This window comes from Cupriavidus sp. 01T418 (assembly GCF_056398885.1).
In genome coordinates this window covers 1-57,228 of the sequence record NZ_JBFTQG010000030.1, presented here as the reverse complement: position 1 = coordinate 57,228, position 57,228 = coordinate 1, and the positions used below count along the sequence as shown (strand labels likewise).

General features: G+C 64.9%; 48 protein-coding genes and 5 tRNA genes (1 of these 53 only partly in view). 41 read left to right on the top strand and 12 right to left on the bottom strand.

The window, feature by feature from the left end:
• On the top strand, positions 1 to 122 hold the 3' portion of the coding sequence (locus tag AC1DQ3_RS24540; RefSeq protein WP_477122755.1) for a DUF1902 domain-containing protein. Its footprint begins 112 nt before the window's first position; the window shows 122 of its 234 coding nt (coding positions 113-234); its start codon lies beyond the left edge, outside the window; the stop codon is at positions 120 to 122.
• On the top strand, positions 122 to 319 hold the full coding sequence (locus AC1DQ3_RS24535) for a type II toxin-antitoxin system HicA family toxin (RefSeq protein ID WP_477122754.1): 198 nt from the start codon (positions 122 to 124) through the stop codon (positions 317 to 319). Before AC1DQ3_RS24540 ends, AC1DQ3_RS24535 begins: the two co-directional genes overlap by 1 nt.
• Positions 320 to 500: 181 nt before the next feature.
• On the opposite strand, the gene AC1DQ3_RS24530 is transcribed toward AC1DQ3_RS24535, so the two are convergent.
• From AC1DQ3_RS24530 to AC1DQ3_RS24515, 4 genes are all read right to left on the bottom strand, one after another.
• Positions 501 to 575, bottom strand: a tRNA-Val gene (locus AC1DQ3_RS24530).
• A gap of 121 nt (positions 576 to 696) precedes the next feature.
• Positions 697 to 1,425, bottom strand: coding sequence for a DNA polymerase III subunit epsilon (dnaQ, locus tag AC1DQ3_RS24525; protein ID WP_477122753.1), 729 nt, complete (start codon positions 1,423 to 1,425; stop codon positions 697 to 699).
• Between the two features lie 38 nt (positions 1,426 to 1,463).
• The gene (gene rnhA, locus AC1DQ3_RS24520) at positions 1,464 to 1,901 is read right to left on the bottom strand and encodes a ribonuclease HI (protein WP_477122779.1); all 438 of its coding nucleotides are present in this window, start codon (positions 1,899 to 1,901) and stop codon (positions 1,464 to 1,466) included.
• 87 nt (positions 1,902 to 1,988) lie between these two features.
• Complete coding sequence (locus AC1DQ3_RS24515; RefSeq protein WP_477122752.1) at positions 1,989 to 2,780, bottom strand: class I SAM-dependent methyltransferase; 792 nt, start codon at positions 2,778 to 2,780, stop codon at positions 1,989 to 1,991.
• A gap of 10 nt (positions 2,781 to 2,790) precedes the next feature.
• On the opposite strand from AC1DQ3_RS24515, the gene gloB reads away from it, so the two are divergent.
• From gloB to AC1DQ3_RS24440, 15 genes are all read left to right on the top strand, one after another.
• Positions 2,791 to 3,594, top strand: a complete 804-nt coding sequence (gloB, locus tag AC1DQ3_RS24510; protein ID WP_477122751.1) for a hydroxyacylglutathione hydrolase — start codon at positions 2,791 to 2,793, stop codon at positions 3,592 to 3,594.
• Between the two features lie 192 nt (positions 3,595 to 3,786).
• Positions 3,787 to 5,478, top strand: coding sequence for a transglycosylase SLT domain-containing protein (locus AC1DQ3_RS24505; protein WP_477122750.1), 1,692 nt, complete (start codon positions 3,787 to 3,789; stop codon positions 5,476 to 5,478).
• 217 nt (positions 5,479 to 5,695) lie between these two features.
• A complete protein-coding gene (locus tag AC1DQ3_RS24500; protein ID WP_477122749.1) occupies positions 5,696 to 7,588 on the top strand; it encodes a propionate--CoA ligase in 1,893 nt (630 codons plus the stop codon).
• Positions 7,589 to 7,848: 260 nt separating this feature from the next.
• Positions 7,849 to 10,239 carry a bifunctional salicylyl-CoA 5-hydroxylase/oxidoreductase gene (locus tag AC1DQ3_RS24495; RefSeq protein WP_477122748.1) on the top strand — a complete coding sequence of 797 codons (2,391 nt, stop codon included), beginning with the start codon at positions 7,849 to 7,851 and terminating at the stop codon, positions 10,237 to 10,239.
• A gap of 2 nt (positions 10,240 to 10,241) precedes the next feature.
• A complete protein-coding gene (locus tag AC1DQ3_RS24490; protein ID WP_477122747.1) occupies positions 10,242 to 11,042 on the top strand; it encodes an SDR family NAD(P)-dependent oxidoreductase in 801 nt (266 codons plus the stop codon).
• Between the two features lie 71 nt (positions 11,043 to 11,113).
• Positions 11,114 to 11,965: an enoyl-CoA hydratase family protein gene (locus AC1DQ3_RS24485; protein WP_477122746.1), complete on the top strand. Its 852-nt coding sequence runs from the start codon at positions 11,114 to 11,116 to the stop codon at positions 11,963 to 11,965.
• Positions 11,966 to 12,025: 60 nt separating this feature from the next.
• Positions 12,026 to 13,189 carry an acyl-CoA dehydrogenase family protein gene (locus AC1DQ3_RS24480; RefSeq protein WP_477122745.1) on the top strand — a complete coding sequence of 388 codons (1,164 nt, stop codon included), beginning with the start codon at positions 12,026 to 12,028 and terminating at the stop codon, positions 13,187 to 13,189.
• An 85-nt stretch (positions 13,190 to 13,274) separates the two neighbouring features.
• Positions 13,275 to 14,948, top strand: a complete 1,674-nt coding sequence (locus tag AC1DQ3_RS24475; RefSeq protein ID WP_477122744.1) for an AMP-binding protein — start codon at positions 13,275 to 13,277, stop codon at positions 14,946 to 14,948.
• Positions 14,945 to 15,379, top strand: coding sequence for an acyl-CoA thioesterase (locus AC1DQ3_RS24470; RefSeq protein WP_477122743.1), 435 nt, complete (start codon positions 14,945 to 14,947; stop codon positions 15,377 to 15,379). The genes AC1DQ3_RS24475 and AC1DQ3_RS24470 overlap by 4 nt, the downstream gene beginning before the upstream one ends.
• Positions 15,380 to 15,460: 81 nt before the next feature.
• Complete coding sequence (locus tag AC1DQ3_RS24465; protein WP_477122742.1) at positions 15,461 to 15,871, top strand: RidA family protein; 411 nt, start codon at positions 15,461 to 15,463, stop codon at positions 15,869 to 15,871.
• Between the two features lie 338 nt (positions 15,872 to 16,209).
• The gene (gene carA, locus AC1DQ3_RS24460; protein ID WP_477122741.1) at positions 16,210 to 17,346 is read left to right on the top strand and encodes a glutamine-hydrolyzing carbamoyl-phosphate synthase small subunit; all 1,137 of its coding nucleotides are present in this window, start codon (positions 16,210 to 16,212) and stop codon (positions 17,344 to 17,346) included.
• A gap of 67 nt (positions 17,347 to 17,413) precedes the next feature.
• Positions 17,414 to 18,106, top strand: a complete 693-nt coding sequence (gene leuE / locus AC1DQ3_RS24455; protein WP_477122740.1) for a leucine efflux protein LeuE — start codon at positions 17,414 to 17,416, stop codon at positions 18,104 to 18,106.
• A gap of 65 nt (positions 18,107 to 18,171) precedes the next feature.
• Complete coding sequence (gene carB, locus AC1DQ3_RS24450) at positions 18,172 to 21,420, top strand: carbamoyl-phosphate synthase large subunit (RefSeq protein WP_477122739.1); 3,249 nt, start codon at positions 18,172 to 18,174, stop codon at positions 21,418 to 21,420.
• Positions 21,421 to 21,639: 219 nt separating this feature from the next.
• Positions 21,640 to 22,116 carry a transcription elongation factor GreA gene (gene greA / locus AC1DQ3_RS24445; RefSeq protein ID WP_477122738.1) on the top strand — a complete coding sequence of 159 codons (477 nt, stop codon included), beginning with the start codon at positions 21,640 to 21,642 and terminating at the stop codon, positions 22,114 to 22,116.
• Positions 22,117 to 22,126: 10 nt separating this feature from the next.
• Positions 22,127 to 22,630: a DUF4149 domain-containing protein gene (locus AC1DQ3_RS24440; RefSeq protein WP_477122737.1), complete on the top strand. Its 504-nt coding sequence runs from the start codon at positions 22,127 to 22,129 to the stop codon at positions 22,628 to 22,630.
• A gap of 84 nt (positions 22,631 to 22,714) precedes the next feature.
• On the opposite strand, the gene AC1DQ3_RS24435 is transcribed toward AC1DQ3_RS24440, so the two are convergent.
• On the bottom strand, positions 22,715 to 23,212 hold the full coding sequence (locus tag AC1DQ3_RS24435) for a YhbY family RNA-binding protein (protein WP_477122736.1): 498 nt from the start codon (positions 23,210 to 23,212) through the stop codon (positions 22,715 to 22,717).
• A 196-nt stretch (positions 23,213 to 23,408) separates the two neighbouring features.
• On the opposite strand from AC1DQ3_RS24435, the gene AC1DQ3_RS24430 reads away from it, so the two are divergent.
• The 11 genes from AC1DQ3_RS24430 to phoR all read left to right on the top strand — a co-directional run bounded on the left by AC1DQ3_RS24430 (position 23,409) and on the right by phoR (position 35,762).
• On the top strand, positions 23,409 to 24,074 hold the full coding sequence (locus tag AC1DQ3_RS24430; RefSeq protein ID WP_035860545.1) for an RlmE family RNA methyltransferase: 666 nt from the start codon (positions 23,409 to 23,411) through the stop codon (positions 24,072 to 24,074).
• A 103-nt stretch (positions 24,075 to 24,177) separates the two neighbouring features.
• Positions 24,178 to 26,061, top strand: a complete 1,884-nt coding sequence (gene ftsH, locus AC1DQ3_RS24425) for an ATP-dependent zinc metalloprotease FtsH (RefSeq protein ID WP_477122735.1) — start codon at positions 24,178 to 24,180, stop codon at positions 26,059 to 26,061.
• A 248-nt stretch (positions 26,062 to 26,309) separates the two neighbouring features.
• Positions 26,310 to 27,107: a dihydropteroate synthase gene (gene folP, locus AC1DQ3_RS24420; protein ID WP_477122778.1), complete on the top strand. Its 798-nt coding sequence runs from the start codon at positions 26,310 to 26,312 to the stop codon at positions 27,105 to 27,107.
• A 98-nt stretch (positions 27,108 to 27,205) separates the two neighbouring features.
• Positions 27,206 to 28,552 (top strand): phosphoglucosamine mutase, encoded by a 1,347-nt coding sequence (gene glmM, locus AC1DQ3_RS24415; protein WP_477122734.1) that lies wholly within the window; start codon positions 27,206 to 27,208, stop codon positions 28,550 to 28,552.
• 255 nt (positions 28,553 to 28,807) lie between these two features.
• On the top strand, positions 28,808 to 29,839 hold the full coding sequence (gene pstS, locus AC1DQ3_RS24410) for a phosphate ABC transporter substrate-binding protein PstS (RefSeq protein ID WP_477122733.1): 1,032 nt from the start codon (positions 28,808 to 28,810) through the stop codon (positions 29,837 to 29,839).
• Between the two features lie 263 nt (positions 29,840 to 30,102).
• The gene (pstC, locus tag AC1DQ3_RS24405) at positions 30,103 to 31,068 is read left to right on the top strand and encodes a phosphate ABC transporter permease PstC (RefSeq protein ID WP_477122732.1); all 966 of its coding nucleotides are present in this window, start codon (positions 30,103 to 30,105) and stop codon (positions 31,066 to 31,068) included.
• The gene (gene pstA, locus AC1DQ3_RS24400; RefSeq protein ID WP_477122731.1) at positions 31,065 to 31,967 is read left to right on the top strand and encodes a phosphate ABC transporter permease PstA; all 903 of its coding nucleotides are present in this window, start codon (positions 31,065 to 31,067) and stop codon (positions 31,965 to 31,967) included. Before pstC ends, pstA begins: the two co-directional genes overlap by 4 nt.
• Positions 31,968 to 32,020: 53 nt before the next feature.
• Positions 32,021 to 32,809: a phosphate ABC transporter ATP-binding protein PstB gene (pstB, locus tag AC1DQ3_RS24395; RefSeq protein ID WP_477122730.1), complete on the top strand. Its 789-nt coding sequence runs from the start codon at positions 32,021 to 32,023 to the stop codon at positions 32,807 to 32,809.
• Between the two features lie 56 nt (positions 32,810 to 32,865).
• Positions 32,866 to 33,570: a phosphate signaling complex protein PhoU gene (gene phoU / locus AC1DQ3_RS24390; RefSeq protein ID WP_477122729.1), complete on the top strand. Its 705-nt coding sequence runs from the start codon at positions 32,866 to 32,868 to the stop codon at positions 33,568 to 33,570.
• Positions 33,571 to 33,595: 25 nt separating this feature from the next.
• Positions 33,596 to 34,303, top strand: a complete 708-nt coding sequence (phoB, locus tag AC1DQ3_RS24385) for a phosphate regulon transcriptional regulator PhoB (protein WP_477122728.1) — start codon at positions 33,596 to 33,598, stop codon at positions 34,301 to 34,303.
• A gap of 115 nt (positions 34,304 to 34,418) precedes the next feature.
• Entirely contained in the window at positions 34,419 to 35,762 is a 1,344-nt protein-coding gene (phoR, locus tag AC1DQ3_RS24380) for a phosphate regulon sensor histidine kinase PhoR (protein ID WP_477122727.1), read from the top strand.
• 87 nt (positions 35,763 to 35,849) lie between these two features.
• On the opposite strand, the gene ppk1 is transcribed toward phoR, so the two are convergent.
• A complete protein-coding gene (ppk1, locus tag AC1DQ3_RS24375) occupies positions 35,850 to 37,934 on the bottom strand; it encodes a polyphosphate kinase 1 (RefSeq protein ID WP_477122726.1) in 2,085 nt (694 codons plus the stop codon).
• Between the two features lie 187 nt (positions 37,935 to 38,121).
• On the opposite strand from ppk1, the gene ppx reads away from it, so the two are divergent.
• Positions 38,122 to 39,654, top strand: a complete 1,533-nt coding sequence (ppx, locus tag AC1DQ3_RS24370) for an exopolyphosphatase (protein ID WP_477122725.1) — start codon at positions 38,122 to 38,124, stop codon at positions 39,652 to 39,654.
• A gap of 93 nt (positions 39,655 to 39,747) precedes the next feature.
• Here the strand turns inward: ppx and AC1DQ3_RS24365 are convergent, their stop codons facing one another.
• The 4 genes from AC1DQ3_RS24365 to AC1DQ3_RS24350 all read right to left on the bottom strand — a co-directional run bounded on the left by AC1DQ3_RS24365 (position 39,748) and on the right by AC1DQ3_RS24350 (position 42,579).
• Positions 39,748 to 40,602, bottom strand: a complete 855-nt coding sequence (locus AC1DQ3_RS24365; RefSeq protein WP_477122724.1) for a GNAT family N-acetyltransferase — start codon at positions 40,600 to 40,602, stop codon at positions 39,748 to 39,750.
• 174 nt (positions 40,603 to 40,776) lie between these two features.
• Positions 40,777 to 41,253 carry a SixA phosphatase family protein gene (locus AC1DQ3_RS24360; protein WP_477122723.1) on the bottom strand — a complete coding sequence of 159 codons (477 nt, stop codon included), beginning with the start codon at positions 41,251 to 41,253 and terminating at the stop codon, positions 40,777 to 40,779.
• 382 nt (positions 41,254 to 41,635) lie between these two features.
• The gene (infA, locus tag AC1DQ3_RS24355; RefSeq protein WP_017230249.1) at positions 41,636 to 41,857 is read right to left on the bottom strand and encodes a translation initiation factor IF-1; all 222 of its coding nucleotides are present in this window, start codon (positions 41,855 to 41,857) and stop codon (positions 41,636 to 41,638) included.
• A 645-nt stretch (positions 41,858 to 42,502) separates the two neighbouring features.
• Positions 42,503 to 42,579, bottom strand: a tRNA-Pro gene (locus AC1DQ3_RS24350).
• A gap of 405 nt (positions 42,580 to 42,984) precedes the next feature.
• Here AC1DQ3_RS24350 and AC1DQ3_RS24345 point away from each other — a divergent pair.
• The 4 genes from AC1DQ3_RS24345 (at position 42,985) to AC1DQ3_RS24330 (ending at position 46,097) form a co-directional block, all read left to right on the top strand.
• Positions 42,985 to 44,202 (top strand): GGDEF domain-containing protein, encoded by a 1,218-nt coding sequence (locus tag AC1DQ3_RS24345; protein ID WP_477122722.1) that lies wholly within the window; start codon positions 42,985 to 42,987, stop codon positions 44,200 to 44,202.
• A gap of 102 nt (positions 44,203 to 44,304) precedes the next feature.
• Positions 44,305 to 44,381, top strand: a tRNA-Arg gene (locus AC1DQ3_RS24340).
• A gap of 318 nt (positions 44,382 to 44,699) precedes the next feature.
• A complete protein-coding gene (locus tag AC1DQ3_RS24335; protein ID WP_477122721.1) occupies positions 44,700 to 44,921 on the top strand; it encodes a hypothetical protein in 222 nt (73 codons plus the stop codon).
• Between the two features lie 288 nt (positions 44,922 to 45,209).
• A complete protein-coding gene (locus tag AC1DQ3_RS24330) occupies positions 45,210 to 46,097 on the top strand; it encodes an alpha/beta hydrolase (RefSeq protein WP_477122720.1) in 888 nt (295 codons plus the stop codon).
• Positions 46,098 to 46,194: 97 nt separating this feature from the next.
• On the opposite strand, the gene fabI is transcribed toward AC1DQ3_RS24330, so the two are convergent.
• Entirely contained in the window at positions 46,195 to 46,983 is a 789-nt protein-coding gene (gene fabI, locus AC1DQ3_RS24325; RefSeq protein ID WP_477122719.1) for an enoyl-ACP reductase FabI, read from the bottom strand.
• Between the two features lie 237 nt (positions 46,984 to 47,220).
• Between fabI and AC1DQ3_RS24320 the strand changes: the two genes are divergently transcribed.
• From AC1DQ3_RS24320 to AC1DQ3_RS24300, 5 genes are all read left to right on the top strand, one after another.
• Positions 47,221 to 49,101 (top strand): extracellular solute-binding protein, encoded by a 1,881-nt coding sequence (locus tag AC1DQ3_RS24320; RefSeq protein WP_477122718.1) that lies wholly within the window; start codon positions 47,221 to 47,223, stop codon positions 49,099 to 49,101.
• A gap of 18 nt (positions 49,102 to 49,119) precedes the next feature.
• Positions 49,120 to 50,172 carry a microcin C ABC transporter permease YejB gene (locus tag AC1DQ3_RS24315; RefSeq protein WP_477122717.1) on the top strand — a complete coding sequence of 351 codons (1,053 nt, stop codon included), beginning with the start codon at positions 49,120 to 49,122 and terminating at the stop codon, positions 50,170 to 50,172.
• Positions 50,169 to 51,296 carry an ABC transporter permease gene (locus tag AC1DQ3_RS24310; protein ID WP_477122716.1) on the top strand — a complete coding sequence of 376 codons (1,128 nt, stop codon included), beginning with the start codon at positions 50,169 to 50,171 and terminating at the stop codon, positions 51,294 to 51,296. The genes AC1DQ3_RS24315 and AC1DQ3_RS24310 overlap by 4 nt, the downstream gene beginning before the upstream one ends.
• Positions 51,297 to 51,328: 32 nt before the next feature.
• On the top strand, positions 51,329 to 53,011 hold the full coding sequence (locus tag AC1DQ3_RS24305) for an ABC transporter ATP-binding protein (RefSeq protein ID WP_477122715.1): 1,683 nt from the start codon (positions 51,329 to 51,331) through the stop codon (positions 53,009 to 53,011).
• Between the two features lie 287 nt (positions 53,012 to 53,298).
• Positions 53,299 to 53,991, top strand: coding sequence for a C40 family peptidase (locus tag AC1DQ3_RS24300; protein ID WP_477122714.1), 693 nt, complete (start codon positions 53,299 to 53,301; stop codon positions 53,989 to 53,991).
• 90 nt (positions 53,992 to 54,081) lie between these two features.
• Here AC1DQ3_RS24300 and AC1DQ3_RS24295 read toward each other — a convergent pair whose 3' ends face one another.
• Positions 54,082 to 55,023 carry a patatin-like phospholipase family protein gene (locus AC1DQ3_RS24295; protein ID WP_477122713.1) on the bottom strand — a complete coding sequence of 314 codons (942 nt, stop codon included), beginning with the start codon at positions 55,021 to 55,023 and terminating at the stop codon, positions 54,082 to 54,084.
• Between the two features lie 249 nt (positions 55,024 to 55,272).
• Here AC1DQ3_RS24295 and gltX point away from each other — a divergent pair, with 249 nt between their 5' ends.
• From gltX to AC1DQ3_RS24280, 3 genes are all read left to right on the top strand, one after another.
• The gene (gltX, locus tag AC1DQ3_RS24290) at positions 55,273 to 56,676 is read left to right on the top strand and encodes a glutamate--tRNA ligase (RefSeq protein ID WP_477122712.1); all 1,404 of its coding nucleotides are present in this window, start codon (positions 55,273 to 55,275) and stop codon (positions 56,674 to 56,676) included.
• 248 nt (positions 56,677 to 56,924) lie between these two features.
• A tRNA-Ala gene (locus tag AC1DQ3_RS24285) sits at positions 56,925 to 57,000 on the top strand.
• Between the two features lie 107 nt (positions 57,001 to 57,107).
• Positions 57,108 to 57,183 (top strand) — tRNA-Glu (locus AC1DQ3_RS24280).
• Positions 57,184 to 57,228: the final 45 nt, after the last annotated feature.

Sequence of the window (57,228 nt, the reverse complement as noted above, 5' to 3'; positions counted from 1 at the left end):
TTAAACTGCTTCAGGTGCGCGTGCCGGAGATGCTGGAAGAAAATGAAGTCAGCGACGGAGAGACGGTTACCTACCATCTCGTGTCAGAGGCCTACATGGAAACCAGCCGACACTGTTCCTGATGGGCAGCAACTACGCAGATCAAGTTAAGCGTATTTTGCGTCAGGCCGGTTGCACGTTTGTGCGGCATGGGAAAGGCGATCACGATATTTGGCCCAGCCCCATCTCAGATCAACGGTTCCCCGTTGATGCGACGATAAAGTCGCGGCACACAGCAAACCAAGTTCTCAAGCAAGCCGGGCTGCCGAAAGGCTTTTAGCCCGTGTTGGCTTTTTATTGCCTTTACTACCTGATCGTCGAGATCACGCGCTCATGCAGGCTAGACGGTTCGGCGTCGCGCCCACCGGTGGGAAACCTTGGCAAACACCAGGCAACAAAAAACCCAGGAGCTTTCGCTATCTGGGTTTTCCGGCAACGTAGGCAGTTGCTAGCCATTAATTTGGTGGGTGGTACAGGGATTGAACCTGTGACCCCTGCCGTGTGAAGGCAGTGCTCTACCGCTGAGCTAACCACCCCTGCTGCTGCGCTGTTACTGCCGTGCTGCAGAGAAACAAGATTATGTCGGCAACCTTGTATCTTGTAAAGCCCTTTCTGGAAATTTCCGCAAAAAAAGCGCTCCGGACTTTCCAGGCAGGCTTATGCGGCTTCCGTAACGGGGGCCGGTACGGCTTCCTGCCACACCACCTTGCCGCCACTCGCCTTGTCCAGTTGCTTGAGCACCGCCAGGTGCGCGGCGGTTTCTTCCTCGCTGGCCGTCAGCACGGGCAGGTCCAGGCACGAGAGGTCGGTTGCGGCCACGGCGTCGTTTTCCGCGCCGCCGCCGTCGAGCATGTCGATCACCAGCGCGTTCTGGCCGCGCGTCATCGCGAGGTAGACCTCGGCCAGCAGCTCGGCATCGAGCAAGGCGCCGTGCAGGGTGCGGTGGGCGTTGCTGATGCCCATGCGGTCGCACAGCGCATCGAGCGAGTTGCGCTTGCCGGGAAACATCTGGCGGGCTTCGCGCAGGGTGTCGATCACGCTGCCGGCGTGTTCGCGGAACGGCGGCAGCCCGAGCAGCTTGAATTCCATGTCGAGGAAGCCAAGGTCGAAGGGGGCGTTGTGGATGATCAGCTCGGCGTCCTGGACGAAGTCCCGGATCGCGTGGACCACTTCCGCGAACCTGGGCTTGTCGGCCAGGAATTCCACGGTGATGCCGTGTACCGCTATCGCGCCCTCGTCGATATCGCGTTCCGGGTTGACGTAGAAGTGCAGGTGCCTGCCCGTGAGGCGGCGGTTGAGCAGTTCCACGCAGCCGATTTCAATCAGGCGGTCGCCGGTGGCGGCGCTAAGGCCGGTGGTTTCGGTGTCGAGAACGATCTGTCGCATGGCGCGTATTCTAACGGAGGGGGCTGGGCCGGTGGCCTTTATCCCTTGAGCGAGTCCACGCCGCGGTTGGCCAGGGCGTCGGCGCGTTCGTTGCCCGGATGGCCGTTGTGGCCGCGCACCCAGTGCCAGGAGATATCGTGTTGCTGCGCGAGCTTGTCCATTTCCTGCCACAGGTCGGCGTTCTTCACCGGCTTCTTGTCGGCGGTTTTCCAGCCGCGCGCCTTCCAGCCCGGCAGCCATTCGCCGATGCCTTTCTGTACGTACTGCGAGTCGGTGTAGACCTTGACCCGGCACCGCCGCTTGAGCGCGCGCAGGGCTTCGATCACGGCGGTCATTTCCATGCGGTTGTTGGTGGTCAGGGACTCGCCGCCGAACAGTTCTTTCTCGTTGGTGCCGGAGACCAGCACGGCGCCCCAGCCGCCGCGGCCGGGATTGCCTTTGCAGGCGCCGTCCGAGTAGATGATGACGTCTTCGATTTCGTTGGCTTGCATTGGGTAGTGGCTGAGGGTGGTGCCGCAATGGGGCGGCGCCGACCGGGGTGATTGAGTGTGCGCAAGCGGTGCTTAGTGCTCGTCGCCGGGGGACTTGCCGTGGGTGCCCGTCGGCGTGGCCACCGGCGCGGCAACTGGCGACAGCGCAGCCTTGGGGCTCTTCCAGGCAGGGCCGACCAGGCGGATATTGCGCACGCGCTTGACCGCGGAAATCATATAGACTGAACCGAAGATCGGCCACCAGCGGTCGCCGGCCTTTTCCATGAAGGCGGCGCGCTGCAGCCAGCGCTCGGTGTGGTACGGCGGGCAATAGCAGCCGAACCGGCCGCGGATAATATCGAACCCCAGCAGTTTGAGCCAGTCCTTGATGCGCACGAAACCGATCGACTGGCTGTCGTTGGGCAGGAAGGGGTCCGCGCCCAGGCGCTTGAGGCCCTGGCGCGCGCCCCACAGGCTCATGGGGTTGAAGCAGGTCACCACGACCCGGCCTTCGGGCATCAGCACGCGCGATACCTCGCGCAGCACCTCGTGGGGGTCTTCCGAGAACTCCAGGATATGGGGCAGGGTGATCAGATCGATACTTTGGGTCTCGAACGGCAGTTCGTCGAAGCGGCACAGCAGCTGGCGGGCGTCGGGCTTGGCGCGTGGGCCATGGGGGCCGTTGCCGGGCGCGAGCGCCAGCGCGGAGAATGGCATGCGGTTCTCGCGCAGGGTATCGATGTGCGGCAGGCCGAGCTGTACCGCGTGGTAACCGAAGATATCCACGACGGTCCGGTCGTACTGTGCCTGCTCCCACTTGAGCATGTATTGCCCGGGAGGCGAGGCAAGCCAGTCTTCCCAATTTATAATCGGACGCTTGGACATAGGAGCACGCATGTTGAAGGTGGAGCCGATTCCCGCATTCCAGGATAACTATATCTGGGCTATCCACGATGGTCACTGCGCCGCCGTGGTCGACCCGGGAGAAGCCGCCCCGGTCGAAGCCTTCCTGGCACGCGAGGGACTGGTGCTGGGCGCTATTGTAATCACCCATCACCATGGCGATCACCAGGGCGGGGTGGCCGAGCTGCTGGCGGCGCATCCGGCGGCGCCGGATGGCTCGCCCTTGCCGGTGATCGGGCCGGCCGGCGAACGCATCGGCGCCCGCACCGTGGACGTGCGTGAAGGCGACACCGTGGACGTGGCCTATCCCGCGCTGCAATTCAGGGTGCTCGATGTGCCGGGCCACACCGCTGGCCACGTCGCCTATGTCGCGGATCTGCCCGGCGCAGGTCCGGCCGTGTTCTGTGGCGATACGCTGTTCGCCAGTGGCTGCGGCCGCCTGTTCGAGGGCTCGCCGGCGCAGATGCTGGCTTCGCTGGACAAGCTGGCGGCGCTGCCCGGCGCCACCCGCGTGTTTTGTGCCCACGAGTACACCCGCAGCAATGTGCGCTTCGCGCGGGCCGTGGAGCCGGACAATGCCGCGCTGGCGGCCTGGGAGGCGCGCGTGGAAGCCTTGCGCGCCGCCGGCACGCCTACGGTGCCGACGACCGTTGCCCAGGAGCGCGAGGTCAATCCCTTCCTGCGTTCGCGCGAACCCGCGGTGCGCCGGGCGGTGGCGGCCCATGCGGGCGGCCCGGCCGCCAATGACGCCGCGGCGTTCGGCGCGCTGCGTGGCTGGAAGGATAATTTCCGCTGATTCCCGATTGCCGCGCGCCGGTGTGCGGAGCCCGCGAGCGGTGGGCCCGACTGGCCGGGGCGGCGATTTTCGTGTGTCCGACATGCCCCTGCCGGTGCCCTCGTGGCGTCGCCGCCGGGAAAATTTCATTGACGCGAAAGCCGCTTTTTCTTAGCATCAGGCAAATTTTTAGCGTCACGATTTGAGAACTTAATGAAAATTGGTCGATTACTGGCGGTGGTTGCGTGTGCCGCGCTGCTTGCAGCGTGCGCCAGCACGCCAACCCCGCCCGGCGCCGCCGATGGCGTCACCACGACCGCCTCCGCCTCCAAACCTACGAATTCCAAGCCCGATCCGCTCAATTCGCTCAACAGTGCCAGCGTCATCGATATGGACCGCGACAGCCTCGACTGGATGCGCGGACCGTCGAGCGACATCTGGGAGCGCATTCGCCGCGGGTTCGCCATGCCGGACCTGGAAGGCACGCTGGTTGACGATCGCACGCAGTGGTATGCGCAGCGCCCGGAATACATGGAACGGATGGTCGGGCGCTCGAGCCGCTACCTCTATCACATCGTCGAGGAGCTGGAGCGCCGCAAGATGCCCACGGAGCTGGCGCTGCTGCCCTTCGTGGAAAGCGCCTTCAATCCCCAGGCCGAGTCCACCGCCAAGGCGGCGGGCATGTGGCAGTTCATTCCCAGCACCGGCAAGACCTACAACCTGAAGCAGAACATGTTCCGCGACGAGCGGCGCGATGTGCTGGCTTCGACCGACGCGGCGCTGGACTACCTGCAGCGGCTGTACGATATGTTCGGCGACTGGCAACTGGCGCTGGCCGCGTATAACTGGGGCGAGGGTGCGGTCTCGCGCGCTATCGCGCGCAACCAGGCGCGCGGGCTGCCGACCGATTACGCCAGCCTGAGCATGCCCAACGAAACGCGCTACTACGTGCCCAAGCTGCAGGCGGTCAAGAACATCATCGCCAACCCCGCAATGTACGGGGTGAAGCTGCCGGATATTCCCGATCATCCGTACTTCGTCACGGTGACCACCTCGCGCGATATCGACGTCTCGTTGGCGGCCAAGCTCGCCAATATGCCGCTCGACGAGTTCAAGGCGCTGAATCCGTCCTTCAACCGGCCGGTGATCCTGGGCGCGGCGAATCCGCAGATCCTGCTGCCCTTCGATAACGCGGAGCGCTTCCAGTACAACCTGAACACCTACCGGGGCGGCCTGTCGAGCTGGACGGCGGTGACGGTGGACAATCGCGAGCGCATCGAGGCGCTGGCGGCGCGGCTGAATATCGATGCCGACACCATCCGCGAGATCAACCGCATTCCCAAGGGCATGCGGCTGAAGGCCGGTTCCACCGTGGTGGTGCCGCGCTCGGAGGATCACAACCAGGACATCAGCGCCACGCTGGCGGACAACGCCATGATGTCCGTGGAGCCGGATGTGCCGGATGCGCGCCGCGTGGTGGTGCGCGCGGGCCGTCGCGATACGGTGGTTTCGCTGGCGCATCGCTACGGCGTGTCGCCCGGCCAGGTGCAATCCTGGAACAAGCTTTCCGGCACCAAGCTGGTATCGGGGCAGAGCCTGGTCTTGATGGTGCCCACGCGGTCGGCGGCGCGGTTCGCCGGCGCGCCTGAGCCTGCGCCCACCGCTTCCGCCCCGGTTCCGGTTCGCGCGGAGCCGGTGCGCGGATCGGCCAAGGGCCACGCGGCCGGCCGCCAGCGGGTGAGGGTGGAGGTGGCGCCGCACAAGGCTGCCGCCGGCACCGGCAGGACGGCGGGCAAGGCCACATCGGCGGCGCCGGCCGCCAAGGCCGGTGCCAAGGCAGCCGCGAAGTCCAGCGGCAAGGCGGCCGCGGCAGCGCCGGCCAAGACCAAGGCGCACGCGCGCTGAGTGCGGGTTTGCGCGAAGAACGGGTTTGAGCGATATCAAGGGCGTGCCAATGGCACGCCCTTTTGCCTGGTGGGGTGCACCAACGGTAAGCCTTGCGTAAGGCGCTGTCCCCAGACTGGTGGCAAACTAACCGGCAGCGGCAAGCGGCAGCCGGCCGTTCACCGGTTACCGACAACCTGCAAACAAATAACCCGCATTCAAGCGGAGGAGACAAGCCATGACGGCTACCCGTGCACTGCACGCCCGCTCGCTGAGCGACCCCGAAGCTTTCTGGGCCGAGCAGGCTCGCCGCATCGACTGGGAAAGCTCATTCGAAACCGTGCTGGACGATAGCCGCGCGCCCTTTACCCGGTGGTTCGTGGGCGGGCGCACCAATCTCTGCCACAACGCCGTCGACCGTCATCTGGCGGCGCGCGCGGCACAGCCTGCGCTGATCTACGTGTCGACCGAAACCGGCCAGCACCGTAGCTACAGCTACGCGGAGCTGCACGACGAGGTCAACCGCATGGCCGCGATCCTGCAGCAGCTGGGCGTGGTCAAGGGCGACCGCGTGCTGATCTACATGCCGATGATTCCCGAGGCGGCGTTCGCCATGCTGGCCTGCGCGCGCATTGGCGCCATTCACTCGGTGGTGTTCGGCGGTTTCGCCTCGGTCAGCCTGGCCGCGCGTATCGACGACGCCCGGCCGCGCGTGATCGTCAGCGCGGACGCCGGTTCGCGCGCGGGCAAGGTGGTGCCCTACAAGCCGCTGCTCGACGAGGCAGTGAAACTGGCAACGCACAAGCCTGAACGCGTACTGCTGGTGGACCGCCAGCTATCCCCGATGGCGCTCACGGCGGGCCGCGACGAGGACTACGCAGCCTGGCGCGAGAAGGTAGGCGCGGCGCGCGTGCCGTGCACATGGCTTGAATCGAGCGAGCCCTCATACGTGCTCTACACCTCCGGCACGACCGGAAAACCCAAGGGCGTGCAGCGCGATACCGGCGGCTACGCGGTCGCGCTGGCGACCTCGATGGACTACATTTTTTGCGGCAAGGCTGGCGATACCATGTTCTCCAGCTCCGACATCGGCTGGGTGGTGGGGCACAGCTACATCGTCTACGGGCCGCTGCTGGCCGGCATGGCCACGCTGATGTACGAAGGCACGCCGGTGCGCCCGGACGGCGGCATCCTGTGGCAGCTGGTGGAGCAATACCGCGTGAACGTGATGTTCAGCGCGCCCACCGCCATCCGCGTGCTGAAGAAGCAGGATCCGGCCTGGCTCACGCGCTACGACCTGTCCAGCCTGCGCCTGCTGTTCCTCGCCGGCGAGCCGCTCGACGAGCCCACCGCCAGCTGGATCCAGCAGGGCATCGGCAAGCCGGTGGTGGACAACTACTGGCAGACCGAGACGGGCTGGCCGATCATCGCCATCCAGCGCGGCATCGACCCGCTTCCGGCCAAGCTGGGATCCCCGGGGGTGCCGGTGTATGGCTACGACCTGAAGATCGTCGACGAAGCCACCGGCGCCGAATGCCCGCCGGGACAGAAGGGCGTGGTCGCCATCGACGGGCCTTTGCCGCCGGGCTGCATGACCACGGTCTGGGGCGACGACGAACGCTTCGTCAAGACCTACTGGTCCAGCGTGCCGGGGCGCCGCTGCTATTCCACTTTCGACTGGGGCGTGCAGGACGAGGATGGCTATATCTTTATCCTCGGCCGTACCGACGACGTGATCAATGTAGCGGGCCACAGGCTGGGCACGCGCGAGATCGAGGAGAGCATTTCATCGCATCCGGCGGTGGCCGAGGTGGCGGTGGTGGGTGTGCGCGATGCGCTCAAGGGGCAGGTGGCGATGGCGTTCGCGATCGTGCGAGACGCGGGCCGCACCGCGTCGCAGGCCGACCGGCTCGCCCTGGAGGGCGACGTGATGAAGACCGTCGAGCAGCAACTGGGCGCGGTGGCGCGACCGGCGCGCGTGTTTTTCGTCAACGCGCTGCCGAAGACGCGCTCGGGCAAGCTGCTGCGCCGCGCCATGCAGGCCGTGGCCGAAGGCCGCGATCCCGGGGACCTCACTACGATTGAAGATCCCACCGCGCTGGCGCAGCTCCAGGCGGCAATGCAAGGCTGAAGAGCCCTGGCCGCCGCGCGCCGGAAGGCGGGCGGCGGGTGGTGGTGGCGGCGCTTTGGAGGGCCGGGTACGGGGTGCTGGCCGGTCCGGCGGGCGGGCGCTGCGCCGCGGCAGAGATTGTCCTTGCCAGTCCGTCGGATGCGTACTAATATTTTAAGCATCAAATATTTAAACATGATCTAGATGCGCTTCCGCGCATCGCATGTACCGCACGGGGCCCACGCCAGGTGGGCCCGGACCGGCGCGCAGGAGACGACAAAATGCGAGTGTTGTGTATCGGTGGAGGCCCCTCGGGGCTGTACTTCGGCTTGCTGATGAAGCTGCGGGATCCTTCCAACGAGGTCTACGTCGTGGAGCGCAACCGGGCCTACGACACCTTCGGCTGGGGCGTGGTGTTTTCCGACGCCACCATGGACAACCTCAAGCAGGCCGACCCGGTCAGCGCGCAACAGATCAACGAGGCGTTCAACCACTGGGACGATATCGACATCCATATCGGCGGGCGCACCATGCGCTCCGGCGGGCATGGGTTTATCGGCATCGGCCGCAAGCGCCTGCTCAATATCCTGCAGGCCCGCTGCGAGGAACTTGGCGTGCACCTGGTGTTCGAGACCGATGTCACGGACGACCAGGCGCTGGCGCAGCAATACGAGGCCGACATCGTGATTGCCTCCGACGGCGTCAACAGCCGTGTGCGCGGGCGCTACGCCGAGACCTTCCAGCCCGATATCGATACCCGCCTGTGCCGCTTTGTCTGGCTCGGCACGCGCAAGCTGTTCGACGCCTTTACCTTTGCCTTCGAAAAGACCGAGCACGGCTGGTTCCAGGCCCATGCCTACCGTTTCGACGACAACACCTCCACTTTTATCGTCGAGGCGCCCGAACCGGTCTGGCGCGCCGCCGGCATCGAGCAGATGAGCCAGGAGGAGGGCGTGGCCTTCTGCGAGCGCCTGTTTGCCCGCTACCTGGACGGCAACGCGCTGATCAGCAATGCCACCCACCTGCGCGGTTCCGCCAACTGGATCCGCTTCCCGCGCGTGATCTGCGGCACCTGGGTGCACTGGAACACGCTGGCCGACGGCCGCCGCGTGCCGGTGGTGCTGATGGGCGACGCCGCGCACACCGCGCATTTCTCGATCGGCTCCGGCACCAAGCTGGCGCTGGAAGATGCGATCGACCTGGCCAACAATATCCGCGATGCGGGGCCGAGCGGCGTGGACGTGCTGCCGCAGGCGCTGGAACGCTACCAGGCCAAGCGCAGCGTCGAGGTCCTCAAGATCCAGAATGCGGCGCGCAACTCCACCGAATGGTTCGAGAACGTCGAGCGCTATGCCGGCATGGCGCCGGAGCAATTCGCCTATTCCTTGCTGACGCGCTCGCAGCGCATCTCGCACGAGAATCTGCGCGTGCGGGATCGTGGCTACGTCGAGGGCTTCGAGCGCTGGCTCGCGGGACAGGCCGCGGCCAATGCTGCCAATGCCGCCAACGCCGGGCCGGTTGCCGATGCACGCGCGGTGCCGCCGATGTTCACGCCTTACCGCGTGCGCGGCGTCACCCTGAAGAACCGCGTGGTGGTGTCGCCGATGGCCATGTACTCCTGCGAGGATGGCGTGCCGGGCGACTTCCACCTGACCCACCTGGGCGCGCGCGCGCTCGGCGGCGCCGGCATGGTGGTGGCCGAGATGACCTGTACTTCGCCGGATGCGCGCATCACCCCGGGATGCCCGGGTTTGTGGAACGACGAGCAGCGCGACGCATGGCGCCGCATCGTCGATTTCGTGCACGCCAACAGCGACGCGCGCATTGCCATGCAGATCGGCCACTCCGGGCGCAAGGGCTCGACCCAACTTGGCTGGGAAGCGATGGATTACCCGCTTGCCAGCGGCAACTGGCCGGTGATGTCGGCCTCGCCGCTGCCCTATATGCCGGGCATATCGCAAGTGCCGCGCGAAATGAGCCGTGCCGACATGGATAGTGTGCGCGACGATTTCGTGGCCGCCGCGCGGCGCGCCGCCGAGGCCGGCTTCGACTGGCTGGAACTGCACTGCGCCCACGGCTACCTGCTCTCCAGCTTTATCTCGCCGCTGACCAACCAGCGCAGCGACGAATACGGCGGCACGCTGGCCGCGCGGCTGCGCTACCCGCTCGAAGTCTTCGCGGCGGTGCGCGCGGTGTGGCCGCAGGAACGCCCGATGTCCGTGCGGATCTCGTCGCACGACTGGGTCGAAGGCGGTATCACGCCGGACGACGCGATCGAGATCGCGCGCGCCTTCAAGGCCGCCGGCGCCGACATGATCGACTGCTCTTCCGGGCAGGTGAGCCCGGACCAGGCGCCGGTGTATGGCCGCATGTACCAGACACCGTTCGCCGACCGCATCCGCAACGAGGCCGGCATTGCCACCATCGCCGTCGGCGCGATCTTCGAAGCCGACCACGTCGACAGCATCATCGCCGCAGGCCGGGCGGACCTGTGCGCGATTGCCCGTCCGCACCTGGCGGATCCGGCATGGACGATCCACGAGGCTGCGCGGCTGGGCCATCGTGACCTGGCCTGGCCCAAGCAATACCAGGCTGGCAAGCGCCAGCTTGAAACCAACCTGGAGCGCGCTGCGCAACTAGCGCAGCAGCCCCGCCAAGCGGAGGACCACTAAGCATGAGCGCGCAACTATCCCTGCAGGGCAGGCACGCGCTGGTCACCGGGGGCGGGCGTGGCATCGGCGCCGCCATTGCGCACCGTCTGCTCGCACACGGCGCCAGCGTTACCCTGCTGGGGCGCGACGCGGCCACGCTGGCAGCGACAGCCGATGCACTGGCCGAGGCGGTGGTCTCGCCTGCCATGCTCGGTACGGTGACGGCGGATATATCGCAGGCGGACAGCGTGACGGCGGCGTTCGCGCAAGCGGCCGGCCGCGCGGGCCCGATCGACCTGCTGATCAACAACGCAGGCCAGGCGCGCAGTGCGTCCTTCGCCAGGACCGATCTCGCGCTGTGGCAATCCATGCTGGAGGTCAACCTCACTGGCACCTTCCTGTGCACGCAAGCGGCGCTGCCGGGCATGCTGGATCGCGGCTGGGGCCGTATCGTCAATGTGGCCAGCACGGCCGGGCTGGCCGGCTACGGCTATGTCAGCGCCTATTGCGCGGCCAAGCACGGCGTGATCGGCCTGACCCGCTCGCTGGCGCTGGAAGTGGCGAGCAGCGGCGTGACCGTCAATGCGGTCTGCCCCGGCTATACCGAGACCGATATCGTACGCGACGCGGTCGCCAATATCGTGAGCAAGACCGGCCGCACGGAAGCGCAGGCCCGCGCCGAACTGGCCAAGGGCAATCCGCAGGGCAGGCTGGTGCAGCCGGACGAAGTGGCGGACGCGGTTGCATGGCTGTGCCAGCCCACCGCCAGCGCCATCACCGGGCAGGCCATCGCGGTGGCCGGCGGCGAGGTCATGGCGGGTTGATGCCGGGCGCATTCAAGCCAACCGAACGAGCAAACCGAACGAGCAAACCGAACAAGCAAGCGAGAAACGAGATGAGTGAAACAGCACTGGACATGCGCCACCACAAACGCAGCTTTGCGGGCTACCAGCCGCAGCATTTCCTGTGGTCGGTCTCGGCCGACGGCAAGGTCGGCACCGTGACGCTGAACCGCCCCGAGCGCAAGAACCCGCTCACCTTTGATTCCTACGCCGAACTGCGCGACCTGTTCCGCGGACTGTGCTACGCCACGGACATCAAGACGGTGGTGATCAGCGGCGCCGGCGGCAACTTCTGCTCGGGCGGCGACGTACATGAAATCATCGGTCCGCTCACGCGCATGACCATGCCCGAGCTGCTCGAATTCACGCGCATGACCGGCGACCTGATCAAGGCCATGCGGGCTTGCCCGCAACCGGTCATCAGCGCCGTCGACGGGATCTGCGCGGGCGCCGGCGCGATGATGGCACTGGCCTCGGATATGCGCCTGGGCACCGGGCAGGCAAAGACGGCCTTCCTGTTCGTGCGGGTAGGCCTGGCCGGCGCCGACATGGGCGCCTGCTCGTTGTTGCCGCGCGTGATCGGGCAAGGCCGCGCGAGCGAGTTGCTGTACACCGGCCGGGCGATGAATGCGCAGGAGGGCCTGCAATGGGGTTTCTTCAACGCGCTGCATGCGCCGGACGCGGTGCTTGCCGAGGCCCAGTCGCTGGCCGCGCAAATCGCCGCCGGTCCGACCTTCGCCCACGGCGTGACCAAGAAGCTGCTGCACCAGGAATGGAATATGGGCCTGGACGAAGCCATCGAGGCCGAGGCCGAGGCGCAGGCCATCTGCATGCAGACCAGGGATTTCCGCCGTGCCTACGACGCGTTCGTGGCCAGGACGCGGCCGGTGTTCGAAGGCGACTGAACGCTGACTGAATGCCGACTGAACGCCGACTGAACGCTTAATGCAGAGGAAACGCACGCCATGTCCGACAAGAGTTATCTCGCCCTGCCGTTCTTCGACGACGCGCACCGCGAACTGGAACAACGGCTCGACGCGTGGGCCACGGCCTCGCTCGTGGTCGACCACAGCGACACCGACGCCGCCTGCCGCGCGCTCGTGCGCCAGCTTGGCGCAGCAGGGTGGCTGCGCTACTGCGTGCCCGCTGCCCATGGCGGCGCGCTCGACACGCTCGACTCGCGCTCGCTGTGCCTGCTGCGCGAGACGCTGGCCCGTCACGATGGCCTGGCCGACTTCGCTTTCGCCATGCAGGGCCTGGGCAGCGGCGCCATCACGCTGGCCGGCAGCGATGCCATGCGCGAGCGGTATCTGCCGCGCGTCGCGCGCGGCGAGGCGATTGCAGCGTTCGCCCTGTCCGAGCCCGACGCCGGCTCCGATGTCGCGGCGATGCAATGCCGCGCGGTGCCGGACGGCGATCACTACGTACTCGACGGCGAAAAGACCTGGATCTCCAACGGCGGCATCGCCGACTTCTATTGCGTGTTCGCCCGTACCGGCGAGGCGCCGGGCGCGCGCGGCATTTCCGCCTTCGTGGTGGATGCCGATACGCCGGGCCTGACCATCGCCGAGCGCATCGACGTCATGGCGCCGCATCCGCTGGCCACGCTGCGTTTCGAGAACTGCCGGGTGCCCGTCGGCGCGCGGCTGGGCGAGGCGGGGCAGGGCTTCAAGGTGGCCATGATGACGCTCGACATCTTCCGCGCCTCCGTGGCTGCCGCCTCGCTGGGATTCGGCCGGGCCGCGCTTGACGAGGCGCTGGCCCGCGCCGTCGCGCGGCCGATGTTCGGTGGCGTGCTGGCCGACCTGCAGCTGACGCAGGCCGCCATCGGCGACATGGCCACGGCCATCGACTCGGCTGCGCTGCTGACCTACCGCGCCGCCTGGCTGCGCGATGTGGCCGGTGTGCGCACCACGCGCGAAGCGGCCATGGCCAAGATGGTGGCCACCGAGAATGCGCAGCAGGTCATCGACCGCGCGGTGCAGATGTTCGGCGGGCTCGGCGTCAAGGTGGGCACGCGCGTGGAGAGCCTGTATCGCGAGATCCGTTCGCTGCGGATCTACGAAGGCGCCACCGAAGTGCAGAAGCTGATCATCGCGCGCGAAACGCTGGCGCAGCATCGCGCATAGCGCGATCAACGCGATCGGACAGGCAGGCGGCAGCAAACGGACAACCCATGCCAGCATCATCAGAATGAAGGAAGTGGAGACAACCATGGCGAGCACAGCTCATCTCGATACCTTTGCACTAGACCGCCTGCCGCCCCCGCAGCAGTGGCCGGAGTTCCTGTTCAACGCGGACACGCAATACCCGGAGCGCATGAACTGCGCGCTGGAACTGGTCGAGCGCCATGTGCGCGAAGGCCGGGGCGAGCGCGTGGCGATCCGCTATGAGCAGGACGGCGCCCACCGCACCGTCAGCTATGCCGGACTGGCCGCGCTGTCCAACCGCATCGCCCACGTGCTGACCGGCGACATGAAACTGGTGCCGGGCAATCGCGTGCTGCTGCGCGGCCCCAACAACCTGATGATGGCGGCGTGCTGGCTGGCGGTGGTCAAGGCCGGTCTGATCGCGGTGCCGACCATGCCGTTGCTGCGTGCCAAGGAACTCAAGCAGGTGATAGACCGTGCCGAGGTCAGCGCGGCGCTGTGCGACGAACGCCTGCGCGACGAACTCGAAGCCAACCTGAATCCCGGCAGCGAGCACCATTGCCCGACCCTGACGCAGGTACGCTACTTCAACGGCAGCGGCGCAGACTCGGTGGAAGGCGGCATGGCCGGCAAGGCCGAGTCGTTTGACGCTTGCGATACCGCCGCCGACGATATCTGCCTGATCGCCTTCACCAGCGGCACCACTGGCCAGCCCAAGGGCACCGTGCATTTCCACCGCGACGTGATCGCCATGTGCGACCTGTTCCCGCGCCAGGTGCTCAAGCCAGGTCCCGACGACATTTTCTGCGGCACGCCGCCACTGGCCTTTACCTTCGGGCTTGGCGGCATCCTGTGCTTTCCGCTGCGCGTGGGCGCCTCCACCGTGCTGGCCGAGCGGCTCACGCCCGAGAGCCTGGTGGCGCTGATCCAGTCCTGGCGCGCGACGATCGTGTTCACCGCGCCGACCTTCTACCGGCAGATGGCCACGCTGGCGCAGGGCTATGACATCTCCAGCCTGAAGAAGAGCGTGTCGGCCGGCGAGGCCTTGCCCGATGCGACGCGCCAGAGCTGGAAGGCGGCCACCGGCATCGAGATGACGGACGGCATCGGCGGCACCGAGATGATGCATATCTTCATCTCCAGCGCCGGGGCGGAAGTGCGGCCGGGCGCGATCGGCAAGGTGGTCCCCGGCTATATCGCGCAGATCGTCGACGAGACGTTGCAGCCGGTGCCACCCGGCACGGTAGGCAAGCTGGCGGTGCGCGGCCCCACCGGCTGCCGCTACCTGGACGACCCGCGCCAGGCCAGCTATGTGAAGGATGGCTGGAACCTGCCGGGCGACACCTTCATGGCCGATGCCGATGGCTATTACTACTACCAGGCGCGCTCCGACGACATGATCGTCTCGGCCGGCTACAACATCGCCGGCCCGGAAGTGGAAAGCGCGCTGATGCGGCACCAGGCGGTGGCGGAGTGCGGTGTCGTCGGCATGCCGGACCCGGAGCGCGGCCAGGTCGTCGCCGCCTACGTGGTGCTGCGCCCCGGCGTGGCGGCCAGCGAGGAGATGTGCGCCACGCTGCAGGCCTACGTCAAGGCCGAGATCGCGCCCTACAAGTATCCGCGCCGGGTGATCTTCGTCGACGCGCTGCCGCGTACCGAAACCGGCAAGCTGCAACGCTTCCGCCTGCGGCAGATGGCCGAGCAGGGTGGCACGACCGGGGGAGGGCGCCAGCCGTGAGCGAAGTCTTCACCAACACCGTGCGAGTGCGGTTCAAGGACTGCGACGCCGCTGGCGTCGTGTTCTTCCCGCGCTACTTCGAGATGCTCAACGACCTGGTCGAGGACTGGTTCCGCGAGGCGCTCGGCTGGTCCTTCGACGCCATGCATGGCGCGGCCCGATCCGGCGTGCCGACGGCGGAAGTGTCCAGCCGCTTCGCCGCGCCGAGCCGGCTGGGCGAAGTGCTGACGCGGGAACTGCGCGTGACGCAACTGGGCAGCAGCAGCTTTTCCCTGCAGGTGCGCTTTGTCGGACCTGCCGCGGACCTCCGCGTGGAGATCGCACAGCGCCTGGTGTGCGTCGATACCGGGCAAATGGCGCCGCGCGCGCTGCCGCCCGAGGTCCGCGCCGCCATGGAGCGCTTCCTGGCGCCCGGGCGCGAAGGCACTTAGATACATTGCCGCATCCATGCGCCCATCCGGGGCGCGGTGCCGGCCAACCAGATCCCAATCACTGATAACGGAAACCCTACCATGAAGATTCTCCAGCCTCCAGACTGGGCCGCGCCGCGCGGCTATTCGAACGGCACCATGACCGAGATGCAGGTGGGCAGCCGCCTGCTCTTCGTTGGCGGCCAGATCGGCTGGAACGGCCAGTGCGAGTTCGAGACCGATGATCTTGCCGAGCAGGTCGGCCAGGCGCTGCGCAATATCGTGGCGGTGCTGGCGGCGGGCGGGGCGCGTCCCGATCACATCGTGCGCATGACCTGGTATGTGAAGGACAAGGAGGAGTACGTCGCCGCCTACCGCGCCATCGGCGAGCATTACCGTGCCAGCATCGGCCGGCATTTCCCGGCCATGACGGCCGTGGAAGTCGCCGATCTGGTGGAAGCGCGCGCCAAGGTGGAGATCGAGGTGACGGCGGTGGTGCCGGCCGCCGGGTAAGGCCAGCGGCCCGGCATCCCGACCGGGTGCCGGCCGCTTCCCGACAGGGTTCGAGGTGTCCGCAAGTCCTTGATAACTTGAGAAAATGGGCGGCGCAGGGTATAATTCGAAAGTTTCGCTTTCAGAACCCCTCACCCTAGCGCCTACCGAATTCCACCTTCCGCCGCCCCCATTTCGCCCTGGCTCCGCTGCATTATTTCATGCGGCGTATCGAGCACCGGGCGAACGGCCCCGGCGACAGGCACCGCGTCCATCACGCGGCTTGTCGCCCTGCCGGACAACGGGGCAAGAGGCGTTGAGCAGGTCGGTCACGGGGTGAATCCAGCAGGAGCCTACCCGTGTTACCGTCTTTTCCGTCCGCCATTCTCGCGCTTGCAGACGGCACGGTCTTTCGTGGCTATTCCATTGGCGCTTCCGGCCATACCATCGGCGAAGTGGTGTTCAACACCGCTCTGACCGGTTACCAGGAAATCCTCACCGACCCCAGCTATTCCCGGCAGATCGTCACGCTGACGTATCCGCATATCGGTAATGTCGGGGTCAATGCCGAGGATGTCGAAGCCACGAAAGTCCATGCCGCCGGCCTGATCATCAAGGATCTGCCGCTACTGGCCTCCAATTTCCGCAAGGAACACACCCTCGGCCATTACCTGAAGCAGGAAAAGGTGGTGGCGATCGCCGGCATCGATACCCGCAAGCTGACCCGTATCCTGCGCGAGAAGGGTGCGCAGAACGGCTGCATTCTGGCTGGCGAGGACAACGTGCAGAAGGCCATCGACCTGGCGCGCTCCTTCCCCGGCCTGGCCGGCATGGACCTGGCCAAGGTGGTTTCCGTCAAGGAACCGTATGCGTGGAGCCAGACCGAATGGGCGCTGGGCCGCGGCTACGGCAAGCTGGAGTCGCCGCGTTTCCATGTGGTGGCTTATGACTACGGCGTGAAGTTCAACATCCTGCGCATGCTGGCTGAACGCGGCTGCAAGGTGACGGTGCTGCCGGCGCAAGCCAGCGCCGAAGACGCGCTTGCGCTCAACCCGGACGGCATCTTCCTGTCGAACGGCCCCGGCGACCCCGAGCCCTGCGACTACGCGATCCGTGCCACCCGCGAGTTCATCGCGCGCGGCATCCCCACCTTCGGCATCTGCCTGGGCCACCAGATCATGGCGCTGGCCGTTGGTGCCAGGACGCTGAAGATGAAGTTCGGCCACCACGGCGCGAACCATCCGGTGAAGGATCTCGACGACGGCCGTGTGGTGATCACCTCGCAGAACCACGGTTTCGCGGTGGACGCCGATACCCTGCCCGCCAACGTACGCACCACCCATGTGTCGCTGTTCGACGGCTCGCTGCAGGGCTTCGCGCTGACCGACAAGCCGGCCTTCTGCTTCCAGGGCCACCCGGAAGCCTCGCCGGGCCCGAACGACGTGGCTTACCTGTTCGACCGCTTCACCGAGATGATGGCGGACGCACGCCAATAAGCGCGCAGCGAAGCAAAGACGAGAAGTTACGTAGACAAGCAGATAAAGCAGACCGCAGGACGACCCGATGAACGCCTTCATGCATACCGCGCTGGGCATTACCGATTTCTGGACCTTTGTGCTGGGCACGATCTTTATCGTGCTGCTGCCGGGCCCGAACTCGATGTATGTGCTATCCGTCGCCGCGCAGCGCGGCGTGCGCGAAGGCTACAAGGGCGCCTGCGGGGTGTTCCTGGGCGATGCCATCCTGATGGTGCTGTCGGCGGCGGGGGTGGCCTCGCTGCTGAAGGCGAGCCCTGCCTTGTTCTACGTGGTGAAGTACATCGGTGCCGCTTACCTGGGCTGGATCGGTTTCCAGATGCTGCGCGGCGCCATGCGCGCCTGGACCCGCCGCGGCGGCGACAGCGGCGCGGCGGTGCAGGCGGAGATGCCGGCGGACCGTGCCGTCAGCCCCGCCGTCAGCCCGTTTCGCAAGGCGCTGGTGGTGAGCCTGCTGAACCCCAAGGCCATCCTGTTCTTCATTTCCTTCTTCATCCAGTTCGTCGATCCGCAGTTCGGCTATCCGGCGCTGTCCTTTGTGGTGCTGGGGCTGGTGTGCCAGTTGTGCAGCTTCGCCTACCTGACCACGATCATCTTCGTGGGCGTCAGGCTGGCCGAGGCCTTCCGCCGCAGGCGACGGCTGTCGGCGGGCATGGCTAGCGGGGTAGGCGCCATGTTCATCGGTTTCGGCGCCAAGCTGGCGACGGCCACCCTGAACTGAATCGAATCCTGATATCCGGTGCGGTCCGCGCGAACGTGCGGGCCGGCCAATAATGAGAGCGTGCAATGCCAAAGCGCACAGACATAAAGAGCATCCTGATCATCGGCGCCGGCCCCATCATCATCGGGCAGGCGTGCGAGTTCGACTATTCCGGCGCCCAGGCCTGCAAGGCCCTGCGCGAGGAAGGTTTCAAGGTCGTGCTGGTGAATTCCAACCCGGCCACGATCATGACCGACCCCAACACGGCCGATGTGACCTACATCGAGCCGATTACCTGGGAAGTGGTCGAGCGCATCATTGAAAAAGAGCGTCCCGACGCCATCCTGCCGACCATGGGCGGCCAGACCGCGCTGAACTGCGCGCTGGACCTGCATCGCCATGGCGTGCTGGACAAGTACAAGGTCGAGCTGATCGGCGCGTCGCCGGAAGCCATCGACAAGGCCGAGGATCGCCAGAAGTTCAAGGAGGCGATGACCAGGATCGGCCTGGGCTCGGCCAAGTCCGGCATCGCCCACTCGATGGAAGAAGCGCTGGCGGTGCAGACGCAGATCGCCAGGGAAACCGCGACCGGCGGCTACCCCATCGTGATCCGCCCGTCGTTCACGCTGGGCGGCTCCGGCGGCGGCATTGCCTACAACCGCGAAGAATTCGAGGAAATCTGCAAGCGCGGCCTGGATCTCTCGCCGACCCGCGAACTGCTGATCGAAGAATCGCTGCTGGGCTGGAAAGAGTATGAGATGGAAGTGGTCCGCGACAAGAAGGACAACTGCATCATCATCTGCTCGATCGAGAACCTGGATCCGATGGGCATCCACACCGGCGACTCCATCACCGTTGCGCCCGCGCAGACCCTGACCGACAAGGAGTACCAGATCCTGCGCAACGCCTCGCTGGCGGTGCTGCGCGAGATCGGCGTCGATACCGGCGGCTCCAACGTGCAGTTCTCGATCAATCCGGCCGACGGCCGCATGATCGTGATCGAGATGAACCCGCGCGTGTCGCGTTCGTCGGCGCTGGCCTCCAAGGCCACCGGCTTCCCGATCGCCAAGGTTGCCGCCAAGCTGGCGGTGGGCTACACGCTGGACGAGCTGAAGAACGAGATCACCGGCGGCCAGACCCCGGCCTCGTTCGAGCCGTCGATCGACTACGTGGTCACCAAGGTGCCGCGTTTCGCCTTCGAGAAATTCCCGCAGGCCGACAGCCACCTGACCACCCAGATGAAGTCCGTGGGTGAAGTGATGGCCATGGGCCGCACCTTCCAGGAATCGTTCCAGAAGGCGCTGCGCGGCCTGGAAGTCGGCGTGGACGGCCTGGACGACAAGTCCTCCGACCGCGACGAGATCGTCGAGGAAATCGGTGAAGCCGGCCCGGACCGCATCTGGTACGTGGGCGACGCCTTCCGCATTGGCATGTCGCTGGAAGAAGTGCACGCCGAAACGGCGATCGACCCCTGGTTCCTGGCCCAGATCGAAGACATCGTCAAGACCGAGAACCTGGTCAAGGTGCGCAAGCTGGACAGCCTGTCGGCCGCCGAGCTGCGCCACCTGAAGCAGAAGGGCTTCTCGGACCGCCGCCTGGCCAAGCTGATGGGCACCGACCCCATGGCCGTGCGCGCCGCGCGCCATGCCGCCGGCGTGCGCCCGGTGTACAAGCGCGTGGACACCTGCGCCGCCGAGTTCGCCACCAACACTGCCTACATGTACGGCACCTATGAAGCCGAGCATGGCGAGTGCGAAGCCGACCCCACCGCCAATCGCAAGATCATGGTGCTGGGCGGCGGTCCGAACCGGATTGGCCAGGGCATCGAGTTCGACTACTGCTGCGTGCATGCCGCGCTGGCGCTGCGCGAAGACGGGTACGAGACCATCATGGTCAACTGCAACCCGGAAACCGTGTCGACCGACTACGACACCTCGGACCGTCTCTACTTCGAGCCGCTGACGCTCGAAGACGTGCTGGAAATCGTCGACAAGGAAAAGCCCGTCGGCGTGATCGTCCAGTACGGCGGCCAGACCCCGCTGAAGCTGGCGCTGGACCTGGAAGCCAACGGCGTGCCCATCATCGGCACCAGTCCCGACATGATCGACGCCGCGGAAGACCGCGAGCGTTTCCAGAAACTGCTGCATGAGCTGGGCCTGCGCCAGCCCCCCAACCGCACCGCGCGTGCCGAGGACGAAGCACTGCGCCTGGCCACCGAAATCGGCTACCCGCTGGTGGTGCGCCCGTCGTACGTGCTGGGTGGCCGCGCCATGGAAATCGTGCATGAGCCGCGCGACCTCGAGCGCTATATGCGCGAGGCCGTCAAGGTGTCGCACGACTCCCCGGTGCTGCTGGACCGCTTCCTGAACGACGCCATCGAGTGCGACGTCGACGCCTTGTGCGACGGCCAGCGCGTGTTTATCGGCGGCGTGATGGAGCACATCGAACAAGCCGGCGTGCACTCGGGCGACTCCGCCTGCTCGCTGCCGCCGTACTCGCTGGCGCAAGCCACCGTGGACGAGCTCAAGCGCCAGACCGCCGCCATGGCCCGCGCCCTGAGCGTGATCGGCCTGATGAACGTGCAGTTCGCGATCCAGCAAGTCAATGGCGAAGACATCGTCTACGTGCTGGAAGTGAACCCCCGCGCCTCGCGCACGGTGCCGTATGTGTCCAAGGCCACCGGCCTGTCGCTGGCCAAGATCGCCGCGCGTTGCATGGCCGGCCAGTCGCTGGACTCGCAAGGCATCCACGACGAAGTGGTGCCGCCGTACTACAGCGTCAAGGAAGCGGTGTTCCCCTTCAACAAATTCCCCGGCGTCGACCCGGTGCTCGGACCCGAGATGCGCTCCACCGGCGAGGTGATGGGTGTGGGCAAGACCTTTGGCGAAGCGCTCTTCAAGAGCCAGCTCGCGGCGGGTTCGCGCCTGCCGGAGCGGGGCACGGTGCTGCTGACGGTGAAGGACAGCGACAAGCCGCACGCCGTCGGCGTGGCGCGCATGCTGCACGATATGGGCTACCCCATCGTGGCCACCCGCGGTACCGCCTCGGCCATCGAAGCCGCCGGCATCCCGGTGCGCGTGGTCAACAAGGTGAAGGACGGCCGTCCGCACATCGTCGACATGATCAAGAACGGCGAACTGGCGCTGGTGTTCACCACCGTGGACGAAACCCGCACCGCGATCGCCGATTCGCGCTCGATCCGTATCTCGGCCCTGGCCAACCGGGTGCCGTACTACACTACCATCGCCGGCGCGCGCGCCGCGGTGGAGGGTCTCAAGCACATGCAGAGCCTGGAGGTCTATGACCTGCAAGGCCTGCACGCCTCGCTGGCCTGACGGCCCTCCCGGGCCCCGGGGCTGCCCGCAGTTGCTGCGGGCAGCCCTCTTGGCCTAAACTAACAGCAATTTCGTCGATCCGCCGACCGGGTAAGCGTCCGGGCAGTGGTCGACCAACCTGACAACCTGAAAGGCCGCGGTTGAGCGGAAGTGCTCCGGGCAGCGACGCCGGAGCATGGTTCCAGCTCCGCTGCGGCTCATTTTTTTGCAGAACGAGACATGAGCACGATTCCGATCACAAAGCGCGGCGCAGAGCTGCTGAAAGAGGAACTGCAGCGCCTGAAGGCCGTCGAACGTCCTGCGGTGATCAATGCCATTTCCGAGGCGCGCGCGCAAGGCGACCTGTCCGAAAACGCCGAGTACGACGCCGCCAAGGAAAAGCAGGCCTTTATCGAAGGCCGCATCCTGGAAGTGGAGTCCAAGCTGTCGGCCGCGCAGGTCATCGATCCGACCCAGCTCGATGTCGATGGCCGCATCGTGTTCGGCGCCACCGTCGAACTGGAAGAGCTGGATTCCGGCAAGCCCGTGAGCTACCAGATCGTCGGCGACGACGAGGCCGACCTCGACAGCGGCAAGATTTCGGTCAGCTCGCCCATCGCGCGTGCGCTGATCGGCAAGTTCGAAGGCGATGTGGCGATCGTGCTGGCCCCCGGCGGCGAGCGCGAATACGAAGTCATCACAGTTCGCTACGTCTGAAAGAGGCTGCGTGTTCTCTTCCTCCTACTCGAGCCTGCCGCCCCTGCCGCATCGGATCTTTCTCCTGCTGACCGTGGTCTGGGCCGGCAGCCTGTGGACGGTGGGCTACATGGTGGCGCCGACGCTGTTCTCCGTGCTGCCCAGCCGCGAGACCGCCGGGCTGATCGCCGGCCAGCTGTTCCGCACGGAGGCCATTCTTGGCCTGGTGATCGGCGTGCTGCAGCTGGCGCTGTGCAACCTGATGATCCGCCGCGGTGCAAGGCGCTACCGTGGCCTGCGCTGGCTGGTGCTGGCCATGCTGCTGTGCGTGCTGCTGGGGTACTTCGGCATCCAGCCCTTCATGGAGAACCTGAAGGACAAGGCAACGGCGCTGGGCGTGGGCGTGTCCGATTCTCCCTATAAGGGCCAGTTCGGCATGCTGCATGGGGTGTCCAGCCTGTTCTACCTGGCGCACAGCCTGCTGGCGCTGGTGCTGGTGTGGCGCGCGGCGGCGCCGCGTTCGGCGGGCGAGTAGGGCAGGTCAGCAAGGGTGGCGGCGGCCCCGGGTGGGGCCGGCCCATATCATGCCGGCGCGCGACAGGATGCGCCGGCCAGTCGCTCAGTCGAGCGCTTTCTTCTTCTGGCTGGTGGGGCGGGCGCGCGCACGCTTGACGTTGCCGCCAGCGGTGACGCGTTCATTGCCCAGCACCGTCACTTGCGAGCGCTTGGGGCGGCGGTTAGGCGCGGCGCTCGGCTTCTTGACTGTCACGGTGCGCGGCGCGGCGCCGCCACGCGGGGCCAGGCGGCCCAGTTCCTGCGGGAGATTTTCCTTCAGGACGGCCGGACCCGGGCGCCATACCACCAGCAGCTTGCCGATGTGCTGGATCGGGGCGGCGTCGAGATCCCCGCAAATGGCCTCATACATGGCGATGCGGCTTTCGCGGTCGTCGCCGAATACGCGGATCTTGATCAGGTCGTGCGAGGCCAGGCTACGGTCGATTTCGGCCAGGACGGGACGCGTCAGGCCCTCGCCGCCGATCATGACGACCGGATTGAGGCCATGGGCACGTGAGCGGAGTTCGGAGCGCTGGGCGGGATTGAGTTGAAGAGCGGGCATAAGTAAAGCGCAGGCGAGGGCGCAAATGGGCGCGCAAGTGGTGCGCAAACCAGGGCACCGAAGTGCCGAAAAAGCGAATCGGCGCGTATTATCCGTCAAACTGGCACGGTCAGGCTGCAAAATCAGCAAAACGAGTGAAAAACGCACGGCTGGCCGCGGGTTGGCGGCGTTTTTCTCCAAACTAGATGTCTCCGGAATGGCCAAGAACAAATTCAATCAGGCGTGGTTGCATGACCATATCAACGACCCCTACGTCAAAATGGCGCAGCGCGAGGGCTATCGGGCCCGCGCAGCGTATAAGCTGAAAGAGATCGACGAGCAGGACAAGCTGATCCGTCCCGGCCAGGTCATTGTCGACCTGGGCGCGGCCCCTGGCAGCTGGAGCCAGTACGCCCGCAACAAGCTGGCCGCTTCGCCGCGAGCCAAGGATGGCGGCATCGACGGCGCGGTGATCGCCATCGACCTGCTGCCGATGGAGGCTGTCGCTGACGTCACATTTATCCAGGGTGACTTCCGCGAGGAGGACGTCTTCCGGCAACTGGAGGAAATCGTGCTGCAGGCCTCCGGCGGCGCAAAGATCGATCTTGTTTTGTCGGATATGGCCCCCAATTTGTCAGGTGTGGCCTTTGCCGATGCCGCCCGCATCGATTACTTGTGCGACCTGGCGCTGGAATTTGCCCAGGCGCATCTGAAGCCGGAGGGCTCATTGCTGGTAAAGTGTTTCCATGGCAGCGGTTACAGCCAGATCGTGGAGAAGTTCAAGCGCCAGTTCAAGGTGGTCGCCAAACGCAAGCCCAAGGCGTCGCGCGACAAGTCTTCAGAGACCTTCATTCTTGGGCGTTACCTCAAGTCGGCGGGGTGAAGCGAGCCTATCGCTTCGATCAATTTGCTTTTTCCCCCGACGCCGGGCACTGCATTACAATGCAGCTATCCCGTTGGCAAGGCGTTCGTAAAGGAGTTTGGCCTTGAATAACAACCTGTTTCAAAAGGCGGCAATCTGGCTAGTGATAGCGCTGGTGCTGTTTACCGTCTTCAAGCAGTTCGACAAGCCCCGCCCGCAGGAAGGCGTCACCTATTCGCAGTTCATGGATGACGCCAAGGCCGGCAAGGTGGGCCGCGTCGACGTGCAAGGCCGTAATCTGGTGGTCTCGCCCAAGGAAGGGCAGAAGTACACCATCATCTCGCCGGGCGACATCTGGATGGTCGGCGACCTGATGAAGTACGGTGTCCAGGTGACTGGCAAGGCTGACGACGAACCCAATATGCTGGTGCAGGCCCTCTATTACCTCGGGCCCACCCTGCTGATCATCGTGTTCTGGTTCTACATGATGCGGCAGATGCAGGGCGGCGGCAAAGGCGGTGCCTTTTCCTTCGGCAAGTCGCGCGCGCGCCTGATCGATGAAAACCAGAATGCCGTCACCTTCCAGGATGTCGCCGGCTGCGACGAGTCCAAGGAAGAAGTGATCGAACTGGTGGACTTCCTCAAGGATCCGCAGAAATTCCAGAAGCTGGGCGGCCGTATCCCGCGCGGCGTGCTGCTGGTAGGCCCTCCGGGCACCGGCAAGACGCTGCTGGCACGTGCCATCGCCGGCGAAGCCAAGGTGCCGTTCTTCAGCATCTCCGGTTCGGACTTCGTTGAAATGTTCGTTGGCGTGGGCGCGGCCCGCGTGCGCGACATGTTCGAGAACGCCAAGAAGCAGGCGCCCTGCATCGTGTTCATCGACGAAATCGATGCGGTCGGCCGTCACCGCGGCGCAGGCATGGGCGGCGGCAACGACGAGCGCGAGCAGACCCTGAACCAGATGCTGGTCGAGATGGACGGCTTCGAGGCCAACTCGGGTGTGATCGTGATCGCCGCCACCAACCGTTCCGACGTGCTGGACAAGGCGCTGCTGCGCCCGGGCCGTTTCGACCGCCAGGTGTATGTCGGCCTGCCCGACATCCGTGGCCGCGAGCAGATCCTCAAGGTCCATATGCGCAAGGTGCCGATCGGCAACGATGTCGACGCGTCGGTGATCGCACGTGGTACCCCGGGCTTCTCGGGCGCCGACCTGGCCAACCTGGTCAATGAAGCCGCGCTGTTTGCCGCCCGCCGCAGCAAGCGCGTGGTCGACATGCAGGACTTCGAGGACGCCAAGGACAAGATCTATATGGGCCCGGAGCGCAAGTCCACGGTCATGCGCGAAGAAGAACGCCGTGCTACCGCGTACCACGAGTCCGGCCATGCGGTGGTGGCAAAGCTGCTGCCCAAGGCGGATCCGGTGCACAAGGTCACCATCATGCCGCGCGGCTGGGCACTGGGCGTGACCTGGCAATTGCCGGAGCACGACAAGTACTCGAAGTACAAGGACAACATGCTCGACGAGATCGCCATCCTGTTTGGCGGCCGCGCGGCGGAAGAGGTTTTCCTCAACGCCATGAGCACCGGTGCTTCCAACGACTTCGAGCGCGCCACCAAGACGGCCCGCGACATGGTCACCCGCTTCGGCATGAGCGATATGCTGGGTACCATGGTGTATGTGGATACGGAGCAGGATGGCATGTTCGGCAAGATGTCGTCCAAGACGGTATCGGAAGCCACCCAGGTCAAGGTCGACGCTGAAATCCGCCGCATCGTCGACGAACAGTACGGCCTGGCCAAGCGCCTGCTCGAGGAAAACCGCGACAAGGTCGAGGCCATGACCGCGGCCCTGATGGAGTGGGAAACCATCGATGCTGACCAGGTCAACGACATCATGGCTGGCAAGCCGCCGCGCCCGCCGCGTGGTGCGTCCAGCCAGAACGGTGGTGGCAACACCCCGTCGGGCGGTTCGCCGGTGGCTCCCACCAACGCACCCGCCACGGCCTGAGCGGATGATGGCAGGCACGGCAACCCCGTCGGCGGCCCGGTAACACCCTGGTGCCATAGACGTGGTTGTCGCGGTCGAACATCAAGCCTGAAGCCGGCGCCTTGTGCGCCGGCTTTTTCATTGCAGCGCCGCACCTCGCGCAATCTGGATATTTCCTTCTTTCTCGTTCTCGTATCTTGTCGAACTCAACCGATTCATTCTTCCAGTGCGGCCGCTACCGCTTCGCGCGCGACCGACGTCCGCTGGTGATGGGCATCCTTAACGTCACCCCCGACTCCTTTTCCGACGGCGGCCAGCACGCCGGCCGCGATGCCGCCATGCGGCATGCCGAGCGCATGATCGCCGAGGGCGTGGATATCATCGATATCGGCGGCGAGTCGAGCCGGCCAGGGTCGGCGGCGCTGCCGCTGGAGCAGGAACTGGAGCGCGTGCTGCCGATCGTCGAGGCACTGCGCGACTGTGGCCGGGCCTTGTCGATCGATACCTACAAGCCGGAAGTCATGCGCGCCGCGCTGGCGGCCGGCGCCGACCTGATCAATGACATCTGGGGTTTCCGCATGCCCGGCGCCATCGAGGCGGTGAGCGAGCCGGATGCCGGCCAGGCCGGGCTGTGCGTGATGCATATGCAGCGCGATCCGCAGACCATGCAGGAGCAGCCCCAATACCACGATGTAGTGGGTGAAGTGGCCGGCTTCCTGCGCGAGCGGGTAGATGCCCTGCGCGCGGCAGGCGTGGCCGAGGCCCGCATCACGCTGGATCCGGGCTTTGGTTTTGGCAAGACGCCGGATCATAATCTGCACCTCCTGGGCCGGTTGCAGCAACTGGCGGTGGATGGGCTGCCCCTGCTGGTGGGGCTATCGCGCAAGTCGACGCTCGGCGCCATCCTGGGCGGCCGGCCGCCGCAGCAACGCGTCGCCGCCAGCCTGGCCGCGGCAGTGTGCGCGGCGGAGCGGGGAGCGTATATCGTGCGCGTACATGATGTGGAGCAAACCGTCGATGCACTCAAGACCTGGTGGGCCATCCGCCATGAAACAATTGCCGGTTAGCATTGGTTTTGATTATTGGCACCCGATGCCTCTTCAGCCTTCAGCTTTTCGCTTTAGCGTTCGGCATCCGCAAGACAAAGTAATGGGAGAACAACTTTATGACACGCAAGTACTTCGGCACGGATGGCATACGCGGCAGGGTTGGCGAAGCGCCGATCACGCCCGACTTCGTGATGCGCCTGGGCTATGCGGCGGGCATGGTGCTCGCCCACGGCGCGAAGCAGCAGGATCAGGCGCGTCCGACCGTGCTGATCGGCAAGGACACGCGCATCTCCGGCTATATGCTGGAGGCCGCGCTGGAGGCCGGCTTTACCTCGGCAGGCGTCAATGTGCTGCTGACCGGGCCGCTGCCGACGCCGGGCGTGGCGTATCTCACGCGCGCTCTTCGCCTGTCGGCGGGCGTGGTGATCTCCGCCAGCCATAACCCCTACTACGACAACGGCATCAAGTTTTTTTCCGCGGACGGGGACAAGCTGCCTGACGCGGTGGAAATGGCAATCGAAGCGGCCCTGGAAGAGCCGATGGTATGCGTGCGCTCGGACGATCTCGGCCGCGCGCGGCGTATCGACGATGCCGCCGGCCGGTACATCGAGTTTTGCAAGAGCACGTTCCCCTACGAGCAGGACCTGCACAAGCTCAGGCTGGTGGTGGATTGCGCCCATGGCGCCGCTTATCACATTGCACCCCACGTTTTCCACGAGCTGGGCGCCGATGTGATCTCGATCGGCAACCAGCCCGACGGGCGTAATATCAACGCCGGATATGGTGCCACCGCGCCGGAGAAGCTGATCGAGGCGGTCAAGGCCAATGGCGCGGACCTCGGCCTGGCCTTCGACGGCGATGCCGACCGCCTGCAGGTGGTGGACCGCGATGGCCGCCTGTTCAATGGCGACGAACTGCTCTACCTGATTGTCCAGGACCGTCTGCATGCGGGCCAGGCGGTGGAGGGCGCGGTGGGCACGCTGATGACCAACATGGCGGTCGAACTGGCGCTCAAGCGCAAGGGCGTGGAGTTCGTGCGTGCCAAGGTGGGCGACCGCTATGTGCTGGAGGAGCTGAACAAGCGCAAATGGGTGCTGGGCGGCGAGGGCTCGGGCCATCTGCTTTGCCTGGACCGGCATACCACCGGCGACGGCATCGTATCGGCCTTGCAGGTCCTGGCGGCCTTGCGCCGCAGCGGCAAGACCCTGGCCCAACTGCTGGAGGGCGTTTCGCTGTTCCCGCAGACGCTGATCAACGTGCGCGTGGAAAAGGGCTTCGATTGGCAGTCGCATCCCGGCCTGACCGCGGCGCGTGCCAAGATCGAGCCGCAGCTGGAAGGCTGTGGCCGTGTGCTGATCCGGGCGTCGGGAACCGAGCCGGTGGTGCGCGTGATGGTGGAGGCCGAGCAGGTCGAGACCGCGGAGCAGGCGGCGCAGACGCTGGCAGACGCTTTGCGGGCCTGAGTCCGATTCGGTTCGAGGCCGTGGATGCCGGGCATTGCCCGGCATTTTTTTAATTAAATCAGCAATTAACCGCCGAATTTCGGGCGCCGGCGGCACGATCGGCAGCGTCGGGAGGCTGGCCTTTGGATGTGAGTCGAGGCTAACTTTCTAGCCACCGACAAGAAGATCCCGTGATGTCATGGAATTGTCATAGTCTGGGCATACAGTTCGACTTGTCAAAAAATCGTCATTCCCAACCATGTCTCTGGAGGACATATGAAGCTGGTCAAGACTGCCGTAGCAGGCATTGTGTCGTTGGTGGTGGCGGGCACTGCGTTCGCGGCGGAAATTACCGGTGCTGGCGCATCTTTCCCGGCGCCCGTCTATTCCAAGTGGGCCGATGCATACCAAAAAGCAACGGGTAACAAGGTCAACTATCAATCCATCGGCTCGTCCGGCGGCATCAAGCAGATCGGCGCCAAGACCGTCGACTTCGGTGCTTCCGACGCACCCCTGAAGGACGAAGAACTGGCCAAGCAAGGCCTGGTGCAGTTTCCCACGGTGATCGGCGGCGTGGTGCCGGTGATTAACCTGCAAGGCGTCAAGCCGGGCGAACTGACCATCACCGGCGAAGTGCTGGCAAACATCTACCTGGGCAAGATCAAGAAGTGGGACGATCCCGCCATCAAGGCGCTGAACCCGCACGCCAAGCTGCCGAGCCAGGACATCCTGCCGGTGCGCCGCGCCGACGGTTCGGGGACGACCTTCATCTTCACCAACTACCTGTCCAAGGTCAGCCCCGACTGGAAGAGCTCGGTAGGCGAAGGCACGACCGTCAACTGGCCGGGTGGTGGCACGGGCGGCAAGGGTAACGAAGGCGTGGCCGCTTTCGTGCAACGCCTGAACGGCGCGATCGGCTACGTCGAGTACGCCTACGCCAAGCAGAACAAGATGACCCACCTGAACATGAAGAACGCTGCGGGTGTAGTGGTTCAGCCTAGCGATGAAGGTTTCAAGGCAGCAGCAGCAGGTGCCGACTGGAGCAAGACCTACTACCAGATCCTGACCAACGAGCCGGGCAAGGCCGCATGGCCGATCGCCGGTGCCACCTTCATCCTGGTGCACAAGAACCAGGAAAAGCCGGCACAGGGCACGGAAGTACTGAAGTTCTTCGACTGGGCGTACAAGAGTGGCGGCCACATGGCCAGCGATCTCGACTACGTGCCGCTGCCGGAAGCCGTGGTGAACCAGATCCGCGCGACCTGGAAGTCTTCGGTCAAGGACAGCTCGGGCAAGGCGCTGTACTGATCGGCTGAGCGCCAACCCGGCGCGCCTGCGCGCGCCGGGTTGGCAGTCTCGCCGGCCCGGCGCCTGAAAAGGTGCCGGGCAAACAGCATCGCAATACGCAGTAATAGCAGTAACATCGCAGAAGCAGTAACACCGCAGAAGCAGTAACGCACAGTGCATGCGGCACACGTCCCGGCCCCCCGCGGCGCAATGCACGGGCCCTTCGGCCCGAGTGAGCGGGGCACCCGCTGGCATGCCAGATAACCGAACTCCATTACCCCATCATGGCGACTACATCCGATCTATCCGCTGTGCGGCCGCCGAGCCGTACCGGTGACGTCTTGTTTGGTGGCCTGACGCGCGGCGCGGCCATCGTGACCTTGCTGCTGCTGGGCGGCATCATCGTGTCGCTAGCTATCAGCGCGTGGCCGACCATCCAGACCTTCGGCCTGCGCTTCCTGTGGACCGCCGAGTGGGATCCACCCGCGGACGTCTATGGCGCGCTGGTGCCGATCTACGGCACCGTCGTGACCTCGCTCATCGCCCTGATCATTGCGGTGCCCATCAGCTTCGGCATCGCGCTGTTCCTGACCGAGCTGTCGCCGGCATGGCTGCGCCGCCCGCTGGGCACGGCCATCGAACTGCTGGCCGCGGTGCCCTCGATCGTCTACGGCATGTGGGGCCTGCTGGTCTTCTCACCCATCTTCGGCGAGTACTTCCAGAGGCCGCTGGCCGCCACGGTGGGCCAGCTGCCGCTGATCGGCAAGCTGTTCCAGGGCGCGCCGCTGGGCATCGGCCTGCTGTGCGCCGGCGTGATCCTGGCGATCATGATCATTCCCTATATCGCCTCGGTGATGCGCGATGTGTTCGAGGTCACCCCGGTGCTGCTCAAGGAATCGGCCTACGGCGTCGGCTGCACGACGTGGGAAGTGATGTGGCGCGTGGTGCTGCCTTACACCCGCGCTGGCGTGATCGGCGGCGTGATGCTTGGCCTGGGCCGCGCGCTTGGCGAAACCATGGCTGTCACCTTCGTGATCGGCAATACCAACCTGCTGGACAACGCCTCGCTGTTCTCGCCGGGCAACAGCATTACCTCGGCGCTGGCCAATGAATTCGCCGAAGCTGGCGCGGGGCTGCATACCGCCGCGCTGATGGAACTCGGCCTGATCCTGTTCTTCATCACTTTCGTGGTCCTGGCGCTGTCGAAGTTCCTGCTGATGCGCCTGGCCAAGAGCGAGGGCGCAAAATGAGCCAAGCCGCCATGTCTTCCACCTCCTCCTCGATTCCGGCAGTGCGCCCGGGTGCGGATGCCATGCGCGCACGCATGCAGGCGCGCCGCCGCCGCACCAACTTCTATGCCCTGACCGCGTCGCTGGGCGCAATGGCGTTCGGCCTGTTCTGGCTGGCATGGATCCTTTGGACCACCATCTCGCTAGGGCTGGGCGGGCTGTCGATGGACCTGTTCACGCAAATGACCCCGGCCCCGAATACCGCCGGCGGTGGCCTGGCCAATGCGATCTACGGCAGCTTCGTGATGGTCGGGCTGGCCACGCTGTGCGGCACGCCGCTGGGCATCCTGGCCGGCATCTACCTGGCCGAATACGGCAAGACGTCGCCGCTGGCCAGCTTCATCCGCTTTATCAACGACATCCTGCTGTCGGCACCGTCGATCGTGATTGGCCTGTTCGTCTACGCGCTGGTCGTGACCCGCATGGGCCATTTCTCCGCCTGGGCCGGCATCTGCGCGCTGGCGCTGCTGCAGATCCCGATCGTGGTGCGTACCACGGAGAACATGCTGAACCTGGTCCCGAACGCACTGCGCGAGGCTGCCTTTGCCCTGGGCACGCCCAAGTGGAAGATGGTGCTGTCGATCACGGTGAAGTCGTCGTACGCTGGCATCCTCACCGGCGTGCTGCTGGCGGTGGCTCGTATCGCCGGCGAGACCGCGCCGCTGCTGTTCACGGCCTTGTCCAACCAGTTCTGGACCAGCGACCTGAACAAGCCGATGGCGAACCTCCCGGTGACCATCTTCCGCTTCGCCATGAGCCCGTTTGTCGAGTGGCAGCAACTGGCCTGGGCCGGCGTGTTCCTGATTACCGTCGGGGTGCTTGCGCTGAATATCCTGGCCCGCATCCTGTTCAAGAAATGACCAGTGACGCGATCGCCACGCGGCATTCCCAAAATTCCTTGCGAGAGACGAGCATGACCTCGACCGCCATCGACATTTCCGACACGACCCGCGCCAAGATCGATGTGCGCAACCTTAACTTCTACTATGGCCAGTTCCATGCGTTGAAGAACGTCAATATGTCGATTCCCGAGCGCAAGGTGACGGCCTTCATCGGCCCGTCGGGCTGCGGCAAGTCGACCCTGTTGCGCACGTTCAACAAGATGTACGCGCTCTACCCGGAGCAGCGTGCCGACGGCGAGATCAACATGGACGGCGACAACCTGCTGACCGCCAGGCAGGACATCGCCCTGCTGCGCGCCAAGGTTGGCATGGTGTTCCAGAAGCCGACGCCGTTCCCGATGTCGATCTATGACAATATTGCCTTTGGGGTGCGCCTGTTCGAGAAGCTGTCGCGCTCCGAGATGGATGATCGGGTGGAGTGGGCACTGGCCAAGGCTGCGCTTTGGAACGAAGTCAAGGACAAGCTCAAGCAATCGGGCTATGGCCTTTCCGGCGGCCAGCAACAGCGCCTGTGCATTGCGCGCGGCATCGCCATCCGCCCGGAAGTCCTGCTGCTCGATGAACCGTGCTCGGCACTCGATCCGATTTCGACCGGCCGCATCGAAGAACTGATCGCCGAGCTGAAGGACGACTACACGGTGGTGATCGTGACGCACAATATGCAGCAAGCCGCGCGCTGCTCGGACTACACCGCGTATATGTACCTGGGTGAACTGATCGAATTCGGCGAGACCGAGAAGATCTTCATCAAGCCGCATCGCAAGGAAACCGAAGACTACATCACAGGCCGTTTCGGCTGATTTGAGCGTTGCGCACATAACGCATAGCATGCAAATAAAGCGGCTAGGAGAACACCATGTCTGACAAGCATCTGTCGACCCAATTCGACGCCGACCTCAACGCCATCAGCACGAAGCTGTTGCAGATGGGCGGTCTGGTCGAGTCGCAGATTGAAATCGCCATGCGGGCGCTATCGGAATTCGATGCCGATCTCGCCGACCAGGTGATCGCGCGCGAGCAGCAGCTCAACGCCCTCGAGGTCGAGATCGACGCCGACTGCGGCAACATCATCGCGCGCCGGCAACCGACCGCGCGCGATCTGCGCCTGGTGATGGCGATTTCCAAGACCATCACCAACCTGGAACGCGCCGGCGACGAGGCGGAGAAGATCGCCAAGCGCACCAAGCACATCATGGAAGACACGGGGGCCCACCAGATCAATTATTCCGAGGTGAAGCTCTCGGGCGACCTGGCCATCGCGCTGCTGCGCCAGGCACTGGACGCCTTTGCGCGCCTGGACACCGTGGCCGCGGCCCGCATCGTCAAGGACGACAAGGCCATCGACGACGAATTCCGCGCATTCGTGCGCAAGCTCATCACCTATATGATGGAAGACCCGCGCACGATCTCGGTCGCGCTGGATTTCCTCTTTATCGCCAAGGCGATCGAGCGCATTGGTGATCACGCCAAGAACATCGCTGAATTCATCATCTACATCGTCAAGGGAACGGATGTCCGCCACGCTTCGCGTGAGGACATGGAGCGCGAAGCGCTGAGTTGAACGGCGCCACTGCGGAGAAATATTCATGCCAAGCAGCATTCTTGTTGTCGAAGACGAACCGGCGATCGCCGAACTGATCGCGGTCAACCTGCAGCACGCGGGACATTATCCGATCCGGGCCTATAACGCCGAGCAGGCGCTGTCGCTGATGAGCGACGTGCTGCCCGACCTGGTACTGCTCGACTGGATGCTCCCGGGCAAGTCGGGCGCCACATTCGCCAAGGAGCTGCGCAACAACGACCGCACCAAGCAGATTCCGATCATCATGCTGACCGCGCGCAGCGAGGAACAGGACAAGGTGCTGGGGCTCGAGGCCGGGGCGGACGACTACGTCACCAAGCCGTTCTCCCCCAAGGAACTGCTGGCCCGCATCAAGGCGGTGTTGCGCCGCCGCGCCCCGCAGCTGACCGACGACGTGGTTGCCATCAACGGCCTGCGCCTAGACCCGGCCACGCACCGCGTCACCGGCCAGGACGAGAGCGGGATGATCAAGCTGGATCTTGGCCCCACCGAGTTCCGCCTTCTGCACTTCCTGATGACGCATCCGGAGCGTGTGCACAGCCGTTCGCAATTGCTGGACCAGGTCTGGGGCGATCACGTGTTCGTGGAAGAACGGACGGTCGACGTCCATATCAAGCGCTTGCGCGCCGCGCTGACCCCCGGCGGCTACAGCAATATGATCGAGACGGTGCGGGGCAGTGGATACCGCCTGGCGCGCGCGCCCGGCCACTGATACCAGGCGTGCCACGGTTTCGTTGACGTGGCACCTGTCGCCTGACGCCTGTTTCGTGGCACACTCCACCGCATTCCCCGCGGTCTTGCCGCCTGCCTGACCTTCTTCCCTCTTCATGAACGTCATCTGGGCCCGTTCGGCGGCCATCCTGATCTTCCTGGCCCTGGCTTCGGCCGGGCTGTATTTCCTCGCCGGTCCCGTGCCCGCGCTGGGCTTCATGTGTGCCGCGCTGCTGGGGCTGCTGCTCTACTACCTGTATCAGATCAACCGGCTGTGGAAAGTGCTGGACGCGCCGGCATACGGCGAGATCCCCAGCGCGCTCGGGCTGTGGGGCGAGGTGTATTACCGCCTGCACCGGCTGGTCAAACGCTGGCGTACCCAGGTGCTCCAGGTCGAGCAGCAGCACACCCGCTTTATCCAGGCCATCCAGGCCTCGCCCAACGGCGTGCTGATGCTCGACGACGCTGACCAGATCGAATGGTGCAACGACGTGGCCGAGCAGCACTTCGGCCTCAATGCGCGGCGGGATGTGCGCCAGCGCATTACCCACCTGCTCCGGCGTCCCGAATTCATCAAGTACCTGCAACTGCAGCGTTTCGACGATCCGCTGCTGATGCGCGACATGGGCGAGCACAAGCGCAGCGTGATCGCCGTGCAGATCCTGCCCTATGGCGAGAACCGCAAGCTGGTGCTGACGCACGACATCACCAAGCTGGAGAACACCGAGGCGATGCGCCGGGATTTCGTCGCCAACGTCTCGCACGAGCTGAAGACGCCCCTGACGGTGCTGACTGGCTTCCTGGAGACGGTGCGCGACCTGCCGGTAGCGGAACAGGACCGCAACCGCTATCTCGACATGATGCTGGTGCAGTCCATGCGCATGCAGCACCTGGTCGAGGACTTGCTGGTGCTGGCCAAGCTCGAAAGCGACGAGCTGCCGCCAAGCCTGGATCGCATCGACATGGCCGAACTGGTCGGCCACCTGGTGCACGACGCCGAGGCGTTGTCGCAAGGCGGCCATCAGGTCTCGGCGCAGATCGATCCGGCGGTCGTCATCCGCGGCGCGGAGCGCGAACTGCTGTCGGCGTTCGGCAACCTGGTTTCCAACGCGGTGCGCTATACGCCGGAGGGTGGGCGCATCAGCATGGCGTTGGTGTACGAGAACGAGCACGCCATCTTCTCGGTCAGCGATACGGGCCTGGGCATCGCCGCCGACCATATCCCACGTCTCACCGAGCGCTTCTACCGGATCGATCGCAGCCGCTCGCGCGATACCGGCGGCACCGGCCTGGGGCTTGCCATCGTCAAGCACGTGCTGTCGCGCCATCATGCCGACCTGCGCATCACCAGCGAGGTAGGTCGCGGCAGCGTGTTCCGCGTGGTGTTCCCGACCGATCGCAGCGGTTACGTGCCGGCCGCCGCGCCACAGCGGAGCCAGCCACCGCAGAAGGCGGCCTGACTACGGTCCGGACCTGCGTGGACTGGTTGGCAAGCGTCACTGCAGCCGCTGGGCGCAGCGCGCCAGGCGCGCCACGCCGCCAGTGCCTCAGCCGTTTGCGAACATGGCCAGCAAATCGAGCTGGCTGACGTGGGGCTGGCTGGACTTGGTGTGCTTGCGCGTATAGCTGCCGTCTTCCTGCATGATCCAGGCGGAAGCATTGTCGCGCAGGTGAACCCGCAGGCTCTCCTTGATCACGCGCGCCTTCAGCGCCGTGTCCAGTACGGGGAAGGCAACCTCGACCCGGCGGAACAGGTTGCGGTCCATCCAGTCCGCGCTGGACAGGTAGACCACTTCGGTGCCACCGGCCAGGAAGTAGTAGACCCGGTGATGTTCCAGGAAGCGCCCGACAATCGAGCGCACCGAGATATTTTCCGACATCCCCGGCACCCCCGGGCGCAGCGCGCACACGCCGCGGATGATCAGGTCGATCTTCACGCCGGCGCGTGACGCCTTGTACAGTTCGTCGATGATCGATGGCTCCAGCAGCGCGTTCATCTTGGCCATGATGTGCGAACGCTTGCCGGCGCGGGCATTGCGCGCTTCCGCGCGGATATGCTCGACCAGGTTGCTCTGCATGGTGAACGGCGACTGCCACAAGTGATTCAGCCGGATGGTGCCCGCGGTGCCGGTGAGCAGCTGGAACACGTGCTGGACGTCCTCGCAGATCCGCTCGTTGGCGGTGAGCAGGCCGAAGTCGGTGTACAGCCGCGCGGTGCGCGGATGGTAATTGCCGGTGCCCAGGTGCGCGTAGCGCCGCAGCTTGTACTCCTTGCTCTTGGCGCCGGCCAGTTCGCGCCGGACCATCAGCAGCATCTTGGCATGGCACTTGTGGCCGACCACCCCGTAGACCACATGCGCGCCGGCGGATTCGAGCCGCTCGGCCCAGTTGATATTGGTCTCTTCGTCAAAGCGGGCCAGCAGCTCCACCACGACCGTGACTTCCTTGCCGTTGCGGGCCGCCGTCATCAGTGCTTCCATCACCGGCGACTCGTTGCCGGTGCGATAGACGGTCTGCTTGATGGCCACCACTGCGGGATCGACGGCGGCCTGCTGCAGCAGGTCGAGCACCGAGCTGAAGCTCTCGTAGGGATGATGCAGCAACACGTCCTGCTGGCGGATCGCATCGAACATCGGCACGCCAGGCACAAACGCCTTGACCGGCGCCGGCACGTGGGGCGGGTACTTGAGGGAAGGGCGGTCGACCAGGTCGGGGATCTGCATCAGCCGCACCAGGTTGACGGGGCCGCTCACGCGGTAGACGTCCTGCTCGCCCAGGCCGGATTCGAGCAGCAGACGGCGCGCGATGGCCGGCGGTGTGTCGGAGGAGATTTCCAGGCGCACCGTGTCACCGAAGTGGCGGGTGGGCAACTCACCCTGCAGGGCTTCGCGCAGGTCCGTGATATCGTCTTCCGACACAAACAGGTCGGAGTTGCGGGTGACGCGGAACTGATAGCAGCCGATGACCTTGATGGCAGGGAACAGCTCATGCACGAAGCCTTGCATGAAGGACGACAGCAGCACAAAGCCGTAGGGATAGCCCGAGAGCGCCTCGGGCATCCGCACCATGCGCGGCAGTGCGCGCGGCGCCTGCACGATGGCCAGGTCGGCCTCCCGGCCGAAGGCATCCTTGCCCGACAGCTCAATGACGAAATTCAGGCTCTTGTTGAGCACCCGCGGGAAGGGGTGGGCGGGGTCCAGCGCGATCGGCGTCAGCACCGGACCGAGTTCGCGCACGAAGAAGCTGCGAGCCCATTCGCGTTGCGCCTCGTTCCAGGTGGCGGTCAGGTGAAAGTACACCCCTTCTTTTTCCAATAGGGGGAAAATCACGTTTTGCAGCATGTCATACTGCATCGCCACGAGCTTTTGCATGCGTTCCGTGACGATCTGGTATGCCTGCTGCAGGGAGAGCCCGTCGGGAGTGATCCCGGACGGGTTGTCGCGCATCTGCTCCTTCAGTCCGGCCATGCGGATCTCGAAGAACTCGTCCAGATTGCTTGATACGATACAAATGAACTTCAGGCGTTCCAGCAGCGGCACCGCGGCGTCGGCTGCCTGGGCCATCACGCGCGCATTGAATTCCAGAATGCCCAGTTCACGGTTGAGTAGTGTGCCGGGTGGGCTCGTCGACATTGGCATGACCTTCGTATGATAATGCGGCGACTTTTTCATATATCCATGTCAAATTGATGACAAAGTGATTTTGTCACGATACAGACATGATCAAGACATATTTTTCCTGCTTGGGCGTTTGAGTGGCGCCTGACCCAATCATTTGCGCCGCGGCTAGTGCGGCCCTTACCAACATTCCCCTACCGCGATGAACGAAAACCCTCGCTTGCTGGCCGCCGTCGATATGGGATCGAACAGCTTCCGCCTGATGATCGGACGGGTGGACGAGAGCCTGACCGCATCCGGCCCGGCCAGTCAGATTTTCCAGGTCGACGCGCTGCGCGAGCCGGTACGCCTTGCCGCCGGTCTCACGCCCGACAAGTACCTGGACCAACCGGCTCGCCGCCGCGGCATCGACGCGCTGCGGCGTTTCGGCGACCGCCTGCGCGACTTCTCCGCGGACCAGGTGCGCGCGGTGGCGACCAATACGCTGCGGGTGGCCAAGAACGCCTCGGAGTTCCTGATCGAGGCCGAGAATGCGCTGGGATTCCCGATCGAGGTGATTGCCGGGCGGGAAGAAGCGCGGCTGATCTACCTGGGCGCTTCGCACGATGCGCCGGCCTGCGCGGGCAACCGGCTGGTGGTGGACATCGGCGGCGGCTCGACCGAGTTCATCATCGGCAGCGGCTACTCGTCCAAGCTGATGGAGAGCCTGTACATTGGCTGCGTCTCGCACAGCCGGCAGTTTTTCCCCAGCGGCAACGTCGATGAATACGCGATGAAGCAGGCGGAACTGGCCGCGCGCCGGGAGATCCAGGTGCTGGTGCGCCAGTACCGTGCGGCTGGCTGGCAGCAGGCGGTGGGATCGTCCGGCACCGCGCGCGCGCTGGCCGAGCTGATCGAGCTCAACGGCATGAACGACAACCCGGCCGAACACGGCATCACCCGTGAAGGGCTGGAGCGTCTCAAGCGCGCGCTGGTCAAGGCCGAGAACGCCAACCGGGTCAAGCTGGTAGGGCTGAAGGCGGACCGCGTCCCCGTGCTGCCTGGCGGCCTGTCGATCATGCTCGGCGTGTTCGCCGAGCTCGATATCGATCGCATGGACGTCACCGACGGCGCGTTGCGCCTGGGCGTGCTGTACGACCTGCTGGGCCGCACGCACCACGAGGACATGCGCACCATCACGGTTGACCAGTTCATGCGGCGCTATGGGGTCGACCGCGCCCAGTCGCAGCGTGTGCGACAGGCCGCGCTGGGCTTGCTGGCGCAGTTTCCCGAGCCGCGCAATGAGCGCCGCGACGACAACCTGGCGTTGCTGGGCTGGGCCGGCGGGCTGCACGAGATCGGCATGACCATCTCGCACAGCGGCTACCACAAGCACTCGGCGTATATCGCCACCCACGCCGACATGCCGGGCTTCTCGAAGACCGACCAGGCACGGCTGGCGACGCTGCTGCTTGGGCATGCGGGCAAGCTGGGCAAGCTGTCCGGCAGCGGCAAGTTCCTGGACTGGCGCATGCTGTTCAGCCTGCGCCTGGCCTTCGTGCTATGCCGTCGCCGCGCCGACGAGCCGCTGCCGGAAATCATCGTAGGCCAACGCTCGGACGGGCTGGACGAAGGCTTCGAGGTCCGCTTGCCGAAGGACTGGATCGAAGCCAATCCGCTGGTGGAATACAGCCTGGCGCAGGAAGCCGATGAATGGGAACGGATCGGCAAGCGCTACAAGGTGGTCTACGCCTGAGCAAGACGCGGGGGCCAGCCGGAAGGCGGCCCCCGTTCAGGTATCCGGTGTTGCCTGCGCGAACGGCCGACGTTCGCGCAGGAACAGCCAGGCTCAGGCGCCGCGGTTCAGGCCGAGGAAGTGGCGTGCATAGCGGGGATTCATATCGTTCACCCGCAGCAGCGTCAGGAAGTCCGCGACGTTGAAATCGGGATCCCAGGCCGGCATGCCGCAAATACGCGCGCCGAGCCGCAAATACCCTTTGATCAGCGCCGGCGGCTCGACATCCAGCGTCTGGTTAAGCTCATCGATCGGCAATGGCAGCCGCGGGAACGCATGGTATTCGATCGGCGCCAGCGCACGCTCCGCGAAGACCCGGTAAAGGCTGGCCGCATAGTGGCCGCCATCGCTCATCGGCACGCTCGCGCATCCCAGCATCGACTCGATTCCCCAGCGCTGCAGGTACTCGCCAAGGCCGCCCCACAGCGCCATGATCACACTGCCCGAGCGGTAGTCGCGATGCACGCAGGAGCGGCCCAGTTCGACCATCTTGGGTTTGAGGTGGGCCAGGCGCACCAGGTCGAATTCCGATTCGGCATAGAGGCAGCCGATCCGCTTGGCCTGGTGCGGAGCCATTACGCGGTACGTGCCGACGACCTTGAGCGTGGCGAGGTCGCGCACGATCAGGTGGTCGCAATAGGCGTCGAACATATCCACGTCGAGTTCCGGCGTCGACGTGTTCAGCCTTGCGCCCATTTCTTCGGCGAAAACCTTGTAGCGCAGGCGCTGCGCCTCGACTACTTCATCCTGGTGGCGCGCCCACGCCACGCTGAAAGCAGGCTGCTCATGCTCTTGTTCATTTGCCTGTGCAGGTTGCTGGCGATGAAGACGCCTCCGCGCCGAATGGCCGGAGAGGCCATTGGGCAAGGAATCGAACAACGGCTGGGTGGGCGTCGGTAGCTCTCGCATCAGTATGTCCTTTCGGTGACGAAACTGTTGCGGTCGAATGTAGAGAGGGCGCGTGACAGTGCCGTGAAGCCGCCATGACGGTTCAGTGACGCGGGCCAGACAAGTGGCGGCTGCCTGGCCCGGGATGCCGCGCAGAGCGGGGGAGAGCCGGAAGAACCGGGAGAAGCGGAAGTGTTAGAGGAACTCCGGATTGACGACAGCGCGTAGCACCACCTGCGATTCGCTTTCGCGGGTGCGGCCCGACAGCCACCAGATACCGCTCTTGCGCACGCTCCAGTTCAATTCCGTGCCTGCCAGCAGCAGGCTGGCCAGCCTGCCGAGCCAGGGCTGGTGACCGACCAGGACAGTGTGCTCGGCGCCCTGCGGCCAGTCGACCGCGGCCAGCACCGAACTGACGTCCGCGCCTGGAGCGAGTTCGGGCAGTATCTCGGCGTTTTCACGCAGGGCGGCGGCGGTCTCGCGGGTGCGCAGCGCCGGGCTGCAGGCAACGCGCGTGCCGGCCGGGAGGTGGGCACGCAGCCAGGCTGCCGAGGCGTCCGCCTGCTTGTGGCCGCGCCTTGTCAGTGGGCGTTGCAGGTCGGCATTGCGGCTGAGGCCAAGCGCGCCGGGCAGTTCTTCGGCTTCGGCATGGCGCCAAAGGATCAGGTTCATGGGGGTGGGGTGCTTGCGCGAAAGGGATGGCTTGAGTATGGCTACGCCCGCCGGTGCGTGCAAGACGGRCAAACACCGGCCATGCGGGCTTGCAGCATCGCAAGCCCGGATGACGCCTATGTGACGAACGCATCATGCCGGCACGGGCGGAAACGCACGAGGGCAGCAGGGCGAGAGTGCCTGGAGGGCGAGGGACATGGGGCGCGCGAGTCAAATACCAGGCCTGAAGGAATCAGGCTGGCGTTGCCAGGGCAAGGCGATGCTTCCGGCAGGCCCGTGCGGATAGCAATGGCCAGATGTTTCCCGGGGCCGTACCGCCGCGATGCGGTGCCCTGGGTGCGCGCTTGACGCGACGCTCGCCGGCGGCGAGCGTGGAAGAAGATCAGGCTTTGTGGCGGAAGTTAATGCGGCCCTTGGTCAAGTCGTAGGGCGACATTTCCAGCGTCACGCGGTCACCGGCCAGGATCCGGATGCGGTGTTTCTGCATCTTGCCCGAAGCATAGGCCCAGATTTCCACGCCGTTTTCCAGCGTTACGCGGTAACGATTGTCCGGCAGGGCTTCCGAGACAACACCGCCAAATTCAATGAGTTCTTCCTTAGCCAATCTTCTTCCTTTACGGCAGCCTTGGGCTGCATGATTTAGGTAAATCCGGTGAGGCGAGCGCAGGCTTGCTGCCTGCCGACTCGCGAGGTCCGGGTGCCAGCAGTGACAAGCGCCGGCTTGCTTGGATGCGCCAAGGAGTTGCGGGAGGCAAGCTGACCCGGACCGGCACGGCCAAAGCGCGTGCAACGTGGTCCACGTTAGGGAATCGCCAGGGGGCGCGTCAGTGCCCGGCCGATTGCCTTGCCGGTTGCGGCCCGGAGAATGCGGCCGTCCTACCGTGATAGGCGCGGGGCGATGAAGCGGGCATGATGTTCCCGGTGGCTCGCCGATCTCGCCGATACTGCGCGGCAGTATAGCCCGCGGCTTGAATCGCAGATTTCGACGAGGGCGCCCGGTGACAGGGCATGCTGCATACACCCCGGGCTAACGCGCGATTATACCATGCCGGGGCGTCAAGGCATGATGCACCTGAGTGTGGCGCGTGGGTTTCCGGCGGCAAAAACACAAGGTATGGCCACGTATCGGACAAGGTGCGCCAGACTAGCCGAAAGTGGCAAAAACAGGACGAAAAAACAGGAGGAAAAAACAGGACGAAAAAAAGGCTTAGACCTTACGGTCTAAGCCTTTGATCATATTGCCAAATACTGGTCGGGGCGACATGATTCGAACATGCGACCCTCTGATCCCAAATCAGATGCGCTACCAGGCTGCGCTACGCCCCGAAGCGTCGGATTGTAGCGCGGCTGTGGGTCAGGGGTCAAACTTTACTTTGCTGCTTTTGCACCGGCCGCGCATGGCGCTGGCCGATGCCAGTGGCCGTAACGCCGTAATCGATAGGCAAGGTTCGCTTGACTTGGTCGCAAGCGCTGACATAATCCGCACACCGCAGCGGCCAGAACCCGCGCCCGGTCAGGCGCCAGGGGAGGCGTGCCACCTGCGGGACTGGCGCTAAGCATGAAAACAAGAGTGCCCTCGCCACGATCGCGAGGCTCAGCCCCTGTCCGTCGGGGCGCCTGAAGACGGTCAGATGCGTAAAAGAAAATATGGCGCAAACCTTGGGTCCGCGCGGATCCCAAGGCGCAAGGCGGCGTGACGGAGCGCCGCCTGCCAGGTTGGACGGGGAAATCATGTTTCAGTCGCAGATTAGTTTGCTGGTCGCGGGCCTGTTCGGGCTGCAGATGGCAGTGGTGTTCGCTGTCTTGCTGCGCGCTCCGGGTATGAGCCGCGCGGGTTTGAATTCCTGGGTGGCAGGCGGCCTGCTGGTGACCGCTGCCACGGTCTTGCTCGCCGCGCGCGACGCTCTGCCGGAATGGCTTACGCTCAATCTGGTGGACCTGGTGGTGACGGCGGCCTTGTCCTTGATGGTGCATGGCACGCGCCTTTTCTTCGGCAGGCCCGGGCGCGCGGGCTCGCTCAGCCTGCTGAATCTTGCGGTGCTGGCTGGTGCGGTCTACTTCGAATGGTCCGGCAAGCCGGCAGCGGGGCCGGAACTGCCCTTCGCCCTGGCCAACATCTATCTCCCGCTCGCGTTGCTGCGCATCGTGGTGCCGCAAGTGCCGGCCAGGCGCGRCATCGGCCGGCTGGCGGCGCTGTCGCTCGGATTGATCGCGGTCGCTTGCGCGGGCATGGGCGTCTATCAAGCCGCCGACCTGACGCTGCTTCCCGCCGGGCTGGCCTGGATGGCGCAGCGGCCGCCGCAGGAAACGTTCATTATCCTGCACGCCTTTGGCATCGTCAGCCTGTCGGTCAGCTTCGCGCTGCTGGCTCACGATAGCCTGCGCCGCCGGATCGAGCTGCGCGCCAGCTACGACGATCTTACCGATGTGCTGACGCGCGGCGCTTACTGGGAAGCGCTGGAAGAAGCCTGCCAGCAGGCGGAACGCCAGCAACGTCCGCTGACCGTGGCCTTTATCGATCTTGATCATTTCAAGGCCATCAACGATCTCTACGGCCATCTTGCCGGTGACAGCGTGCTGCGCCACTTCGGCGGCCTGCTGCGCAAGACGATGCGCGCGGGCGATTTCATCGGCCGCCTGGGTGGGGAAGAGTTCGGCATTGTGATGCCCGGCACGCCGCTGGACCACGGACGGGCGATCAGCCTGCGGCTCAACACGCTGGTGCGCGCCACGCCGTGCCCGTCCGAGCCGGATGCAATTTCCTACACGGCGAGCATCGGCATGGCCGAGCGGTTGCCGGGCGAGGGCGCGGATGCGCTGATGCGCCGCGCCGACAATGCCCTCTACGACGCCAAGACCATGGGCCGGAATTGCGTGTCCACGCAGCCGGTCGAGCGCCTTGCCGGCAGGACAACGCCGCCGCGCATTCGGATTCCGCAGGCCTCGTGACGGTGCCGGCGCAGCGCGCCGTGTCCGGGCGGTAGGATAGGCTGCGGCTCTGAGGTAGAATACCGGGCTTCATATCGGTAGTCTTCAGCCGTTTTCTCCTCTCCGCCCTTAGCTCAGTCGGATAGAGCACTCGCCTTCTAAGCGAGCGGTCACACGTTCGAATCGTGTAGGGCGGGCCAAGCTTTCCCCGTTTCGCCTGCAGGGCCACGACAGTACCTTTGCCGGCCTGCCACGCCTCGACGTTATAGGGGCCTATATGTGCATAGTCGTCGTCCAGGTTGGCTAGCGTTATACACAGCCGGCATGCGGTTTTGTGCCTCCCCCCGCCTCCCCCCTCCTCACGGGTGGGGCCAGGCTTGCAGGCAACACCTATGCTCATTCCAAGGACAGCGGCGTAAGCCTGAACTCACGGCCGACACGCAGATGCCGCAGCTTGCGCATGGCAGATGCCCACTAGCTGTCCATGGCAACAGGCGCGAGCATTCAGGGAGCAGGAAGTGAAGCCCGGACAGAAATCACTGCGCGCAATGGTGGACAAATGGATTGGTGGCATACCGAGCCGTGTCACCCACATAGGACGTGCGAATTCGAACGGCCAGCGCTATGCCCATGTCGAGGTGGTCGGGCGCACGGATGCAGGTATCTATTTTTTCCGGCACGCTGATGGCTCCTGGGGTGTTTTTCCCGCTAATGGTAGTGATGCATTGACAGCCGGTTAGCAGGCAAGTCCCTTGGGTTTCAATGCGGGGCTCGTGCCGCACGAAGCGACCAGGCGACTGTCTGGCGGCCTCCCGGAGCCTGCTTGGGTGGACGCGTCTCATCGGCATCGCGAATCGGCCATCGCGCTGGCGTCTCCCAGCGAGCGGTCGCACGTTCGAATCGTGTAGGGCAGACCATCTTCTACCTGCATCCCACCACAAGTCCGGATTATGATTCCTGGGTTGAGCCGCGGTTCAGGTTGCCGCCTCGTATGCCGCATTGCTTACTGCGATCATCGAGATCTCCCCATGGCAAATTCTCCGGCAGGCGGTTCCAGCAAGGTGCAACACTGGCTTGCCGGGGGCGCCTGCCTGCTGGTGCTGGCCGCCGCTGCCCGCCATGCCTTGTTCCTGGCGGTCGAGCGCAGTGCGTTCGAACCCAAGCCGGCCGGTTCGGCCTATGCCGTTACCCCCGACCACCTGGGCGTCGCGTCACGCCAGTTCGCATTTTCCAGCGGTGAGCGCGCATTGCGCGCCTCTTGCGTATCGGCRCAGGCAGCCGAAGCGCCTGCCGTGCTGATCTACCATGGCGACGAGGAGAACCTGTCCGACTGGGCCAGCGCCCAGGTGTTGCTTTACCACAACGGTATTTCTTCCTGCGTGTTCGACTACAGCGGCTACGGCGCCAGCGGCGGCAAGCCCAGTGTGCTCAACCTGCGTGAAGATGGGGTGGCAGCTTACAAGCAGTTCCTTGCCGCCACGCCGTTGTCCGCCCGGCGCTATGTGATGGGATTCTCGCTGGGATCGGGGGTGCTGCTGGACGTGATCTCCGCTCTGCGCCCGGCACCGGCTGGCCTGGTGATCGCTGCCGGCTTTACGTCCGCGCGCGAGGCGGCGGTCGTGACAGGGCGGGTGCCGGCGTGGATGGCGTGGCTGCTGCCCGAGCCGTGGGACAACGAGGACCAACTGCGCAATTCGCGGTTGCCGCTGTTGCTTGTGCACAGCCGCACGGATGAGTTGATTCCCTTTGCCTATGCCGAGCGGCTGGAGCGCGCCGCCCGTGGTCCGCGGCGACTGGTGGCGCTGCCGGCGTTGTCGCACAATGCGGCAATCGAACCGGAGCGCGAGGACGCCTTCTGGGCACCGATCGTTGCCTATCTGCGCTCGGGTCACCTGCCCGGACCGGGTGCCAGTTAGCCGCCAGCCTGTCGCGCGCGCACTAAAAAGGGGCGCCGGCCAAGGCCGGGCGCCCCTCTTTGGCAATGTCCGGCCGCGACACGCGGCCGCACCGGGATTACGCTTCCTCGGGCAGGCTCGCTCCCACCGTATTGAAGCCGGCGTCGACGTAGGTAATCTCGCCGGTCACGCCGCTGGACAGGTCGGACAGCAGGAACGCGGCCACGTTGCCCACCTCATCGATGGTCACGTTGCGGCGCAGCGGGGCCGCTTCCTCGATATGGCCCAGCAGCTTGCCGAAGCCCTTGATGCCGGAGGCGGCCAGGGTCTTGATCGGACCCGCCGAGATACCGTTGGCACGGATGCCGCGCGGACCGACCGAAGCGGCCAGGTAGCGCACGCTGGCTTCCAGCGAGGCCTTGGCCAGGCCCATGGTGTTGTAGTTCGGGACCACGCGCTCCGCGCCGAGATAGGTCAGCGTCAGCAACGAGGCCTTGTCCGACAGCATGGGCAGGGCGGCCTTGGCCAGGGCCGGGAAGCTGTAGGCGGAAATGTCGTGCGCCACGCGGAAGGATTCGCGCGAGAGGCCCTCGAGGAAGTCGCCGGCGATGGCTTCGCGCGGCGCGAAGCCGATCGAGTGCACCAGCCCGTCGAGCTTGTCCCAGCGCTGGCCCAGCGCAGCGAACGTGGCGGCGATCTGCTCGTCGCTGCCGACATCGCATTCGAACACCAGGCTGCTGCCGAATTCCTTGGCAAAGTCGTTGATGCGGTCCTTGAATCGCTCGCCGACATAAGTGAAGGCGAGCTCGGCGCCTTCGCGCTTGCAAGCCGATGCGATCCCGTAGGCAATCGAGCGGTTGGACAGCAAGCCGGTAATCAGGATTCGCTTGCCTGCGAGAAATCCCATAACTTCTCCAATGATGTTCGAGGTGGACGGGCACGGTTCGTGCAATCGCGTCCGGGTTGCTGCGCGCGCCGCGGTGGCTGCTTTTCAGCAGGCTGACGGCCGGCAAACCAGCGGTGTGGCGTACTGGAATGTCCGGATGGCTGGGTGCCGGCCGAACCCATGTAAAATTGTCTCATAACTTGACCGCGCCGCCGACGGACGCGGCCGAATCCGATTAAGGTGGAGGGACCCAACCGGATGTATATTCGCGCACGTAGACCGCTTCAGGCGGCATGGCAGCGCTTGCGCAGGCTTGCGGCGCTCGGCGTTGGACTGGCAGCCCTGTGTGCCGCGGGTTTTCCCTTATCCGCCGACGCGGCCCATGGCTTCGCGCAATATGGCGGCCTCAAGTATCCCGCCGACTTCAACCATTTCGACTACGTCAATCCGGACGCGCCACGCGGCGGTACGCTGACGCTCGCCAATCCGGACCGCCGCACCAGCTTCGACAAGTTCAACCCGTTTACGCTCAAGGGCACTTCCGCCCCCGGCGTGAACTCGCTGATGTTCGAATCCCTGCTGATCCCCAGCGCCGACGAAACCGCCAGCGCCTATGGCTTGCTGGCCGAGGACGTGGCCGTGGCGCCGGACGAGTTGTCCGTCACTTTCCGCATCCGGCCGCAGGCGCGCTTCAGCAACGGCGATCCGGTGCTGGCCAGCGACGTCAAGTATTCCTACGACATGCTGATGAGCAAGGCATCCAGCCCCGGCTACCGCAGCATGTGCACCGATGTGAAAGCCGTCACGGTGGTCGATCCGCGCACGGTGCGCTTCGATTTCAAGCAGCGCAACGTCGAGCTGCCGCTGATTGTCGGCTCGCTGCCGGTCTTCTCGAAGAAATGGACCGCCACGGTACCGTTCGACAAGCTGACCTTCGAGGATCCCGTGGCCAGCGGTCCCTACCTGATCGAGCGCTACGATGCCGGGCGAGGGATCAGTTTCAAGCGTAATCCGGCCTATTGGGGCAATGACCTCGCGGTGCGCCGCGGCACGTACAACTTCGAGCGCGTGGTCTACCGGCTGTACAAGGACGAGACCGCCAAGCTCGAGGCCTTCAAGGCCGGTGAGTTCGACGCCATCGTCGAGTACAAGGCCAAGAGCTGGGCCAAGAGTTACGAAGGCAAGCGCTTTAGCGAAGGCGAATTGTTCAAGACCGATTTTCCGCATCGCAACGGAGCCGGCATGCAAGGCTTCGTCATGAATATGCGCAAGCCGATGTTCCAGGACGAGCGGGTCAGGCAAGCCCTGATCCTGGCGCTGGACTTCGAGTGGCTGAACCGCCAGCTCTTCTACGGCGCCTATCGCCGCCTCGATAGCTGGTTCTCGAACAGCGAACTCGCGGCCAGTGCCACCTTCGACGGCCGCCCAGGCCCCGGCGAGCTCGCGTTGCTGGAGCCGCTGCGCGCGCAGCTGCCGCCCGAGGTCTTCGGACCCATCGTGACGCAGCCCACCACCAATCCGCCGCGCTCCCTGCGCGACAACCTGCGCGATGCGCGCCGCCTGCTGGCGCAGGCCGGCTGGACCTACGCCGATGGTGCGCTGCGCAATGCCAAGGGCGAGCCTTTCGTCTTCGAGTTCCTCGACGACGGCGGCGCCATGAGCCGCGTCATCACCACCTATGTCCGCAACCTGGAAAAGCTGGGCATCCAGGTGAACCAGCGCACCACCGACTTCGCGCTGTACCAGAAGCGGCTCGAAGATTTCGATTTCGATATGGTGTCGATCCGCTTCCCGGATTCGCAGAGTCCAGGCAACGAACTGCGCGACCGCTTCAACAGCGAAGCCGCCGGCATGCCCGGCTCGGACAATTTGTTCGGCCTGAAATCGCCGGCGATCGACCAGCTGGTGGACAATGTCCTGCACGCCCATACGCGTGAAGAACTGGTCAATGCCGGGCGCGCGCTGGACCGCGTGCTGATGCATGGCTATTACATCGTGCCCAACTGGTTTAGCGCTTCGCACCGGGTGGCGTATCGTAAAGAGCTGGTTTATCCGCAGCGCCTGCCGTACTACTACACGGCCGAAGGCTGGATACTGAGCAACTGGTGGCGTGCCGACGCAAAACCGGCCGCCCAATAAGCGCGACAAGGAAACGAGATGCTCGCCTATCTGCTCAAGCGCGTATTGCTGATGATCCCGACCCTGATCGGTGTCATCACCCTGACCTTCGTGGTGATCCAGTTCGTGCCGGGGGGGCCGGTCGAACAGATGATGCTGGAACTCAAGGGCAGGGGAGGCGGTGGTGGGGAGGCCAGCGGCGGCGGCGCGGAATACCGCGGCCGGCGCGGCGTGGACCCCGAGAAGATCAAGGAGATCCAGGCCCTGTACGGTTTCGACAAGCCGCCGCTGGAGCGCTATTTCATGATGCTCAAGCGCTTTGCCAAGTTCGACCTGGGGGAGAGCTACTTCCAGCACCGCAGCGTGTGGGAACTGGTGAAGTCAAAGATGCCGGTTTCCGTCAGCCTGGGTTTGTGGACCTTCTTCCTGACCTACCTGATATCGGTGCCGCTCGGCATCTCCAAGGCGATCCGGGCGGGCAGCCGCTTCGATGTGGTGACCAGCATGGTGGTGCTGGTGGGCTATGCCATTCCCGGCTTCGTGCTGGGTGTGCTGCTGCTGGTGCTGTTTGGCGGCGGCACCTTTGTGCAGTGGTTCCCGCTGCGCGGTCTCACGTCGGACAACTGGGACCAGCTCTCGCTGATGGGCAAGGTGATGGATTACCTGTGGCACCTGGTGCTGCCGATCACCGCGTCGGTGGTGGGCAGTTTCGCCGTGGTCACCATGCTGACCAAGAATGCTTTCCTGGAAGAGATTCGCAAGCAATACGTGCTGACCGCCCGCGCCAAGGGGCTGGCGGAGCGGCGCGTGCTATGGAAGCACGTGTTCCGCAATGCGCTGATCCCGCTCGTGACCGGCTTCCCGGGGGCCTTTATCGGTGCCTTCTTCACGGGCTCGCTGCTGATCGAGACCCTGTTCTCACTTGACGGGCTCGGCCTGCTGTCCTACGAGGCCGTGCTGCGGCGGGATTACCCTGTCGTGCTGGGTACCCTCTACCTGTTCACGCTGATCGGCCTGGTGACCCGGCTGGTCTCCGATGTCTGCTATGTGATGGTCGACCCGCGCATCCACTTCGAGGCGGTGCACCGATGAAATTCCACACCCACACGCTGCCCAACGGGCTGCCGCATTCGCCCTCGCCGCGCCAGCGCGCCTGGCAGCGCTTTCGCCGCAATCGCCTCGGCTACTGGAGCCTGATCCTCTTCGTCGCCATCTTCCTGCTCAGCCTGGTTGCCGAGACCTTGTCCAGCGACAGGCCGCTGGTGGTGAAGTACAAGGGCGAATGGTATTTCCCCATCGTCAAGAGCTACCCGGAGACCACCTTCGACGGGGACTTTCCCACCCAGGCGGACTACCTCGATCCCTTTATCAGCAATCGCATCACCAGCAATGGCAATTTCGCGATCTTTCCGCCCAATCGCTATTCCTACGACTCGATCAACTATTTCTCCAAGGAACCCAATCCGGCGCCGCCTTCCGCGGAGAACTGGCTAGGTACCGACGACCGCGGGCGAGACGTGCTGGCACGGCTGCTCTATGGCTTTCGCGTCTCCGTGCTGTTCAGCCTGGCGCTGACCTTGATCGGCGTGGTGATCGGCACCTTGACGGGCGCCCTGATGGGCTTCTTCGGCGGGCGCTTCGACCTGATTTCCCAGCGCGCGATCGAGATCTGGAGTTCGATGCCCGAGCTCTACCTGCTGATCATCTTTGCCTCGATCTTCACGCCAAGCCTGGCGCTGCTGATCATCCTGCTCTCGCTGTTCGGCTGGATGGGCTTGTCCGACTATGTGCGCGCCGAGTTCTATCGCAACCGCTCGCTCGACTACGTGAAGGCGGCACGGGCGCTCGGCCTTTCCAACGTTCAGATCATGTGGCGCCACATCCTGCCCAACAGCCTGACGCCCGTCATCACTTTCCTGCCGTTTCGCATGAGCGCCGCCATCCTGGCCCTGACCAGCCTCGACTTCCTTGGCCTGGGCGTGCCGCCCACCACCCCTAGCCTGGGCGAACTGCTGGCGCAGGGCAAGGCCAACCTCGACGCCTGGTGGATTTCCCTGTCGACCTTTGCCGTGCTGGTGGTGACCCTGCTGCTGCTGACCTTCATGGGCGACGCGCTGCGCGACGCCTTCGATACGCGCCTTGGGCTGGCCCAGCTACGCGGCCGGGTCGAGCCGAAGGCGCCAGCGGGCTCGCCCGCGGCCGAGGTGACGCCATGAGCGCGTTGCCGCAAGCCAGTATTGTGGATCGTATGCAAGCGACGCAAGCCAAAGGGGGGGCAAGCGGCCCTCTGATGTGCATCGACCGCTTGTCGGTCACCTTCGGCCACGGCGAGCATGCCACGAGGGCGGTGCGCGATGTCAGCTTCGACCTGCGCGCGGGCGAACGCTTTGCGCTGGTGGGAGAATCCGGCTCGGGCAAGACCGTTACCGCGTTGGCCATGCTGCGCCTGGTGGATGATGGGCGTTACCAGGGCGCGGTGCGCTTCGAAGGACGCGACTTGCTCAAGGTGTCGGAGCGCGAGATGCGGGGCATACGCGGCGGCGATATCGCGATGATCTTCCAGGAGCCGATGACCGCGCTCAACCCGCTCTACACGATCGGCAACCAGATCGTGGAGACGCTGGCGCTGCATGAGGGCCTGGATCGGCGCGCCGCGCGCGAGCGCGCCATCGCGCTGCTCGAGCGCACCGGCATCAGCGACGCGGCGCACCGTTTCGACAGTTTTCCCCACCAGTTGTCGGGCGGCCAGCGCCAGCGCGCCATGATCGCCATGGCGCTGGCCTGCCGCCCCAAGCTGCTGCTGGCCGACGAGCCCACCACGGCCCTCGACGTCACCATCCGCGTGCAGATCCTCGAACTGCTGCGCGACCTGCAGGCCGAGTTCGGCATGGCCGTCATGCTGATCACGCACGATCTCAACCTGGTGCGGGCCTTCGCCCAGCGCGTGGGCGTGATGGAGAAGGGCGTGCTGGTCGAAGTGGGCGAGACCACCAGCGTGTTCGCCGCGCCCCAGCATCCCTATACCCGCAAGCTGATTGACAGCCGGCCGCGCCGCGAGGTGCTGCCGCTGGTGCCGCTGGCGCCGGTGCTGCTGGAGTCGCGCGGCTTGTGCGTGAACTATGCGCGCAAGCGCCGCGGGATGGCCGGCTGGCTCGGCCGCGATCAGTTCGCCGCGGTCAAGGGCGTGGACTTTTCGCTGCGCGAGGGCGAGACGATCGGCATCGTGGGCGAATCCGGTTCCGGCAAGACTACGCTCGCCCACGCCGTGCTGAACCTGCAGCGCCGCAGCGCCGGCGATATCCAGTTCCTCGGCAAGAGCCTGGACGAAGTCTCGCGGCGTGAGCGCAGCCTCTTGCGCTCACGGTTGCAGGTGGTGTTCCAGGACCCGTTCGGTTCGCTCTCGCCGCGCATGACCATCGAGCAGATCGTGGGGGAAGGCCTGGCGCTGCACCAGCCGGGCCTGTCGCGCGACGCCATGCGGCAGCGCGTTACCGAGGCACTGCGCGAGGTGGGGATGGACCGCACGGCCCTGGGGCGGTATCCCCACGAGTTCTCCGGCGGGCAGCGCCAGCGCGTGGCGATCGCGCGCGTGCTGATCCTCAAGCCGCAGGTCCTGGTGCTCGATGAGCCGACCTCGGCGCTCGATGTCTCCATCCAGCAGCAGGTGCTGGCGCTGCTGTCGCAACTGCAGCGCAAGTACAACCTGAGCTATCTCTTTATCAGCCACGACCTCGCGGTGATCCGCGCCATGGCGCACCGGGTCATCGTGATGAAGTCCGGCGAGGTGGTGGAGGCGGGGGACACCGAGGTCGTGCTGGGTGATCCGCAGCACCCATACACCCGCAAGCTGATGATCGCGGCCGAAATTGGTGCAAGCGATCCCGTCCCGCCGCAAATTGGTGCGGCCGAACTCAGGGTGTCACCCGATTGACTTGATGCTGACATAATCAAACCGAGAAACCTTCTGCGGTTCTCGGTGTATAGCCTTGATTACAAAGCACTTTATCTGAACTTTGTAACGTACTTTGACTTGTGGATAGCAACCTTATACCATCCGGCGAGAACTAATTTCGCGGGTGGTTCGCGCGTCGCTTATGGGCAGCGCAGGTGGTTTGCGCCACTTGGCGCGCTTTTTGCGTGCGATCCATCCCATTGATTTCAAGCCCGCCCCGGTGTGTGTCCCCGGGCACGGCCAAGAACGATTCATCAGGAGAACCAATGCAGCGAACGGTGCTTCATTCCCTGGCGCGCGCCGCCGTAGGAATAGCCATTGCCTGCGGTGCCACTCTATCGAATGGAGTGCTGGCTGACACGGTCTTCAAGGATCCTGACGCCCGCATCGACGCACGTGCCGAACTGAGCGCGGAGCCGCATCCGGAAGGCAAGCGCGGCCTGCTCTCGTCGGTCATGAATTCCACCAGCCATGTGGCCAGCAAGGCCGGAGATCTGGTCATGAATGCCCTTGGGCTGATCGGCGTGCGTTACCGCTTCGGCGGCAACAGCCCCGAATCCGGCCTCGATTGCAGCGGCTTTGTCCGCTACGTGTTCAACGACACCTTCGGCTTCGTGCTGCCGCGCCGCTCGGTCGAGATGAGCCAGGTCGGCACCACCGTGGCCACCAATGACCTGCGCCCTGGCGACCTGGTGTTCTTCAACACCATGCGCCACACGTTCTCGCATGTCGGCATCTATATCGGCGACAACAAGTTCGTGCACGCCCCGTCCACCGGCAGCAAGATTCGTGTCGACGACATGCGTGCCTCGTACTGGGTGACGCGCTACAACGGCGCGCGCCGCATCGACGACAAGCCGCAGGACAGCGGCAGCGTCAACAACCTGGGCAATATGGTCGAGACGCTCAAGCGCTACGATCCCAACGCAGGCGGCGGCCGTCCGCTCTACGGCGGCTGAGGCACAGGCGGACCCTGGTCCGCGCTGGTCAAGGAAAAAGGACTGCGGAGCAGTCCTTTTTCCGTTCGTGCTGCCTGTGCCGGGCCGTCGTTATTGCGCAGCCACCGTCCCGGTGGGCCGCAATCGTGCCTGGGCCAGCTTGTCGCGCAGGCTTGCCATGACCGCGTAGGCCGCTTGCTCGCCGGCCAGGATGGCGCGGTTGCGCGAGTTGAAGTCGCTGCCGCCCATGTCCGGCAGGTCGGGGCGGATCACCACGTCGGCCCGCGCCAGCGCCATCTTGCTGATCGTCTGCCCCATGATGGCGGTGGTCTGCAGCAATACGCCGCTCTGGCCGCCGTTCTTCTGGCTGGACGGCTCGGCTGAGATATTCACCGCGATCACGAAGTCCGCACCCATGGTGCGCGCCGAATCGACCGGTACGGGCTCGACCAGTCCTCCGTCCACATAGTCATGCCCCTGGATCGAAACCGGCTGGAACACCCCCGGCACGCTGCTCGATGCCCGCACCGCCTGGCCGGTGTTGCCGCGCCGGAACAGGATGCCCTGGCCGGTCTTGAGGTCGGTGGCAACGATGCCCAGCGGCAGCTTCATGGCCTCGATGGGGCGATTGCCAATCAGCCGGTTCACATAATTCTGCAGCGCCTCGCCCTTGAGCCAGCCGCCGAAGCGGGTGCCGAAGGGCAGGGCCCAGTCGGCGATGGTGGCTTCGTCCATGGTCAGCGCCAGCTTGTTGAGCTGGAATCCGGTCATGCCCGATGCATAAAGCGCCGCCACCACCGCGCCCGCGCTGGTGCCGGTAACGAGGTCCGGATGGATGCCCTGGGCTTCGAGCGCCTTGATCACCCCGATATGCGCGAAGCCGCGCGCGGCGCCGCCGCCGAGCGCGAGGCCGATCCTGATGGGGCGTGGCGGCGCCGTGGGTGCCACTGCCGGGGCTTCCGGCTGCGCGGTGAGGGTGCCGGGCCTGGGGCCAAAGGAACAGGCTGCCAGCAGTGCTGCCGCGCCGGCGCCAAGGAAGTTGCGTCGTTGCATGAAGGAATCGTGGGTGGGGAATGGCGCAGTCGTCACAGTCGGCGCAGGTGGCTGCATCAATGTGCCGCCCACGCCGGCCGCGCGTCCCGCGCGACAGCAGTCAGACCGGGCAGAGCATAAATGATTCCGCGCGGCTGGGCATTCCCGCGCGAAGCGGGGCGGCCGGGCGCCCCCTGCTTGCTATAATGCGGCGATCCTACACCCAGGCCTGCGCGCATTCGTGCGCGGGCTTTTTTGTTTCATTCCTCTATGACACAACGCGTCCGCACCCGCTTTGCGCCGAGCCCGACCGGCTTCATTCACCTCGGCAATATTCGCTCCGCGCTCTATCCCTGGGCTTATGCACGCCGCATGAAGGGTGATTTCATCCTGCGCATCGAAGATACGGACGTCGAGCGTTCCTCGCAGGAGTCGGTCGACGTGATCCTGGAAGGCATGGCCTGGCTCGACCTCGATATCGATGAAGGCCCCTTCTACCAGATGCAGCGCATGGACCGCTATCGCGAAGTGGTCAAGCAGATGCTGGACAGCGAGCTGGCCTATCCCTGCTATATGAGCACGGAGGAACTGGATGCCCTGCGCGACGCACAGCGCGAGCGCGGCGAGAAGCCGCGCTACAACGGTTTCTGGCGCCCCGAGCCGGGCAAGGTCCTGCCGGAGCCGCCGGCTGGCGTGCAGCCGGTGATCCGCTTCAAGAATCCCATTGGCGGCAGCGTGGTGTGGGACGACGCGGTCAAGGGCCGGATCGAGATCTCCAACGACGAACTGGACGACCTGGTGATCGCCCGTCCCGACGGCACCCCGACCTATAACTTCTGCGTGGTGATCGACGACCTGGATATGCGGATCACGCACGTGATCCGCGGCGACGACCACGTCAACAACACCCCGCGCCAGATCAACATCATCCGCGCGCTGGGCGGGACGACGCCCGTCTATGCCCACTTGCCGACCGTGCTCAACGAGCAGGGCGAGAAAATGAGCAAGCGCCATGGGGCCATGCCCGTGACGGGCTACCGCGATGAAGGCTACCTGCCTGAAGCCGTGCTCAACTACCTGGCACGCCTGGGCTGGGCGCATGGCGACGCAGAGATCTTCTCGCGCGAGCAGTTCGTCGAGTGGTTCGACCTGGAGCACCTGGGCAAGTCGCCGGCGCAGTACAACCCGGAGAAGCTGGCCTGGCTCAACAACCACTACATCAAGGTGGGCGACAACGCGCGCCTGGCGGGGCTGACCCAGCCATTCATCGAAGCGCTGGGCGGCAAGGTGGAGGGAGCGAGCCTGGAAGGCGTGATCGGGCTGGTGAAGGACCGCGCCAATACCCTGAAGGACGTGGCGCAGGCGGCGATGCTGTTCTATCGCGGCGAGCCGCAGCCGGATCCGGCGCTCAAGGCCGAGCATCTCACTGCCGAGATTCAGCCGGCACTGCAGGCCTTGGCCGCACGGCTGGCGGCCCTGACGGAGTGGCGGCGGGAGGACATCAGCGCGGCGTTCAAGGCCGTGCTGGCGGAATTCGGCCTGAAGATGCCCAAGCTGGCCATGCCGGTGCGCCTGCTGGTGGCAGGGCAGTTGCAGACCCCCGCCATCGACGCGGTGTTGGAGCTGTTCGGGCGCGATACCGTGCTGCGCCGCATCCAGGCCGGGCTCGCGTAAGAAATTTTGCAAAAAGTCCTGGCAGGGGCTTGCGCTTCCGCCAGGATTTAAGCATAATCTCGTTCTCCCTGCAGCGCGGACGAAAACCAAGCGGGCTTAACGGATGGAAGCGATAAGTAGTTATCCCGCAGTAATGCGGATCGCAGAAAAAGTTAAAAAGGGGTTGTCGAAGAGCAGGGTTGTTTATACAATCTTGTTTTTCGCCGAAACAACGGCGAAAAACGGCAGCGGCAGTAACGAAGTACCATGGGGCTATAGCTCAGCTGGGAGAGCGCTTGCATGGCATGCAAGAGGTCAGCGGTTCGATCCCGCTTAGCTCCACCAAAATGCCGGAAGTTTCGAGTGTGGTAAATCGAGGCTTCCAGTGTGGCGAAGACCTGGTTATCCAGGTATTTGCCGCGCAAGACGGAACAGGTTGAAAGCCAGGTTCTGTCCCCTTCGTCTAGAGGCCTAGGACATCACCCTTTCACGGTGAGTACAGGGGTTCGAATCCCCTAGGGGACGCCAAATAACGAACGTAACCAAACGTTCGGTCTGTCGTCGGGAGCTTTT

Excerpts from the sequence above, each read along its gene's own strand:
- glmM (WP_477122734.1), top strand. The coding sequence starts at position 27,206 with ATGACACGCAAGTACTTCGGCACGGATGGCATACGCGGCAGGGTTGGC.
- leuE (WP_477122740.1), top strand. The coding sequence starts at position 17,414 with ATGAACGCCTTCATGCATACCGCGCTGGGCATTACCGATTTCTGGACC.
- AC1DQ3_RS24435 (WP_477122736.1), bottom strand. The coding sequence starts at position 23,212 with ATGCCCGCTCTTCAACTCAATCCCGCCCAGCGCTCCGAACTCCGCTCA.
- AC1DQ3_RS24535 (WP_477122754.1), top strand. The coding sequence starts at position 122 with ATGGGCAGCAACTACGCAGATCAAGTTAAGCGTATTTTGCGTCAGGCC.
- AC1DQ3_RS24430 (WP_035860545.1), top strand. The coding sequence starts at position 23,409 with ATGGCCAAGAACAAATTCAATCAGGCGTGGTTGCATGACCATATCAAC.
- AC1DQ3_RS24515 (WP_477122752.1), bottom strand. The coding sequence starts at position 2,780 with ATGTCCAAGCGTCCGATTATAAATTGGGAAGACTGGCTTGCCTCGCCT.
- AC1DQ3_RS24500 (WP_477122749.1), top strand. The coding sequence starts at position 5,696 with ATGACGGCTACCCGTGCACTGCACGCCCGCTCGCTGAGCGACCCCGAA.
- AC1DQ3_RS24485 (WP_477122746.1), top strand. The coding sequence starts at position 11,114 with ATGAGTGAAACAGCACTGGACATGCGCCACCACAAACGCAGCTTTGCG.
- AC1DQ3_RS24465 (WP_477122742.1), top strand. The coding sequence starts at position 15,461 with ATGAAGATTCTCCAGCCTCCAGACTGGGCCGCGCCGCGCGGCTATTCG.
- gltX (WP_477122712.1), top strand. The coding sequence starts at position 55,273 with ATGACACAACGCGTCCGCACCCGCTTTGCGCCGAGCCCGACCGGCTTC.
- AC1DQ3_RS24495 (WP_477122748.1), top strand. The coding sequence starts at position 7,849 with ATGCGAGTGTTGTGTATCGGTGGAGGCCCCTCGGGGCTGTACTTCGGC.
- fabI (WP_477122719.1), bottom strand. The coding sequence starts at position 46,983 with ATGGGATTTCTCGCAGGCAAGCGAATCCTGATTACCGGCTTGCTGTCC.
- AC1DQ3_RS24360 (WP_477122723.1), bottom strand. The coding sequence starts at position 41,253 with ATGAACCTGATCCTTTGGCGCCATGCCGAAGCCGAAGAACTGCCCGGC.
- folP (WP_477122778.1), top strand. The coding sequence starts at position 26,310 with ATGGGCATCCTTAACGTCACCCCCGACTCCTTTTCCGACGGCGGCCAG.
- ppx (WP_477122725.1), top strand. The coding sequence starts at position 38,122 with ATGAACGAAAACCCTCGCTTGCTGGCCGCCGTCGATATGGGATCGAAC.
- AC1DQ3_RS24305 (WP_477122715.1), top strand. The coding sequence starts at position 51,329 with ATGCAAGCGACGCAAGCCAAAGGGGGGGCAAGCGGCCCTCTGATGTGC.
- gloB (WP_477122751.1), top strand. The coding sequence starts at position 2,791 with ATGTTGAAGGTGGAGCCGATTCCCGCATTCCAGGATAACTATATCTGG.
- AC1DQ3_RS24295 (WP_477122713.1), bottom strand. The coding sequence starts at position 55,023 with ATGCAACGACGCAACTTCCTTGGCGCCGGCGCGGCAGCACTGCTGGCA.
- AC1DQ3_RS24320 (WP_477122718.1), top strand. The coding sequence starts at position 47,221 with ATGTATATTCGCGCACGTAGACCGCTTCAGGCGGCATGGCAGCGCTTG.
- phoU (WP_477122729.1), top strand. The coding sequence starts at position 32,866 with ATGTCTGACAAGCATCTGTCGACCCAATTCGACGCCGACCTCAACGCC.
- AC1DQ3_RS24310 (WP_477122716.1), top strand. The coding sequence starts at position 50,169 with ATGAAATTCCACACCCACACGCTGCCCAACGGGCTGCCGCATTCGCCC.
- AC1DQ3_RS24480 (WP_477122745.1), top strand. The coding sequence starts at position 12,026 with ATGTCCGACAAGAGTTATCTCGCCCTGCCGTTCTTCGACGACGCGCAC.
- AC1DQ3_RS24365 (WP_477122724.1), bottom strand. The coding sequence starts at position 40,602 with ATGCGAGAGCTACCGACGCCCACCCAGCCGTTGTTCGATTCCTTGCCC.
- AC1DQ3_RS24505 (WP_477122750.1), top strand. The coding sequence starts at position 3,787 with ATGAAAATTGGTCGATTACTGGCGGTGGTTGCGTGTGCCGCGCTGCTT.
- greA (WP_477122738.1), top strand. The coding sequence starts at position 21,640 with ATGAGCACGATTCCGATCACAAAGCGCGGCGCAGAGCTGCTGAAAGAG.
- phoB (WP_477122728.1), top strand. The coding sequence starts at position 33,596 with ATGCCAAGCAGCATTCTTGTTGTCGAAGACGAACCGGCGATCGCCGAA.
- phoR (WP_477122727.1), top strand. The coding sequence starts at position 34,419 with ATGAACGTCATCTGGGCCCGTTCGGCGGCCATCCTGATCTTCCTGGCC.
- AC1DQ3_RS24315 (WP_477122717.1), top strand. The coding sequence starts at position 49,120 with ATGCTCGCCTATCTGCTCAAGCGCGTATTGCTGATGATCCCGACCCTG.
- ppk1 (WP_477122726.1), bottom strand. The coding sequence starts at position 37,934 with ATGTCGACGAGCCCACCCGGCACACTACTCAACCGTGAACTGGGCATT.
- AC1DQ3_RS24475 (WP_477122744.1), top strand. The coding sequence starts at position 13,275 with ATGGCGAGCACAGCTCATCTCGATACCTTTGCACTAGACCGCCTGCCG.
- pstC (WP_477122732.1), top strand. The coding sequence starts at position 30,103 with ATGGCGACTACATCCGATCTATCCGCTGTGCGGCCGCCGAGCCGTACC.
- AC1DQ3_RS24490 (WP_477122747.1), top strand. The coding sequence starts at position 10,242 with ATGAGCGCGCAACTATCCCTGCAGGGCAGGCACGCGCTGGTCACCGGG.
- pstB (WP_477122730.1), top strand. The coding sequence starts at position 32,021 with ATGACCTCGACCGCCATCGACATTTCCGACACGACCCGCGCCAAGATC.
- AC1DQ3_RS24300 (WP_477122714.1), top strand. The coding sequence starts at position 53,299 with ATGCAGCGAACGGTGCTTCATTCCCTGGCGCGCGCCGCCGTAGGAATA.
- pstS (WP_477122733.1), top strand. The coding sequence starts at position 28,808 with ATGAAGCTGGTCAAGACTGCCGTAGCAGGCATTGTGTCGTTGGTGGTG.
- dnaQ (WP_477122753.1), bottom strand. The coding sequence starts at position 1,425 with ATGCGACAGATCGTTCTCGACACCGAAACCACCGGCCTTAGCGCCGCC.
- carB (WP_477122739.1), top strand. The coding sequence starts at position 18,172 with ATGCCAAAGCGCACAGACATAAAGAGCATCCTGATCATCGGCGCCGGC.
- pstA (WP_477122731.1), top strand. The coding sequence starts at position 31,065 with ATGAGCCAAGCCGCCATGTCTTCCACCTCCTCCTCGATTCCGGCAGTG.